We start from the raw sequence: 54,869 nt of genomic DNA on the forward strand, positions 1-54,869 counted from the left end.
ATATCCTGCTAAAACCTGACGGCCCAGCGAGCCGAATGGGGTGTCGGAGGTTTCCAGAAATCGATGGTGTTGGGGGGGGGGGGGGGCGCCCCCAAGGCGCCGACCGCCCCCAAGAACACAATAAATACAGCAGGCACCTCTCCGGATGAGGTGCCTGCTGTGCGGGGTACGGGCGAACCGGGCCTTGCGGTCCGGGTCAAGGCTTCGCCCGTTTCCCGTGTCAAGGTGGGGTGTCAGGCGCGGGCGATCACTTCCGTTTCTGGCTCGGGGACGGGACGGGACGGCCGGGGCCGGCGCGGGGTCATGCCAAGGGCGGTGATCGCTGCGATCACCATGAACGCGCCGACCATCAGCCAGGCGTGGAAGTAGGCGGTGTGGGCGTCGGTGTAGCCGCGCGGGGTGCCGAGGACGGCGACGGCGAGGCTGACGCCGAGTACCGCGCCGATCTGCCGGCTCATGTTCACCACGGCGCTGCCCGTGGCGTAGCGGTGGGAGGGCAGTTCGACCGCGGCGGCGGACAGGATGGTGGGGAGGGCGAGGCCGACGCCGGTGCCGCCGATGAGCCAGCCCGGCAGCATCTGCGCGGCGTAGGCGGGTGCGGGGCCCAGGCTCGTCGCGATCAGGACGACGCCGAAGGCGCACAGCATGCACCCGGCGGCGGTGATGAGCCCGACGGGGACGCGGGCGGCGAGGCGTCCGGCGATGAGCGCCATGACGGGGACCATCAGGGGGCCGGGCGCGACGGCGAGCCCGGTGCGGATCGGGGAGTAGTGCCAGACCTGCTGCATCCACAGCACGCCGAGCAGCAGGTTGGCGGCGAACGCGACGGTGAACAGCAGGACGGCGGCGTTGGACCACAGGAAGGTGCGGACGCCCAGCAGCGCGGGTTCGATCACCGGCGCGGGGTGGCGCAGGGACCGCAGCCAGAACCAGGCGAGGCCGAGCAGCGCGGCGGCGGCCACGAGGACGGTCCGTTCGCCCGGCCAGTCGTTGATCTTCACGACGCCGAGTGCCAGCAGCGCGATCGCCGCGGTCGCCACGGCGGTCCCGATCAGGTCGGGGACGCGGGCCGTCACGCCTTCGCGGGAGTCGGGCACGAGGCGGGCGGCGAGCAGCACCGCCGCGATGCCGATGGGGACGTTGACTTCGAAGACCCAGCGCCAGGAGGCGTCGACCAGGACGCCGCCGACCGCGGGCCCGGCCGCGGCGGCGATCGCCGAGGCCGCGGACCAGATCCGCACCGCGCCGCCGCGCCGCTCGGCCGGGTACGCCGACAGCAGCAGCCCGAGGCTGGTGGGGATGAGCGCCGCGGCGCCCGCGGCCTGGACGACGCGGAAGGCGACGAGCCACCACAGCGAGGGGGCGGCGGCGCACGCCTGGGAGGCGAGGGTGAAGACGGTGAGGCCGAGGAGGAGGCCCGCCTTGCGGCCGTAGCGGTCGGCGAGCCGGCCGAGCGGCACCAGCAGGGCGGCGAACACGATCGCGTATCCGTTGAGCACCCACGACAGGTCGGCCATCGACTCCCCGGCGAAGTCGCGGCCGATGTCGGTGAACGCCACGTTGACGATGAACAGGTCGAGGCCCGCCATGAAGGAGGCGACGGAGAGCACCGCGAGCACCGGTCCCCTGCGGATCCGGCCCGCGCCGCGCACCTGACTTTGTTCCACCATAGTCAGGGAGGCTAGCGAGCCCCCTGACTTTGGTCAAGCAAAGTCAGCAGGTTTATAGTGGAAGGGTGACAATCTCACTGGAAGGGCACTTCGCCGACCGTGACGCCTGGTCGATGCAGAACTGCCCGGTCGCGAGGACGCTCGCCGCGCTCGGCCCGCCGTCGGCGGTGCTGGTGCTCAGCGAGGCCTTCTTCGGGACGAACCGATTCGGCGACTTCGTGCGCAACCTCGGCATGACGGAGTCGGCCGTCACCGCCCGGCTGCGCCACCTCGTCGACGCCGGCCTGCTCACCAGGGAGCCCTACCAGGAGCCGGGGCAGCGCACGCGGTACGAGTACCACCTGACGAAGATGGGCCTGGACCTCGCGCCCACCCTCGTCAGCCTCATGGAATGGGGCGAGACCTACCTCCCGCACGAGGAGGGGCGCCAGGTCATGCTGACGCACGCCCGCTGCGGCGAGCGCGTGACGGCGCAGGTCAGATGCGCGGACGGCCACGACGTCGCGGTGGACGAGATCGTCATGGGGCCGCCGGGCACGGCGGACGGCGAGCAGGGCGACGGCGGGTCCGGGGGCTGACGGGCGGCCGCGGGCGGCCGCGGGCGCTCACGCGTGCCGGGTGCCGCCCGCGAGCCGCAGCGCGTGCTCGACCAGCGAGACGAGCACCTGCTTCGCCGACACCGTCCGGCGGGCGTCGCACAGCAGGACGGGGACGTGGGGGTCGATGTCCAGGGCCGTCCGGATCTCGGGCGCCTCGTAACGGTCGGCGTCGTCGAAGCAGTTGACGGCGACGACGAACGGCGTGCCCTTGCGCTCGAAGTAGTCGATCGAGGCGAAGCTCGCCATCAGCCGCCGCGTGTCGGCGAGCACGACCGCGCCGAGCGCGCCGCGCGACAGCTCGTTCCACATGAACCAGAACCGCTCCTGGCCGGGCGTCCCGAACAGGTAGATGGCGACGCCGTCGCGCAGCGTGATGCGGCCGAAGTCCATCGCCACGGTCGTGGTGGTCTTGGCGGCGACGCCGTCGAGGTCGTCGACGCCGACGCTCACGTCGGTCAGCGCCTCCTCGGTGCGCAGCGGCCGGATCTCGCTGACCGCGCCGACCATGGTCGTCTTCCCGACGCCGAACCCTCCGGCGACGAGGATCTTCAGCGCGACGCGCGGGCCGTCCGCCCGGTCGTCGGGCTCGTCCGGTTCCGCGGTGGCGGGGGGCGGGGCGTCAGAGCGCGCGGAGTTCATCGAGCACCCTCCTGAGCAGGTTCGGGTCGTTGTGCGGCTGGAGCGCGGTCGCCTGGCCGAACGGCCCGGACGGCGACGGCGCCGGGGACCATCGCTGGACTTCCAGGAGGCCGGAGTCGAGCAGGTCGCCGGCCAGCACCCGGATCACGCCGAAGGGCAGGTTCAGGTCCGAGGCGAGGTCGGCGAGGGCGTGCGGGCGCCGGCACAGCGCCAGCAGCCTGCGCTGCTGGCGCGAGAGCCGGCCGGGCTCGGGCGGCGGCCGCCCGGTCGCGACGAGGATCGCCACGATGTCGAGCGGCTCGCCGCTCGGCCGGGTGCGGCCGCGTGTCACCGCGTAGGGGCGGACGATCGGTCCGGCGGCCGCGTCGAGCCACCGTTCCCTGCCGGGACCCCGGGGAGCACCGGGCCCGTCACTGGGGTCCATGGCGGGTCACCGGTGTCCGGGTCCGGGCGCGCCCTGCCTGAGTCCGGTGGACAGCTGCCTGCCGACCCGCTTGACCAGCATCGTCATCTCGTAGGCCACGAGGCCGGCGTTGGCGCCGACCTCGCTGAGCAGCGCGAGGCAGCTGTTGGCCCCGGCCGGGACGACGAAGAACAGGCCCTTGTCCATCTCGACGAGCGTCTGCCGGATCTCGCCGGAGTCCAGTTGCGGCCGGGCCCCGACGGCGAGGCTGTGGAACCCGGCGGCGAGGGCCGCGAGGTACTCGGAGTCCTCGCGCCCGACGCCCCGCGACATGCCCATGACGAGCCCGTCCCGGGACAGCACGACCACCTTCCTGATCTGCGGGACCCGGTCGACCAGGTCGTCGAGGAGGAAGTTCAGCTCCGCGGCCACTCCCTGATAGGTCATGATCTTCCCTCCATGCCGGGCCCCTCGGGCGCCTCGTCCTCGTCCCGGCCGCGCAGCCAGCCCGCCTGCAGGGACGCGAACAGGTCCCGGGACGCCTCCGCCGACCGTTCCTCCCAGGCGGCGATGGCGTCGCCGGTGGCGGCGGACTCTTCTCCGTACGGGCCGGTCTCCTCGTAGGAACCGGTGTCTTCGTAGGTGCCGGCGTCGCGCAGCTGGGGCGCGAGGCTCCCGCCGCGCACCCGGCGCGGCAGCGGGGCCCGCCCTCCGCCGGTCGTCTGCGCGTCCCCGAACTGCGTCCCGCCGAACGGGGACTCGCCGAACGGCGTCTCTCCGAACGACGCGGGAGCGTCGTACCGGTCGGCGGCTCCGCCGTAGGAACCACCGCCGAAGGCGGGGGCTCGGGGCCCGGCGGCCTGGAACGGACGCGTGGCGTCGGTCGGCGGCGGACCGTGCGGCGGTGGGGTCCCGAACGACGTCGGGGTCTGGTCACCGTCGTCGAACCCCACCGCCGCGTTCTGGTCCGGTTTCTCCTCGCTCCCCCAGTGGGGGAAGGACACCGGCGTCTCTGGCGGCGCCGCTTCACCGGCCGGCCCCATGGCGTCGGGCGCCGCGCCGTTGGGCGCCGGACTGCCGGGGATCGCCCGGTTGGGCGCCGTATCGGTCGACGCCACGTCCTGGACGGGGGCGATGTCGTACACCGGCGCGTTGAGCGTCGCGGTGGACGACGGCGTCGGCGGCGTGGGCCACGCGCGCATCGACCCGTTCACCGCCGCGCCCCGCTGCTGGACGGGACCGGCCTGGACGGCGCCGTCCTCGTCCTCGGGCTGGTCGGCGTCCACGATCAGCTGGCGCGGGATCAGCACGACGGCGCTGACGCCCCCGTACAGGGACGGCTGCAGCGCCACCCTGATGCCGTGCCGGCCGGCGAGGCGGCCGACGACGAACAGCCCGAGCCGGTCGGTGACGGCCAGGTCGAACTCGGGCGGCCGCGCCAGCCGCAGGTTCAGCGCGTCCAGCTCGGACTGGTCGAGCCCGATGCCGCGGTCGATGATGTCGACGGCGAACCCGTTGGCGCCCATCTCGCCGCGGACGAGCACCTCGGTCGGCGCGGGCGAGAACACCGTGGCGTTCTCGATCAGCTCGGCGAGCAGGTGGATGATGTCGGCGACGGCCTCGCCGATCACCGCGGCCTGCCCGGACACCACGACGATCTCGACCCGGGTGTAGTCCTCGACCTCGGCGACGGCGGCGCGCAGCACGTCCTCGACGTGCACCGGCCGGCTCCAGCCCCGCCCCGGGGACGTCCCGGACAGGATGACCAGGCCCTCCGCGTGGCGGCGCATGCGGGTGGTGAGGTGGTCGAGGCGGAACAGGTCCTCCAGCACCTTGGGGTCGGAGGCGTCGCGCTCCATCTCGTCCAGCATCCGCAGCTGGCGGTGCAGCAGCGACTGGCTGCGCCACGCGACGTTGAGGAACACGCGGCTGATGCCCTGCCGCAGGTAGGACTCCCGCACGGCGGTCTCGATCGCGGTGTGCTGCACCTTGGTGAAGGCGTCGCCGACGCGCGCGACCTCCCGCGACTTGCCGATGACCAGCGGCGGCGCCTCGGCGTCCACGTCCACCTCCTCGCCGCGCCGCAGCCGGGCGACGACGCCGGGCAGCCGGTCCTCGGCGAGCTTCAGCGCGGCGCGCTGCAGCCCCCGCAGCTCCCGCGACAGGCTGCGCGCGGCCAGCAGCGACAGCAGGATCGAGGCGATCACCGCGAGCAGCCCGAACCCGCCCGCCAGGACGAGCCGCATGATGATCCGCTCACCGATCGGCTTGGCCATCTCGTTGAGCGCGAGGCTCGCCTCGGTCACCTTCTGCGCCCACGCCTGCGACAGCAGCTGCGTGGTGGCCTGCCAGTCCGCGGCCTCGGGCGGCAGCCGGTCGCCGCGGGCGTTGACGATCGCGTCCTCGGCCGCCCGGTACCGCTGGAACTCCGCGGACGCGGCGAGCCGGCCGAGCGGCCCGCGGATCCGCTCGTTCAGGTCGGCGAGCCCGGCCTCGAACACGCGGCGCCCCTCCGCGGCCCACTGGACGAACGCGGTGTGCTCGGCGGCCGTGAGCCGCCCGTTGCGCGCCATCGCCGCGGTGACGAGCGAGTCCTCCCGCAGCATGTAGGCGCGGGCGTTGCCGATGCCGATCAGCGCCCGGCCCTGCGTGAAGATGGCGACGTCGTTGACGGTCACCAGGCCGTCGAAGACCTTGATGACCTGGTCGAGCAGGACGCTGTAGGAGTTGATGACCTCCAGCGGCTGGACCCTGCCCGAGTCGACCCTGGCGCGCAGCTGCGGGAGCCGGTCCAGCGCCCGGACCGCCTCGGCGAGGCGCCGCTTGGTCTCCGGCTCGGCCGCGTCCCGCGCGTCGGGCGACAGCGCGGTCGAGCGGAACGCCTTGTCCACGGCGCTCACCCGGGCGCGCTGCCCGCCCAGCTTCTGCCGGTCCGCGGGGTCGCGCGTGCTGAGCGCGACGACGCTGAGGGAACGCTCCGCCTGGAGCTGGTTCACCAGGTAGATGCCGGGGAGGCCCACCTTCTCGTAGGTCGTGGAGAAGTCGTACTTGTCGAACGCGTCGCCGAGCGTGATGTTCGCGGCGAACGCCCACAGGGTGATGAGGGACACCAGCGGGACCAGCAGCAGCGCCGTGATCCGCAGCCGGATGGGACGCCTGCGCCGGGGCCTTCGGCCGGACGCGTCGTCACGGGGTGTCGTGCGGGACATCGAGATCACTACCTCTAGCCGGGGGCGGGCCGCGCTGCCGGCCCGTGTGTCGGGGGTGGCCCGTGTGTCGGGGGGTGCGGGGTCAGGGGTGGGCCTCGTCCAGGGCCGCGCGGGCGACCAGGCCGCGCAGCCGGCCGCTGATCATGGCGACGGCCTGGGCGTGCCCGCGCAGGGCCTTGTCCCGCGCGGTGTACTGCCCGATGTCGGCGTGCATGGCGTGGTCGGACACGATCGTCTGCCACAGCAGCGGCCTTCCGTTCGCCGCGATGCCGAGGTCGATCACGGTGAACCAGGTCGAGACGACCACGACGACGGCGCCGACGCGGATGACGTCCTGCGCGAGCAGGCGCCCCCGCACGTCGAGCAGCAGCCGCTGGGCCTCCTCGGCCGTGGCGCGCCGCCCGTCCTCCCGGTAGTAGTCGGGGGGACGGCGGGGATCGGCGGACCGCGGGCCGGCGGGCTCTCCCGGGGGCCGGCGGTCACCGGGCCCCGGGTCGGCGGGCCTTCTCTCGACCGGCCCCCGATCGACGGCCCGCCGATCGGCGGGCCGCTGATCGAAGGGCCCCTGGCCGGGGGGCCGGGGGTCCGCGGGCCGCTCGTCCGCGGGCCGGTCGTCTGCGGGCATGGCGTTAGCAGGCATGGCATTTCCCATCGCCGTACCGGGGGTGCGCGGGAGATGCTCAGTGGCCGGGGTGCTCGTCCCGCGGCCAGGCGCGCACCTCGCACCAGACCGCCTTGCCGGAGGCGGTGTGGTCGGTGCCGTGCCCGTCGGCCATGACCGCGACGAGGAACCAGCCGCGCCCCGTCTCCTCCATGAGGTCGACCGGCCGCGCCGTCGGGACGGCGGCGCTCTGGTCGTGCACCTCGATGCGGAGCCGGGTGCCGGCGCGCAGCAGCCGCAGGCACAGCGCGCCTCCGGCGACCGGCGCGTGCCGGACGGCGTTGGTGACCAGTTCCGACACCAGGACCTCGGCGTCGTCGGCGACGTGCCCGATGCCGGACGCGGTGCTGACGGACCTGCTGAAGCGCCGCGCCGCCGGCACGGACTCCCGCTCGGCGGGCAGCGTCAGCTCGCCCAGCAGGACCGCGGGGGCCTCGTCCAGGCCCCGCAGCCCGTTCGGCGCCGTGCCGTTCGGTGCCGCGACCTGGGACGCGGTGGTGGTCAGGTGGCTCGGAAGTGGTGTGCTAGGTAGTTCGATGGTGTGGTGGTCGCCTGACATGATGAACGCCTCCTTGACTAAGGCGTGCCGCCCGATTCCAGCCCGGCCGGGGCGCGAGGCTGGGGTGGGCGTGGGGGGTTGGTGCCGGTGCCGCCGCTGTCCGGGCAGACGGTGGCACGGCGTGCGAGGGACGGGGCCGCCTCATGGCGGGCCGCTCCCCTCGGACTGGGTGCCCGCCCGGGCTCGCAGCAGCCGGGCGGTGCTGGTGAACCACGCGTAGTTCTCCTGCTCGAAGCGGCGTCCGCGCAGGCACGTGAGGTAGGGCCCGAGAGGGGACCCGGTGCGCAGGAAGGACTCCTCGTCCAGGTCGCCGCGCAGGTGCTTGAGGGTGCGTTCGAAGACCTCGACCTTGGCCGCCGAGGCCACCGCCCGGTCTTCCAGCTGCGCGATGACGGAGTCGGCGCAGATGTGGTCCACGGCCTGCACCATGACGAGCAGGTTCTCGCGGATGATCCCTGGCTTGGCGGGGGTCACGGCGAACCGTTCGAGCTCGTCGACGCCGGCCTGGGTGACGGTGTACACGCGCTTGTTGGGACGATCGTGCTGGATGATCTGCCGCCCGCTGATCAGACCTTCCGTCTCCAACCTCGACAGCTCCGAGTAGAGCTGCTGCGGTACGGCGTGCCAGAAGTTGGAGACCGACAAATCGAAGATCTTTGCCAGCTGGTAGCCGCTGTACTCGCCGTCGAGCAGCGCCGCCAGCACCGCGTGACGTAGCGCCATCGGCCTTCTCTCCCCGCCTTGACTCAGGGTGATGCCCGACGTTAGCAGACAACGACATGATTAGTCATCATGTTGACTAGGATTGGTCAGCGTCGACTTGGGCGCGGGCCTCCCGGAGACCGGCGACGCCCGGTTCCAGATCGGCCGCGAGCTCGGTGATCCGCCCGGTCAGGAACGCCTCGCGGGTCTGCCGGCGCTGCATCTTCCCGCTGGTCGTCCGCCTCACCGAGCCCCGCGCGGCCAGCACGACGCTGACGGCGGGCAGCTCGAACGTCCGGGCGACCCGGGTCCTGACCGCGGCGGCCACCTCCTCCAGGGGCGTCCCGGCAGCCGCCCGGGTGCTGATCTCCTGGACGATGACGACCTGCTCCCGGCTCGCGTCGACCCCGCCGCCCTCGGGCGGCCCCGGGCCGAGGTCGGGGTCGATGGCGGCGTCGATCGCGAAGGCGGCGCCGAGCAGGGCGGCCGGATGCGCGGCGCGTGCCACTTCCTCGATGTCGTGCGCGTGGATGTTGCGGCCGTTGACGATGATCAGATCCTTGATCCGCCCGGTGACGTACAGCTCGCCGTCGGCGGTGAAGCCGAGATCGCCCGTCCGCAGGAACGGGCCCTCGCCGCCGGCCGTGCGGGCGCGGAACGTCGCCTCGGTCTGCTCGGGGCTCTCCCAGTAGCCGCGCGCGACGCTGCCGCCGCGCACCCAGATCTCCCCCACGCGACGCTCCGGCCGCTCGGCGCCGGTCTCGGGGTCGACGACGCGGACGTCCAGGGTGACGGGACGGCCGCTGCTGACGAGCCGCCTGACGCCGTGGGCGGGGGTCCCGTCCGCGGGGACGGCCTCGTTCCGCGCGAGCGCCCCCGCGTCGAAGTCGCGGACGACGGGGCCGCCGCCGAGGGGCGCGCCGGTGATGAGCAGCGTCGTCTCGGCCATCCCGTAGCACGGCATCCACATCGAGGGCCGGAACCCGACCGGGGCGAACCGCTCGGCCATCGCCTCCAGCGTCGCGGCCCGGACGGGCTCGGCGCCGTTCTTCACGACGGTCAGCGACGACAGGTCCAGGCCCTCCAGCTGCCGGTCGGTGACGCGGCGCAGCACCAGCTCGTACCCGAAGTTCGGCGCCACGGTGATCGTCCCCCGGTACCGGGTGATCAGCTCGAGCCACAGCACCGGGCGCTTGATGAACGTGATCGGCGAGGTGAAGACGTACCGGCAGCCGAGGTAGAGCGGCTGGAGGAACTGCCCCACCAGCCCCATGTCGTGGTAGTGCGGCACCCAGCCGACGCCGACCGTGGCGGGCGACCCCTCGATGCGGCGCCTGATCTCCTCGCCGTTGGCCAGCAGGTTGCCGTGGGTCACCATGACGCCCTTCGGCTCGCTGGTCGACCCGGAGGTGTACTGGAGGAAGGCGACGGTGTCCGGCCCGGACCGCGGAGGGGACCAGTCCCCGGCGTCGGTGTCCTTGCCCGCCTGGGTGTCCAGGCAGTGGACGCGCCCCTTCAGCCCGGCGGCCGACAGCCACGCGTCGAGGGTGTCGCGGTGGGCGGTGTCGGTGAGGATCAGCGCGACGTCGGCGTCCTCGATGATCCGGCGGGTGCGGCCGAAGCGGCCCGCGTCCAGGTCCGGAAGCGGGGCCGGGACGGCGATGACGCGCGCGTACAGGCAGCCGAGGAACGCCGCCAGGAACTCCAGCCCCTCCGGGTAGAGCAGCAGGACGGCCCGGTCCCGTAAGCCGCGCGCCTCCAGGCGGCAGCCGAGCGCGCGGGCCTTGCGGTCCAGGTCGGCGAAGCCGAGCACGTTCTCCTTGTACTTGCGTCCCGGCTCCTCGCTGATGAAGGTGAAGGAGCGGGTGTCGCCGTGCGTCCGGATGTTCTTCCGGACGAGCGACACGAAATCTCTCGTCGTCTCCGGTGGCCCGGCCATGGGTGTCACTCGTCCTCGGGGGAGATGAGCAGGGAGGGCGGGAGCGCGGACAGGGAGAGCAGGGAGAACCAGCGCCGCTCGCCCTCGCCGCGGAACATCGCGTCCTCCAGCGGCGGGAGGAACTCCTCGGACAGGACGGTGTCGGGCTGCGCCCGCTGGAGCAGCCGCTGCAGGCACAGGACGAGCCACTGGCCGTCCTCGAACGCCCCGCCGAACACCTGCCGGTTGTGCAGCCAGGTGAGCATGCACGACGCCATCGCGTGCAGCTCGCAGTACCGCCGGGCCCGTGTCAGCGCCGCGACCGAGGACGTGTCGCCCTCGTTCTTGCGGATGCCCTCCTCGATCCTGGCGCGCAGGGTGCCGATGGCGGACAGCAGGTCCTTCAGCTCGGCCGCGACGCCGGGCGCGGCGTGCGCGTTCGCCGCCGCGAGCGCCTCCTCGGAGATCTCCTCGAACCGCTGGCCGATCTCGTCGCGCCCCTCGTTGGTGAGCTGGAGCAGGCGGCCGTCGGGGTCCCAGGCGGGCGGGGTCCGCGTCCAGCAGAACAGGTCGGCGAGCAGCTCGTCCTCGCGGCCCGTCTCCGCCGGCGGGTCGATCAGGAAGGGCAGCTGGCCCGCGACGTTGGCGAGGTTCACGTGCGTGGTGCCCTCGAAGATGCTCGCGATGGCGTGGTCGCGCTGGAGCTTCTGGAACACCCCGTGCGCCACGCCCTCGCGCAGGTAGCCGCGCGCGGCGAGCACGGTCCCGATGCTGGCCACGACCTCCTCGCCGAGGACGGGCACGAAGTACTTCACGATCGAGGACCACAGGCTGAGCCGCCCGGGCGCGACCGTCAGGCAGCGCGCCACCGGGATCGCCACGCACTCGGCGATCAGCAGGTCCAGGTGCGCCTTGACCAGGTGGTCGCGGATCACCGGGATCCGGTAGATGTCCGAACCGTAGAGGGTGCGCTGGCGCGCGTACTCCATCCCGATGCGCACCACCGCGTCCATCGTCCCGACCGACAGCGCCGCGATCGCGGTCCGGGTGATCTGCAGGGTCTTGAGCGTCTGGACGAGCCCGGAGCCGCGCCGCCCGATCACCCGCTCGGCGGGCAGCCGCGCCCCGGAGAACGCGACGCCGGACAGGTCGTGGCCGCGCAGCCCGACCGTCCGGACGGGCGGCAGCGTCGACCAGGCCGCCGGGTCCAGTTCCCGCTTGTCGACCAGGATGAGGGAGAAGTCGCGCGGGCCGGTCCTGGCGTAGGTGGTGACGAACCGTCCGCGGGTGGCGTTGCCGACCGGCCACTTCACCCCGGTCAGCACCAGCTCGTCCCCCTGGATGTCGGCCTCCGACTCCGACGCCATCACGTCGCTGCCGTGGTCGGCCTCCGAGACGCCGAAGCAGGCCAGGTCCCCGCGCAGCACCCCGTCCGCCACGGTCCTGCGCTGCCAGGCGTCGCCCCACAGCCACACCGGGTTGACCGCCAGCAGGCCGGACCCGTACATCACCGCTACGGTGACGCTGCGGCGTGAGATGCCGCGGGTGACGAAGAACAGCTCCTCAAGGGTCGTCAGGCGCCCGCCCAGCCCGCTCGGCACCAGGTATTTCGGGAAGCCCCACGCCCTGACGGCGTCCACCGCGCCCGGGGGGAGCTCGTCGCGCTCCTCCGCCTCCACGATGGCCTTGTAGGAGAACGGCCCCGCCTCGTCGTCCATCGGGTCGCCGAGATAGCCGTCCAGGTCGGCGGCGATCCGGTGCGCCGGCGCCAGCCTCTCGCGCGGGTGCCGCCCGGGCGCGGCCCCCTCGGAGGCGGGCTGCTCGGGCGCGGGGCTCTCAGAAGAGGACGTCTCGGATGCGGGGTCCTCAGAAGGGCCGGGGTGTACGGGATGCGCGGGATGGACGGAACTCTCAGCGTGGGCCCCGGGGGCGGAGTGGGCGGGGCGGACGGGGTGCACGGGGTGTGCGGGGACCTTGCTATCCATTTTTCCTTCGACTCCCTTGTGTGGGTCGCGCCTTCCTGTTCGCGGGCCGCGACTCCTGTGCGGGTCGGCTCCCTATGGCTGCGCGGTGTCGCCGGACGGGCCCCCCGCGTCGTCGGCGTTCTTCGGGTCCTCCATGCGCCTGCCGACCACCCGGGCGAGCGTCATCGCCGCGGGCAGCGGGCGGACCATGACGGTCAGGCCGGTGACGAGCCCGCTCTCGCCGAACCTCAGCAGGTCCAGCCCCTGGAGGTCCTTGCCCAGCACCCTGGCGCTGAAGACCAGCGCCTGCGCCGGGGGGCCCGCGCCGTTCGTCCCGCCCGAGGGGACGCCCACCAGCTCGTCGGTGTAGTGGAAGTCCTCGAAGACCTCCAGCAGGACGCCGAGCAGGGCGGCGACGGCGTCGCGCCCCAGGTAGGGCTTCACCATCACCGGGCTGCGGAACTCGATGCCGGGGTCCAGCGCACCGGTGATGGCGGCGAGGTCCTTGGCCTCCACCGCCGATCGGAACGTTCCGGGAACCGTCATCCGAGCTGCTCCCTTCGCTTGCCGTTACGGTCAGTCGGCCGTCCTCGGCGGGACGGCTCCGGCGGGGGGCGTGTCCTGTGGCGGTTCGCCGGGCCCGGCGGCGCCGGCTCCGGTGGCGGGTCCGGTGGCGGGTCCGGGGGCGGGGGCGGGGGCGGGGAAGGCGGCGCGGGCGAGGTCACGCGCCCAGGCCCGGTAGCCCGCGGCCGACGGGTGGAAGCCGTCGGCCGCGAAGAGCCGCGGGTCGCGGGCCATCGCCTCGTCCATGGGAGCGTGGACGGCGCCGCCCGCCTCGGCCGCGTCCCGCGTGATCCGGTCCATCGCCCGCGCCCGCGCGCCGAGGACCGAGCGCAGCGGCCGCGGCAGCGCGGGGAACCGGTGCACCGGCGGCATCCCGGCGACGAGCACCGTCGCCTCCGGGAACCGGCCCCGCAGGAGGGCGACGAGCTCGGTCACGTCCGCCGCCCACCGGCGCAGGGGACGCCGTCTGAGCAGGTCGTTGATGCCCGCGGTGACGACCACCAGGTTCGGCGCGGTGCCGTTCGCGGGCGGGACGAGCCCGCCGATGATGCGCCGGGCCGTCGCGCCGTTCCGGCCGGAGACCGACCAGGCCACGCTGCGCCGCAGCCGCTCGCCCAGTTCCTCCGCCAGGAAGCCGGGCAGCGCCTCGGCGTGCCGGGACGCGCCGACGCCCACCGCGGTGGACTCGCCGATCACCACGACCCGGAAGGCCGGGCCCCGCCCGGGGTCGGCGCCGGCGACGAAGCCCTGCTCGTCCCCGGTCGCCGGGTCCAGCCGCGGTGTCCGCCGCACCGTCCGCCATGCCTGCACGACCAGTACGGGAGCCAGGAACAGCAGCATCGGCGAACGGAATGCGCGAGCGACGGAATATGCTCTTTTCATCAGTCTCCCAGACTGCTGGATCGGCCCCCGTGACTCATTTCACCCGCTCGCCGAGCAGGCTTGCCGCGAGTTGCGCCATCACTTCCGCGACATAGGCGTGCCCATCCGGGTTCAGATGGATTCCGTCGGCGCTCCACATCGCGGGATCGGCGACCCTCGCCACCGTGTCCCGCTCCGGGAACGCCATTCCGAACAGGCGTGAAACCCGGTCGAGTTCGGCATTGAAATCGTGGATGCGCTGCACCGTGCGTTTCTTGCGGAACTGCGAGATCGGCGAGATGTCCAGCAGCGGCGGCCGCGGCACCGGGATGGCCAGGACGACCGCGCCGCGCTCGCGCGCCCAGCCGAACAGCTCCGCCAGCCGCAGCGCCGCGGCCTCCCGCTCGAAGCCGCGCAGCGCGTCGTTCATGCCGCAGCCGAGCACGACCAGCCGCGGCGCCAGGTCGCGGACGGCGGGCAGCTGGTCGCGGACCACGTCCTCGACCGTCGCTCCCGGGTCGGAGGCGTTGAGCATCTCCTCGCGGGAAATTCCCAGGTGACGGGCCAGCCGTCCGGCCCAGCCGAGCCACCCGCCGGCCGGGTCCGGATCGTCCTGGCCCTCGGCCACGCTGTCGCCGAGCACCACCATGGCGGGCCCGGCGCCGCCGCCGCCCGCCTCGGGGGGCCGGCCGGCCATCACGCGACGAGGTCGAGCAGGTAGTCGGTGAGGTCGGCCACCGTCTCCCGGCGCCGCGCCTCGGCCACGTCGACCTCCACCTGCAGGTGGTCCTCGATGTCGCTGATGATGCTGATCGCGTACACCGAGTCGACCCCGTAACGGGCGAGTTCGACCCCGGGATCGATGTTTTCCACAGGCCTGTCGAGGTAGAAGGCGATCTTGTCAAGAAGCCACGATTGCAGCTCGTCGTGGGAAATTATTTCCGATCGGGACACCGCCACTCCTCCTTATGTCAGAGGATCATCGAAACAATCGCGATTGGTAACGGAAGACGAGCAACACGCAAGATACAGCCAAATGGTTGGCGTGTCTCGATCCGGATGTGAACGATCGGACACGGAGGTGTCTCCGTCCTGTAAACCCAGTCAGTGGTACGGTAAAAACGGCGATAAGTTACTTACCGGTAACCACTTCCGATAAGGGCCCAACGCGGGCGGTCGCGGACCCGCCGCCCCGCGCGCCCCACCGACCCGTTCTCCCCCGCGCGACTCCCGGCGGCACGCTACCTGCGCTGTTCCATAGTCAGCCTCGCCCCGGCGCCCCTCGGCCCCGGCCGCGAACCGGGCACGTTCCAGGAGAGTTTCGGACAACCCTTCGGGCGAGTCCCGTGCCGCCCGGCCGAGGCACCCTTACCTGGAGGCAAGGGCCATCTGTCCATCCAGTCGGCGCGCTCAGTCTGTCAGGACACGCTTACCGGACCGTTCAGCCACGACACGACCGGGTTGGGCTCGCGCTCCATCGCCAGCCGGTCCCGGACGGCCTGCGCGTGCCGGGCCCTCCAGCGGTGCGCCGCGAGACGGTGGAATCTTGCGAGCGCAGCCGCCCCCGGACGCCCGCCCTCCGTGATCGCGTAGCCGTGCCGCCGCAGCCGGGACGCGAGGACGTGCTGGACGAGGTCCGCCTCCCACCCCTCCAGGCGCTCGCGCCAGGCGCCGACCTGACGGCCGTGCACGGCCTCGTGCGTTCCCAGGTGCCACTTGCGCGCGGACGGCACCGTCTGCCGCGCGTGCCGGTACGCCCCCGTCATGCCGGGGTCGTACTTCTCGCCGAGGAACGCGCACAGCCTCGTCAGGGCGTCCTCGGGCTCGGCGACCAGGTCCTCGTAGCGGAACTCGTAGAAGGTGTCCGGGCCCAGGCGGGTCTGGAGGCGCGTGCCCATGTCGATCGCCTCCCGCCAGGTCAGCGCGGCGGCGTGGATGTCGCCGTCGAACCACGGCATCCGGGTCAGCGAGCTCACCGCGTCCCGGCCGTCCCTGACGAGATGGACGAACTGGGCGTCGGGGAACATCCGCCGGAGCATCGGCACCCGGCGGAAGTAGCTCGGCCGCTTGTCCCCCCAGCGCGGCTTCCCGTGCCGGCGCGCGTAGGCGCGGAACACCGCCGCGATCGCCGACCCGAGCGTCGGCGGCCCCTGCACGATCTCCTCGACCACGGCCGCGGCGTCCAGCCGCAGCACCCCGAACTTGGTGCCCTCCCCGGCGGTGATCCATTCGGCCAGCGCGCGCCGGTTACCCGGCCGCTCCAGGTCGCCGAACCGGTGCCGGATGTCGTAGGAAATGTGCACGAACCGCGTCTCGGAGGGGAACGCGATGTGGCGGTGCGAGTGCAGCATCTGCTGGAGCAGCGTCGTCCCCGAGCGCGGGCACCCGAGCACGAAGATGGGCCTGCACGACTCCCCCCTCATGGCCCGCGAATACCCGCGACCCCTGGAAGGAAGCTCAAACGAACCTCAACAGCACCTGAAAACCGCAGGTCACAGGCGTCCCAGCAGTCACATGGGCCCCTCACGCCGACCCGTCCGGGCCTCCTGTTCCCCCGGCGCCGAAGGCGTGTCGGCCTCGGGCGCCGGCTCGGCCCCGCTCGTTTACTCTCCCGCCGGATGCACCGGAAGTGGTTGAACGTTCGAGTGCTTTCAATGGGCGTTCCCTGCCGGCCATGCCCTTCCTGGGCAATGCTCGATGCGCGGATTTACTCGTCCGCCCAAAGAGCGGCGATATATGCGTCGCCGGACGGTGTGGACGCTTCCCGAGTGGCTCACGGCGCGGCGTCCGCCGACGCTCCGTTCTTTTCCTCGGGCGGCGTTTCCGGTGTCCCGCGGCGTGGCGGCGCGGGCGCCACCGGGACGTCCAGGGCCTCCAGAAAGGCGGTGGCGGCCGGAGACGGCCCCAGGCGGCTCCAGACCAGGTGCTCCACCCGGGTGGGCGGATCACGGAGCTCGACGACCCGCAGCCCGGCGAGCCCGGTGACGAAGGCGGCGGGCAGCATGCCGACGCCCAGGCCCAGCCGGACCAGCCGCACCACGAGGTCGGGGGTCGTCACCTCGAAGGCGACGTCACGGCCGACCCCGGCGGCGGCGAACGCCTCGTCCGACTGGGCCCGCCCGGCCGTGCCCGCGGAGAAGTCGACGAACACCTCGTTCGAGAGCCGGCGCAGGCCGACGTCCACCGCGTCGGCCAGTGGGTGCCCGGGGGCGACCACCGCCACCAGCTCGCCGTGCCCCAGGACGCGGCCGTGCACGCCCTTCGGCCGGGTGCTGCGCGGCAGCCCGAGGAACGCGAGGTCCAGCGTGCCCTGCCGCACCCGCTCGGCCATTTCGGTGCTCCCTCCCACGCGCAACGTGACCCGCACCTGCGGATGGCGGACGTGGAAGTCCTTCAGCGCGCTCGGCAGGTCCACCGCCGTCACGGTGGGGATGGCGCCGATGGCGAGCCGTCCGCGGATCTCCCCGGAGACCGCCGCGACCTCGGCGCGGGCCCGGTCGGCGGCGTCGAGGGCCTGCCGGGCGGCGGGCAGGAACGCCTCACCGGCCGGCGTCAGCCGGACCCGTCGGCTGGTGCGGTCGAAGAGCCGGGTGCCGAGCTCGCGCTCCAGCCGGGCGATCTGGTGGCTCAGTGCCGACTGGACGACCCGGCACCGCTCGGCCGCCCGGGTGAAGTTCGACGTCTCCGCCACCGCGACCACGTAGCGCATCTGCTGGAGCTCCATGAATTCATCTTGGATCGCGATCAATCGGATGACGAACATGTGTTGGACTCATTGATCTGGCCGGGGCGAGACTCCGGGGGTGAACACGAACACGACGACCGACGAGACGACCGGAGGCGGTGCGGCCGCCCAGGGCGCGCGCCCGCCCTCGGTCCTTCGAGGATGGCTGGGGGTCGCGGCGATCACGGCCAGCCTGTTCGCCTTCCTCACCACCGAGCTGATGCCCGTCGGCATCCTCACCCCCGTGAGCGCCGGCCTCGGGGTCTCGGTCGGCGTCGCCGGGCTGATGGTCACCGTGTACGGCGTCTCGGCCGGGCTGGGCGTGCCCTTCATCGTGGCGTGGAGCAGGCGCGTCGACCGCCGCGTCCTGCTGCCGGCGCTGCTGGTGGTCCTGGCGGCGGGGAACCTGGTCACCGCCCTCTCCCCCGCCTTTCCGCTGATCCTCGCCACGCGGCTCACCATGGGCTTCGCCAACGGCGTCTTCTGGGCCATCGGCGTGAGCATGGCGATGCGCCTCGTCCCCGAACGGCACGCGAGCAGGGCGGCCGCGGTCGTGATGTCCGGCATCTCGATCGCCGCCGTGGTGGGCATGCCGCTCGGGACGCTCCTGGAAGACCTCACCGGCTGGCGGACCACGTTCCTCATCTGGAGCGGCCTCAGCGCGCTGGTCCTGCTGGCGGTCACCGTCGTGGTCCCGTCCCTGCCGTCGCGGAACGCCGTCCCCGTCCGCGAGGTGTTCGCCCTCCTGGTCACGAACGTGCGGCTGCGCACGGTGATGGTCACCGTCGTGCTGTTCGTCCTCGGCCACTTCGGGGCGTACACGTTCGTGCGGCCGTTCCTGGAGGACGGCGCGAGCGCCTCGTCCGCCTCCATCACCGGGCTCCTGATGGCCTACGGCATCGGGGGCGCCGTGGGGAACTTCATCGCCGGGCACACCGCGACCAGGCACCTGAGGGCGACCTTCATCACCGCCTGCTCGGGCCTCGTGGCCTCGTTGCTGCTGCTCCTCGCCGCCGGGCACCGGGCGGCCGCGCCGGTCGTCCTGCTCGTCGTGTGGGGAGTGTCCTTCGGCGCCTGGCAGCTGTGCCAGGTGAACATGACGCTCGCCGCCGCGCCCGAGACGTTCGAGGCCGCGATGTCGCTCAACACCCTGGCCTACAACACCTCCATCGCGGTCGGCGCGCTGTTCGCCGGGCTGTTCGCCGACCACCTGGGCGTCAGGAGCGTCCTGTGGTTCGGCGCCGCGCTCACCGCGGCGTCGCTGCTCGTCACGCTCGCCGGCGCCGGCCGCGGGCCGCGCCGGTCAGCAGATGCGCGGTAGCGGGTCGCCGACCAGCAGGTCCACGATGCGGGTGCCGCCGAAGGCCGTCTTCAGCAGGACGAGGCCGGACGGGTCGTCCGTCACGCGCCCGATGACGGCGGCCTCCTCGCCCAGCGGGTGCGCCCGCAGCGCCGCCAGCGCGGCCCCCTCGCACTCGGGGGCGACCACGACCACGGCGCGGCCCTCGCACGCGACGTACATCGGGTCGATCCCGAGCAGCTCGCAGGCCCCCCGGACGGCCGGGCGCACCGGGATCGCGTCCTCCTCCACCACCACGGCGGCCCCGGCGTCCGACGCCAGCTCGTTGAGGACGGTCGCCACGCCGCCCCGTGTCGCGTCCCGCATCCGGCGCAGACCGCCCGGGCACGCGTCGGCCAGGTCGGCGAGCAGGCAGGTCAGCGGCGCGGTGTCCGACACCACGTCGGCCTCCAGGTCCAGCTCGCCGCGCGCCAGCATGATCGTGACGCCGTGCTCGCCGACCGGGCCCGTCACCAGCACGATGTCGCCGGGGCGGATCTCCCCGCTCAGCCGGGACCGCACGACCCCCACGCCGGCGGTGGTGACGAAGCACCCGTCGGCCTTCCCGCGCTCGACGACCTTGGTGTCGCCGGTGACGATGTCGACGCCCGCCGCGTCCGCCGCGCGCCGCATCGACTCGGTGACGCGGCGCAGGTCGACGACGGGGAAGCCCTCTTCGAGGATGAACCCCGCCGACAGGTGCAGCGGCCTCGCGCCGCAGACGGCGAGGTCGTTGACGGTGCCGTTGACGGCCAGGTCGCCGATGTCGCCGCCGGGGAAGAACAGCGGCGACACGACGTGGCAGTCGGTGGTGAAGGCGAGGTCGGCGCCGTTCACCGCGAACCGCGCCGAGTCGTCCATCCGGTCCAGGAGCGGGTTGGCGAACGCCTCCCGGAACACGGCCTCGACCAGCGTGCGGGTGGCCTTGCCGCCGGCGCCGTGCGCGAGCGTGATCGTGTCCTCGCGGAGCCTGGCCTTGCGGGCCCGCGCGCGCTCGATGCGCTCCAGAACCTGCTCCTCGCGGACGGTCATCGCACCGGCTCCCTCACCCCGCCGGGCTCCCCGGCCCGGTCCGCCCCGCCGCCCCGTCCGACCTCGCTGATCCGTTCGCGGGTGAAGCGGCCGAAGTTGTAGTACGCGGCGCACGCGCCCTCGGACGAGACCATGCACGTCCCGATCGGCGTCTCCGGCGTGCAGGCCGTCCCGAACACCTTGCACTCCCACGGCTTCAGGACGCCCTTGAGCACCTCGCCGCACTGGCACGCCTTCGGATCGGCGACCCGCCCGCCCGGGATGTCGAAGACGCGTTCGGCGTCGAAGGCGGCGTACTCCTCCTTCATCCGGAGCGCGGAGTGCGAGATGAAGCCGAGGCCGCGCCACTCGAAGTACGGCCGCGGCTCCATGACCTTGGAGATCGCCTCCAGCGCCCGGGGGTTGCCGTCCCACGGGACGACCCGCCCGTACTGGTTCTCGACCTCCGAGCGGCCCTCGGCGAGCTGGGCCAGCAGCATGTGCACCGACTGCAGGATGTCCAGCGGCTCGAACCCGGCGACGACCAGCGGTTTCCCGTAGTCGCCGGTGATGAACGAGTAGGGCCCGCAGCCGATCACGGTCGACACGTGGCCCGGGCCGAGGAAGCCGTCCAGGCGCAGGTCCGGCGAGTCGAGGATCGCCTTGATCGCCGGAAGGATCGTCACGTGGTTGCAGAACACCGAGAAGTTCTCGACTCCTGCGGCGGCCGCCCGCAGCACCGTCATCGCCGTGGACGGAGCGGTCGTCTCGAACCCGATCCCCATGAACACCACGCGCCGCGACGGGTTCCGCTCGGCGATCTTCAGCGCGTCCAGCGGCGAGTACACCATCCGGATGTCCGCGCCGGCGGCCTTGGCGTCCAGGAACGACCCCCTGCCGCCCGGCACCCGCATCATGTCCCCGAACGACGTCATGATGACGTCCGGCTGGGACGCGATGTGGATCGCGTCGTCCACCCGCCCCATCGGGATCACGCACACCGGGCAGCCCGGCCCGTGCACCAGCGAGATGCCCTCCGGCAGGTAGTCCTCCAGGCCGTGCTTGTAGATGGTGTGCGTGTGGCCGCCGCACACCTCCATGAACTTGTAGTGCCGCCCGGGCTCGCACAGCGCGGTGATCGAGGCCGCGAGCGCCCTCGCCCGCTCCGCGTCCCGGTACTCGTCGACGAAGCGCATCAGTCGATCCTCGATTCCCGCAGCGCGTCGATCTCGTCGTCGTAGGCCTCGCCGAGGCCCTCCAGCAGCGCCAGCGTCGCCCGCGCCTCGTCCTCGTCGATCTTGGACATCGCGAACCCGACATGGATGAGGACCCAGTCGCCGGCGGCGAGCCGCTCCCCGTCGAGCAGGGCGATGTTCACCGCCCGCCGGACGCCGGTCACGTCCACCTTCGCCACCGGGCGGTCCGGCATGATCTCCACGATCTCGCCCGGTATCGCCAGGCACATCAGAAGGCCTCCCCCGCCAGTTCGAGCTGCGTCAGTTCCCAGAGCGCGTGGTAGATCGTCGTCTGCGCCTCCTGGACGCGGTGCACCGACGACGACGGGACGGTGAACAGGTGGTGCAGGCCGGGCGTCTCCGCCATCTGCCCCCCGGTGTATCCGGCGAGCCCGACCACCGTCATCCCGCGCCGCGCCGCCTCCCGCAGCGCCGCGATCAGGTTGTCGGAGTTCCCGCTGGTGGACAGCGCCAGCGCGATGTCGCCCGGACGCCCGAACGCGGCGAGCTGCCGCGCGAACACCACCTCGAACCCGACGTCGTTGGAAAGCGCGGTGACCACGGCGACGTCGGTCGTCAGGGCCAGCGCCGGCAGCGGCCGCGCGGACCCGCCCGGGTTGAGGAACAGCGCGGCGACGTCCTGCGCGTCCGTCGAGCTGCCGCCGTTGCCGAACGTGAAGAGCCGGCCGCCGGAGCGGAACGCGCCCGCCATCCGCGCGGCGCACGCCGCGAGGTCCTCGCCGTACCGCTCCAGGACGGCCTCGCGCAGCCGGACGATCTCGTCGGCCTTCTCGCGCGTCGAGCGGCGCACGTCCTCCAGCAGGGTGTCCAGCCCCGAACCGCCCGCGTACAGGAAGGGATAGAGCATGTCGGTCACGTCGCCACGACCCCGATCGCCTCCTTGGCGTGGACGAGCACGGTGTCGCCGACCCCGGCGTCCACCAGCGCCACGCTGACCCGTTCGAGCCGCCCGCCGCCGACGTCGACGTCCGCGAGGCCGTCGCCGAGCAGCCGCGCGACGACGACCGGGACGGCCTCGTCCGCGCAGGTCACGCAGTGGTCGCCCGTGCACCCGCTCACGCCGTCACCTCCTGGCCGAGCACGCCCGGCTGCTCCAGGAACACGTGCACCAGCTCCCACAGCACGTGGTACGCGGTGACGTGCACCTCCTTCACGACGCGGGGGTCGCCGGACGGCACCGTGACCAGGTGCTCGACCGTCCCGGCGAGCGCTCCCCCGTCCCCTCCCGCCAGCGCGACCGTCAGCATGCCGCGGTCCCGGGCGCACTCCATGGCGCGCAGGACGCTGCCGCAGCGGCCGTCCGGCGAGATCCCGAACGCGATGTCGTCCGGGCCGCCGAAGCAGCGGACCTGGTGGGCGAACACCTCGTCGAACCCCGCGCCGGCGCCGACGCCGGTGAGCGTCGCGACGTCGCCGGTGAGCGACAGCGCGGGCAGCGCCCGCTTGCCGACGATCACCGGGTGCACGAACTCGACCGCGACGTGCTGCGCGTCGGTCGCCGCGGCGCCGGTCCCGAAGGTGAGCAGGCGTCCCCCGGCGTGGAAGCGGGCCGCCATCGCGTGGCAGGCCGCGGCGATGGCGCCCGCCTCCCCGGCGAGCGCGGCGCCCGGCGCCGCGCGGCGCCGGAACACCTCCGTCACTGCGGCGGTCACCGCCCGTCCCCCGCGGGCGGGGCGTGCCGGGCGCGCAGCGACATGTCCACGGCGAGGTCCCAGCGGTCCGACAGCTCGTGCGAGATCGCGTGGGCGTCCTCGCACATCGCCGCCGCGATCCCCGCCGTCTCGCCGTCCCCGGCGCGGTCGGCGAGCCGCCGCAGCGTCTCGCCCGCCGCGATCTGCAGGTGGACGGCGACGTAGGCGTCCCGCATGTGCTTCACGGGGTCGCGGTGGCCGTGGCCGATGCCGCCCTCCAGCACCGACGCCAGCAGCGTCCCGGCGTCGCGCGCGATGCTCGGGGACGACCCGTGCGCGTGCAGCCGCGCCTCGATCGCCCTGGTGTACGCCCGCGACCGCTCGGCGTAGTGGCCGAGCGGCCGGCGCAGCTCCGGCTCGTCCGCCGCCGCGGTCAGCATCTCGCTCAGCGCGGCCTCGGCGTGCTCCTGGAGCGCGTGCGCGTCCTTCAGATGGCCGACGAGCCGCCGCTCGATCGTCGTCATGAGCGTCCGCTCCGCGTCCCCGATCACATCGACTCGGCTTTGAGGTACCGCCGCAGCGACGGCATCTCCTTGACGATCGCCGCGATCGCGGCGACCGCGACCAGCCCGAGCATCAGCCGGACGGCGCCCGGCCGGCCGGCGCCCGGGCCGCAATGCTTCTTCCTGTTCATCCCCCCGCTCCCTTCTGCGCGAGTTCCTGCGTGAATTCCTCCGCCAGCAGCCGCTCGACCAGCGCGGCGGCCTCCTCGACCGCCGCGGCGACCGGCGCGCTGAGCCTCATCTCCCAGGTGGCGTCCGTGGTCCGCGCCGCCGGCTCGCACGCGACGAGCAGGATGCGCGGCGGGACCCGGCCGTTGTCCCGGGCCAGCCGCAGCACCCTCGCCGGGTCGAGGCCGTGCGCGTCGACGGCGACGCCGCCGAAGTCGTCCGGGCCGGGCTCGACCAGCGACACGGTGCCGGGCGCGTGGCCGCGCTCCGCCGCGTCGACCAGGACCGCCGCCTCGTACCCGTCGCCGAGCGCGTACATGAGGTCGAGGCCGCGGATGCCGAAGTCGACCACGTCCACTCCGGGCGGCTGGGGACCGGCCCGCAGCCGCCGGACGACCTCCACGCCGAACCCGTCGTCGCCGTGGAAGACGTTCCCGATCCCCGCGACGAGCACCGTGCGGGACGGCGCCTCACCGGGCAGCGGCTCGACCTCGTCCGGCCGGACGAAGAAGCGGTGCCCGAGCTGGTTGTAGGGGCCGAGGTCGCGGCCCGGGTCGTCGTCCAGCGCGACGACCAGATGCACCCCGCCCTCCATGTCCTCCTCGACGCGCTCGACGACGGCGGTGCGCCCGAGGAGCGCCAGGTCGAAGATGTCCGCGCCGCCGCGGGGCCGCAGCCGGACCCGGCTCCCCGGAGCCGTCCCCCGCCCGCCCGCGCTCACGTCGTCCCCGCTCACGTCGTCCCCGCTCACCAGACGTCCCTCCGGGGATCCCGCAGGGTCCCGTGCAGCGCGAGCAGTTCACCGGTCGACAGCGCGCCGCACCGCTCCAGGATCCGCCGCGCCTTCGGGTCCGTCGCCGCCACCTCCCGCCGCTCGTCCTCGGTGAGGCTGAGCACGCTGAGGATCAGCAGCTGGTCGATCTCCGTCCCGTCGAACAGGTCGCCGGGGCTCTCCGGCGCCACCTGCGGCCAGTCGTAGAGGACGATCGGCGCCGCGAGGACGGTGTCGCGGCTGCCCGGCTCCCCGGCGAGCACCGGCCACAGGCCGTCCTTGCCGCACCCGGCCGCGGCCTCCGCGAGCCGCTCCGGCGGATCCGTGAGCGACACGAACGCGCCGCCGCCCGTGTGCGCAACGACATGCGCGCACAGCATCCCGGCGCGGACGGCGCCCTCGCGCTCCTCGGCGGTGCCCGTGTTGACGACCTCGACGCGCAGCCGCACCACGCCGTCCCCGGCGGGCACGGCCGAGACCTCCACGAGCCCGTTCACCCGGCCCCACGACCGGACGAACCGCACACCGCCGCCGCTGCACGACGCCTTGCCGTCCACGGGCTCCTCCTCGGTGCCCGCGGCCGCCTCGATGGGGACCCGGACGGGAGCGCGCACGAGGCGCTCGACCGCGATCGGGCCGCTGGAGAACTCCCGTTCCCGGGCCTCCTGCCAGGTGGTGCAGATCTCGTCGCCGACGCGGATCTCGTCCACGGGACGGTCGCCGTGCATCACCTGGCGGTGCACCGCGTGCAGGAACCGCAGCGTGACCTCGACGTCCGCGCCGGGCCCGGCTTCGAGGAGGAACTCGGCGTGGACCGTCCAGTGGTCGCGGTTCCGTTCGGCGTAGCCGCGCGGGTAGACGCCCCCGATCGTCCAGCGCTGCCGGTTCTTCAAGGCGGACCGGCGGTACGGCCAGAGGAGGTACCCCTCATAGAGGACGGTGTCCGCTATGGCCCTTAAACGGTCCACTCTTCCTCCTCGCGTCGTTTCTCGGCGTGGCGCAGCAGTTCGTCGACCGTGTCGTCGAACGAGGAGTGCGCGCGGCGCGCCCGGTAGGCCGACAGGCGGCCGAAGCAGTCGTCGTCCAGCCGCAGCCAGCGGGCGGTGCCGTAGTAGCGGCCCATGAGGTCCCTCCACACCTGGAGGGGCAGGTCGCCGGTGGCCTCGTGCTGCCACGGGATCTGCCCGGTGCGCAGCGCGCCGTCCTCGCCGGGATAGAAGACCGTCCCGTTGAAGACCAGGTCGAGCGGGACGTCGCCGCCGCCGAGCGCGTGCAGGTACCGGTCGGCCGCGACCTGCATGTCGTGCCCGCACGGCAGGGACAGCGTCGCCTCCGCCGCGCCGCGGAACGTCGGCACGGTGGCGCCGACCCGCGCCCAGGTCAGGCCGCGCAGCGACCGGTCCCACATCTCCGGCGGGCCGAACACCCCGGCGAGCCGGTCGCGCTCGGCGTCGTCGTAGCCGCGGCGCGCCGCCGCGATCGTCACCGTCGTGGTGAGCAGCACGCACTGGACGGGCCCGCCGTCCAGCCGCCGCAGCCCGATCCGCAGGCTCAGCGTCGGCGTCGCCGCGAACGCCTCCGGCTCGATGCCGAGCAGATCGAGCCCCAGCTCCGGTGTCCCGGTCATCATGCTCTGCCCCTTCGAGGGGGGACGACCCCCCACGCCCCCCGGATCGCTGCGATGCTCTGCTCCGCTGCGCTCATGCCGGGGAGAGGTTCGGCATCGAGTCGAGGATCGGGCCGTGCGTCTCCGGGTTGATCCCCGTCGAGCGGGCCGCGGTGGACGTGCCGTCGGGCAGGTGCCCGACCTGCTTGTCGTAGTTGCCCGTCTGGTTGCCCTCGCGGACGCCCCGCGTGTGCGAGGGCTTGTCCGGAGAGACGTCGGGCTTCCCCACTCTGATCATCGTGTTCCCCTCATCTCCTCGGCGGCCGCCTGGGCCGTCCTCAACTCGGTGAAGAACGCGCCGATGTGATGCCAGACCGCCTCGCCGCCGGTGAAGCCCGTCCAGTGCTCGCGCAGCAGCGCGGTGAGGCGGTAGCAGTCGTCGATCGGGAGGATCCAGTGCTCGGCCGCGTCCCGCGCCCGGTGCACGACGAGCGCCTCCACGTCCGGGCGCAGCTCCGCCAGGACGGGGTTGGCCTCGGCCAGGCGCCCCCAGCTCCCGGCGTGGACGTCCGCGTGCAGCGCCCCCGCCGGGCTGGGATAGCGGGCCGTGACCTCGCCCGTCCCGGAGACGGAGAAGAACGCGAGGTCGACCGGGATGCCGAGGCCGGCCCAGAGCGGGCCGTCCAGGCGGAAGCCGGTCAGCTCGCGCCGCCGGTCCGGGATCAGCCGGTAGTGGCGTCCGCCCGCCGCCTGGCCGTCGAACAGGACGGTGCACGCCCCGCACGCGCACAGCAGCTCGCCCTTCTCCAGGTCGAGCAGGTGCCGGTGCGCGTCGTGCAGCGGTGCGGCGCACAGCTCGCACCGCTCCACGGCCCCGGCCGGCGGCGGCACCGGGCGAGGCGGAGCCGAGGCCAGCGCGGCCAGCCTCGGCGTGCGGAGCTCCGGCGTCATGCGCGGCTCCGCACCTGGTCCAGGGTGATCAGCACCTTCTCCGGCGCGGGCGCCTCGATCTCGACCCGCTCCAGTTCCGGCGCCGCGGCGAGGGCCGCCCGCTCCACGGCGTCCAGCACCGGGCGCGGCGCGGCGGCGCGCCCCTCGGTCGCGACCCGCAGCCGCACCGTGTCCCCGTCGGCCCCGGTCAGCTCCACGGTCGTGCGGTGCTTGGCCAGGAACCCCTCCAGCGCGGCGAGGGCCCGCCGGACCCGCGCCTCCGGCGCCTCGGGGTGCAGGCCGTGCATGGCCAGCAGGTGGCCGACCAACTCGTCGCCGGCCAGCGTCGAGGCGTCCGCGCAGAGCCGCACGACCCGCCCGAGGGCCTCCCCGTACAGCTCCACCAGCGCCTGGACGGCCTGGTGCCCCCCGGGGTCGAGCCCGTCGAGCAGCCCTTCGAGGCGCTGGACGTGCTCGCGGACGCGCTCGTCGTCCCAGCCCATCAGTGGCCTTCCTGCGCGCCGAACATCGGGGAGTGCCGCTTCTCGATCGTCCGGCCGTTGCCGACGTACATGTGCACGCCGCACGGCAGGCACGGGTCGAAGCTGCGGACCGTCCGCATGATGTCGATGCCCTTGAAGTCGTCCGGGCCGTTCTCCTCGAAGATCGGCTGGTCCTGGACGGCGTCCTCGTACGGGCCGGGCGTGCCGTAGGAGTCGCGCGGGCTGGCGTTCCACGGCGTCGGCGGGTACGGGTGGTAGTTGGCGATCTTGCCGTCGCGGATGACGAGGTGGTGCGACAGCACGCCGCGGACCGCCTCGTGGAACCCGCACCCGATCGCCTCGTCCGGGACGTCGAAGTCGGTGAACACCTTCGTCCGCCCGGACCGGACCTCGTCGAGGGCCTTCTCGGCGAAGTGCAGCGCCATCCCCGCCGCGTAGGCGATGAAGTAGGCGCGGGCCCGGTCGCGCTCGATCGTGTTGGCGTACTGCGGCGGCTTCCACTCCAGGTTGACCTCCGGCATGCCGGGGGTCTTCGGCAGGTCGATCTGCACGCTGTGCCCGGTGGAGCGGACGTACGGGGTGTCCACCTCGCCGGCCAGCGCGGTCGCCCACAGCCGGGCGAGCGGCCCGCCGCCGGTGTCGAGCGCGAGGTGGTCGCCGGTCTCGGGGTGGCGCCAGCGCGGGCTCATCACCCAGCTGTACTTGCCGCCGTCGAGGTCGCGCTTCTGCGGGTTCGGCAGCGTCGTCTGGTTCCAGGGGTGCCGCTGGTCGATCGGGTTGCCGAGCGGGTCCTCCTTGACGAAGGTCTCCTCGTTGGCCCAGTCGTCGTAGTAGGAGCTGCCGAGCAGGATCCGCATGCCGAGGTTGATGTCGACGAGGTCCGTCGTGACGAGCTGCCCGTCCACGACGACGCCCGGGGTGACGTAGGCGGCCCGCCCCCACTCCGACATGTGCCGGTAGTCGTAGTCGCACACGTCCGGGTTCTGGAAGGCGCCCCAGCAGCCGAGCAGCGTCCGCCGCCGGCCCACCTGGTCGTAGCCGGGCAGCGCCTCCAGGAAGAAGTCGAAGATGTCGTCGTTCATCGCGACGGCCCGCTTGACGAAGTCGAGGCAGCGCGTCAGCCGGACGAGGTAGTCGGTGAACACCTGCGGCGTCGCGACCGTCCCCACGCCGCCCGGGTACAGCGTGGACGGGTGGACGTGGCGCCCCTCCATCAGGCAGATCATCTCGCGGGTGATGCGGCTGAGCTGGAGGGCCTCCTTGTAGACCGAGCCCTCGAACGGGTTGAACGCCGACATGATGTCGGCGATCTTGCGGAAGCCGTGCACGGAGCCGCGGGGCGCGTCGGTGTTCTTGGCCGTGGCGAGCAGGCCCGGGTTCGTCTCGGCGACCATCCGCTCGCAGAAGTCGACGAAGACCAGGTTGTCCTGGAACAGCGTGTGGTCGAACATGTACTCGGCGGCCTCGCCGAGGTTGACGATCCACTCGGCGAGCGGCGGCGGCTTGATCCCGTAGGCCATGTTCTGGGCGTAGATCGAGCAGACCGCGTGGTTGTCGCCGCAGATGCCGCAGATCCGGCTGGTGATGAAGTGCGCGTCGCGCGGGTCCTTGCCCTTCATGAACACGCTGTAGCCGCGGAAGATGGACGAGGTGCTCCGGCACTCGGCCACCCGCCCGTTCGCGAAGTCGATCTTGGTGTAGATGCCGAGGTTGCCGACGATCCGGGTGATCGGGTCGAACGCCACCTCGACGAGTCCCGCCTGCGTGGCGGCCCGTTCGCCTCGCGCCTGCGTCCCCTGCTTCATGACTCGCCCCGCTCCATGACTCGCCCCTGTTCCCTCGCCCGGCCGCCGTCCCTCGGCGCGGCCGTTCTGCGTCCGTGTCTGTCCTGGTCAGGCCCTGTGTCTCCTGGTCAGGCCCTGTCGCGCCGGTGGGGCGGCCCACCGGCGCGGCCGTTGCTCACTGGTGCGGCCAGCGGGGCTGGTAGCCGCTGGTCAGCCTCTCCCGGTTGTGGCGCCACTTCGGCTCCCGGTTCGCGCTCTTGTTGGTGATCGACCGCATCTTCCGGATGAACGGCCCGTAGGACCGCAGCAGCGTCGTGGACAGGCTCGCCCCGGGCGGCTCGTCCATGAACGGCATGAACTTGTCCGGGAAGCCGGGCATGGTGCAGCCGATGCAGATGCCGCCCACGTTGGGGCAGCCACCGACGCCGTCCATCCAGCCGCGCTTGGTGACGTTGCAGTTCACGACCGGGCCCCAGCATCCGATCTTCACCTGGCACTTCGGCGAGTTGTAGTCGCGCGCGAAGTCGGCCTGCTCGTAGTAGGCGGCGCGGTCGCAGCCCTCGTGCACGGTCTTGCCGAACAGCCACGTCGGGCGCAGCTTGTCGTCCAGCGGGATGACCGGCGCCTGCCCGGCGGCCTGGTGCAGCACCCAGAGCAGCGTCTCCATGAAGTTGTCCGGCTGGACGGGGCAGCCCGGCACGTTCACGATCGGCAGCCCTCCCGCGGAGCGGAAGTCCCAGCCGAGGTAGTCGGCGAGGCCCATGCAGCCCGTCGGGTTGCCCGCCATGGCGTGGATGCCGCCGTAGGTCGCGCACGTCCCGATCGCCACGACCGCCCAGGCCTTCGGCGCGAGCCGGTCGATCCACGTGTTCAGCGTGATCGGCTCGCCGGTCTCGGGGTCGTTGCCCATGGACGTCCAGTAGCCCTCCCCGTTGATGTTCTCGTTGGGGATCGAGCCCTCGACGACGAGGACGAAGGGCGCCAGCTCGCCGCGCGCGGCCTGCCGGAACGCCTCCATGAACTCGTCGCCGTTCTCGTAGGCGAGCACCTTGTTGTGCAGGTGGACCTTCGGCAGGCCCGGTATCGCACCGAGGACGACGTCCTCGATGCTCGGCAGCGAGGCCGCGGTCACCGAGACCGTGTCCCCGTCGCAGCTCATTCCCTCGGACGTCCACAGAATGTGGATCTCGTCCGTCAGCGGTTGCGCCGGAGCCGCGCTCGTCATCGCTTCCCCCCTCGACCGTCTGAAGGTCATCACCCATGCGGTTGCCCTGCGGGAACGGCGCGAAACACCGCCCGAAAAGCCCCTCAAGCCGTTTCCCCGATTCGGTAAACACACCGTTTGAGCTGGGAAGATCGGGGCAGCAGAACGGCGCTGGGACAATGGAAGCGGGCCGGGAGGGCGCGTGCACGAATTGGCCGTGACGGAGAGCGTCATCGCGGCAATTTCTACCCAATTGCCCGATTCGCGGGTGGTGGTGGTCCACCTCGAAATAGGGAGACTTTCCGGAGTCATGCCGGACGCGGTGCGTTTCTGCTTCGAACTGGCCGGCGAGGGGACGTGCGTCGAGGGCGCGCGGCTCGACATCACCGAGCCGGAGGGCGTCGGCGACTGCGCCGCCTGCGGGGTCTCGTTCCCCGCGCGCGACCCGCTCGCGATGTGCCCGTGCGGCAGCGCCGACGTGGTGATCAGCGGCGGCGCCGACCTGACGATCAAAGCGGTGGAGGTCGCCGACGATGTGTGAGACCTGCGGCTGCGACGGCGAGGACGCCGCGCGCCTGACGACCCTGACGGCCCCCGGGGACGGCCCCGGCCACGCCGCCGGGCGCATCCACGTCCACGACCCCGTCCCCGGACACGGGCACGGGCACGAGGACGGGCACGTCGTGACGCTGGGCCAGAAGGTGCTGGCCCGCAACGACGACCTGGCCGGCCGGAACCGGGCGTGGCTGGCCGAACGCGGCATCGCCGCGCTCAACGTGATGAGCTCCCCCGGTTCGGGGAAGACGACGCTGCTGGAGCGCACCGTCGCCGACCTGAGCCGGGACCGCCCGATCGCGGTGATCGAGGGCGACCAGGAGACGCTGCTGGACGCGCGGCGCCTCGCCGCCGCCGGAGCCCGGACCGTCCAGGTCAACACGGGCGCCGGCTGCCACCTCGACGCCGCGATGGTGGCCGGCGCGCTGGCCGCGCTGGCCCCGCCGGACGGGTCCACGGTGTTCGTCGAGAACGTCGGCAACCTCGTCTGCCCGGCGCTGTTCGACCTCGGCGAGCGGGCCCGCGTCGTGCTCATGTCCGTCACCGAGGGCGACGACAAGCCGCTGAAGTACCCGCACATGTTCCGCGGCGCGGACGTCCTGCTGCTCAACAAGACCGACCTGCTGCCGCACGTCGACTTCGACGTGGACGCCTGCCGGGACGCGGCCCGCCGGCTGTGCCCCGGGCTGCGCGTGCTGCCCGTCTCGGCGACCCGCGGCGACGGCCTGGACGCCTGGTACGACTGGCTCGACGAGGCGACGGCCGGGCCTTGACCTGGAGCGCGCTCCAGCATCTAGCGTTCTGCGCGAGCGACTGACGAGGAGCACGCATGCAGTACCGCAAGCTCGGCCGTACCGGCGTCGAGGTCAGCACCCAGACCCTCGGCGCGATGATGTTCGGCGCGGTCGGCAACCCCGACCACGGCGAGTCCGAGCGCATCGTCCACCGGGCGCTGGACGCCGGGATCAACTTCATCGACACCGCCGACATGTACTCGGCCGGGGAGAGCGAGGAGATCGTCGGCAAGGCCCTCAAGGGCCGCCGGGACGACGTCGTCCTCGCGTCGAAGTTCTTCTTCCCCCTCGGCGAGGAGCGCAACTCGCGGGGCGGCTCGCGGCGCTACATCGTCCGCGCCGTGGAGGAGAGCCTGCGCCGCCTCGGCACCGACCGCATCGACCTGTACCAGATGCACCGCCGCGACTGGGAGACCGACCTCGAGGAGACCCTCGACGCGCTGACCGACCTCGTCCGCCAGGGCAAGGTGCTCTACGTCGGGTCGTCGTGCTTCCCCGCCGACTGGATCGTCGAGGCGCAGTGGGCCGCCGAGCGCCGGGGCGGCGTCCGGTTCGTCTGCGAGCAGCCGCAGTACTCGATCTTCTCGCGCTCGATCGAGGAGTCGATGCTGCCCGCGGCGCGCCGGCACGGCATGGGCGTCATCCCGTGGAGCCCGCTCGCCGGCGGCTGGCTCACCGGCAAGTACCGGCGCGGCGAGCAGGCCCCCGAGGGCGCCCGCTTCGCGCCGTCGGAGAACTCGGCGTGGGCGGGCCGCACGGTCGACGTCGACCCCAGCGTCTCGGCCCGCTACGACGCCGTGGAGCGCCTCACCAAGATCGCCGAGCAGGCGGGCCTGTCGCTGACCCACCTGGCCCTCGGGTTCGTCGCCGAGCACCCGGCCATCACCTCGACGATCATCGGGCCCAAGACGATGGCGCAGCTGGAGGACCTGCTCGGCGCCGCCGACGTCCGGCTCGACGCCGCCATCCTCGACGCCATCGACGAGGTCGTCCCGCCCGGTACCGACATGGCCGGCATCCGGCACATGACCGGCAACCCGTCCCTGGAGGCGGGGCACCGCCGCCGGTCCTGAGCCCCCCGGCCCCGGCGCAGCCGCACCGGGGCCGGACCGTGCCGGGTCAGCGGATCAGCGGGTCGCGGGGCAGGCCGAGGATGCGCTCGGCGATCTGGTTGCGGGTGATCTCGGAGGTGCCGCCCGCGATGGACATGCCCCGGGACCCGAGGCGCATCAGGCCCGCGAACTGGCCGAGGCCGTCGGTGAACGCGGTCTGCGGCCCGGCGAACTCGGCGAGAAGCGCGGCGGTGGCGTGGCCGTGCTCGGCGAGGACGAGCTTGGTGATGTTGCCCTCGGGGCCCGGCTCGCCGCCCGCGACCGCGCGCTCGGCCGACCGCAGGTTGAGCAGGCGCAGCGCCTGCTCCTCGGCGGCGTACGCGCCGACGCGCTCGGCCGCCGCCGGGACGCGGTCGCCGTGCTCGGCGTAGAGCCGGAACACGTCGGGTCCCGGCGGGCCGCCGACGCCGCCGCCGATGCTGACCCGCTCGTTGCCGAGGGTGGCGCGGGCGACCGTCCAGCCCTGGTTGGGGGCTCCGACGACGTCGGCGTCCGGGACGAAGACGTCGGAGAAGAACACCTCGTTGAAGTCGGAGGTCCCGGTCGTCTGGCGCAGCGGCCGGACCTCCACGCCCGGGTGGTGCATGTCGACGACGACCATCGTGACCCCGGAGTGCTTCGGCGCGTCGGGGTCGGTGCGGACGGTGGCGAAGCCCCAGCGGCAGTACTGGGCGCCGCTCGTCCACACCTTCTGGCCGTTGACGAGCCAGCCGCCGTCCACCTTCACGGCGCGGGTCCTGACGGCGGCCGCGTCCGACCCGGCCTCGGGCTCGCTGAACAGCTGGCACCAGACCTCCTCGCCGGTGAGCGCCGGGCGCACCCACCGGTCGATCTGGTCCTGCGTGCCGTGCTGGACGAGCGTGAGGATCACCCAGCCGGTGATGCCGAGCTGCGGGCGCTTCACGCCCGCCGCGCGGAACTCGTCCTCGATGACCAGTTGCAGCCCGGCGCTCGCCGCCACGCCCCAGGGGCGCGGCCAGTGCGGCTGGACGTAGCCGGTCTCGATCAGCCTCTCGCGCTGCTCGCCCTCGGGCAGCGCGGCGATCTCCCGGGCCAGCGCCCGGATCTCCGCGCGCCGCGCCTCGGCCTCGGGCGGCAGGTCGAGGCTCGCCTCCCGGACGACCCCGGCCGCCCGCAGCCGGGTCACGTCCCGCTCCGCGGCGTGCGGCCCGGCGACGGCCTCCAGCGTCGCGGCGCGGCGCAGCAGCAGGTGCGCGTCGTGCTCCCAGGTGAAGCCGATGCCGCCGTGCACCTGGATGTTCAGGCCCGCGTTGGAGGTGAAGGCGGGCAGGGCGAGCGTCGCCGCCACGGCCGCGGCCAGCTCGAACTGGTCGGACGGGCCGGACGCGGCCCGCGCCGCGTCCCACACCGCGGCCGTGGCCAGCTCCGCGGCGACGAGCATGTTCGCGCAGTGGTGCTTGACGGCCTGGAACGTCGCGATCGGCCGCCCGAACTGCTGCCGCACCTTGGCGTACGCGGTGGCGGTCTCGACGCACTCCAGCGCGCCGCCGACCGCCTCGGCCGACATCAGCGTCCGGGCGACGGCGGTCGCGTGGGCGCGGGCCCCGGCGAGGACCTCCACGGCGGCGCCGTCCAGCCGCACGCGGGCGGAGCGGCGGGACGGGTCCAGGTTGCCGGGCACCTCGACCGCGACGCCCGGCGCGTCGGCCCGCACGACGACCATGTCGTCGCCGGCGGGCAGGACGAGCAGTTCCGCGAGGCCGCCGCCCAGCACGACGCCCGCGTCCCCGGTCGCGGCGCCGCCGGTCACGGTGAGCGCGCCGTCAACCCCGAGGGCCGCCGGGGTCGCGCCCGACGCGAGGCCGGGCAGGAGGCGGGCCCGCCGCTCCCCGTCGCCCGACGCGGCGAGGACGGCGGAGGCGATCATCGTCGGCAGCATCGGGCCGGGCGCGGCGGCGCGGCCGAGCTCCTCGGCGACCACGACCAGCTCCGGCAGGCCCGCTCCCCCGCCGCCGTGCTCCTCGGGAAGGTGCAGGCCGAGCAGTCCCAGCGCGGCGAACTCCGCCCAGAAGGCGGGCAGGGTCTCCTTCTCGGCGTCCAGCAGCTCGCGGTTCGCCGCCCGCGCCTCCTGGTCGCGCAGGAACGAGCGCGCCGTCCGTGCCAGCTCGCGGTGTTCGTCGCTGATGGCGATCGCCATGGCCCCTCCAAGCTTCCGTCCCGTCCAGGACACCAGAATGGCATTCGGTTACCGTCCGGGGCGAGGGGGTAGGCCCTGTCGATCGCTTCCCGCACACCGCGTCCGGGAACCGGGGTCAGGCGCTGGCCTCCACCTCCGCGCGCGACAGCACCGGGTCTGGAGCGTCCGGCGCGGTGGAGGCGACCGGTGCCGACACCCCCGCCGCGACCCGCGCCCGCGCCTGGCGGAACTCCGGCAGCGGGCCGGTGGCGTCGTGCAGGGCGTTGAGGACGACCCACAGCGTCGTCCGGCGCAGCCGCAGCGTCACCGGGTTGGGCGGCTGGTAGAGGGCGAGCTTGCGCGCCCACTCCGGCAGCATGTCGCGGGCCGCCCAGTCCATGAACGGGCTGCCGGGCTCCCACGGCTTGGTCTTGCTGTCGCGCAGGTTGGGCCCCGTCCCGAACGCCTTGATCGGGGTGATCGCGAGGCGCGGCAGGTAGGACTCCAGGCACTCGGCCACGTCCGCCTTGGTCGCGGGCAGGTCCGTCCCTCCGAGGGCCTCGCCGACGCGGACGAACTCGCGGTAGTACCGCTCCAGGTCGTCGCCCTTGAGCGGGCGGCGGTGGTAGCGCTCGTGCGCGGTCGCCAGCCCCCACACCACGGTCGCGTAGTTCCAGCGCAGCCATTCGGGGTCGTCGGCGTCGTAGGCGAGCCCGTCCGGACGGGTGCCCTTCACCGTGTGGTGCATGGCGCGGACGGTCCGGGCGAGGCGCTCGGCCGTCGCGGTGGAGCCGTAGGCCGTCCCGATGAAGAACGAGAGGGAGTGCCCGAGCCGCACGGCCGCGCCCTCGGGGTCGATGCCGCCGGTCGGGACGCCGTCGACGCGCTCGGGGATGCGGGAGTGGTCGTAGGCCATCCAGCTGATGCTCGGGTCAAGGCCCTCGATATAGGCGGCCCCGACCAGGCCGAGCAGCAGGGTCGGCAGGTGCGAGTGGACGTACCAGACCGCGCTGCCGGGCCCGAACCACCCGGGATCCCCCTCCGGACCCGCGAACTCCAGCCCGCGGAAGAACCTGGAGCGGATGTCGGCGTCGAAGGCCCGCTCGAACCGCGCCGCGATGATGTTGGTCTTCGATGGCATGCCGCACTCCCGGCCCATTCTGGTGACAGGTGTATCCAGAGTAAATGTCTGGGTACACCCGTGTCCAGACTTCGGGGCCGCCGCGGCCCGGCGGGGTAGGGTGACCGGCATGGCGAGCACGCGCACGGCCGCGTCCACGCGGTGGGCCGGCGTCCCCGCGAGCCGGCGCCGCGACGAGCGGCGCGCCATGCTCGTCCGGGCCGCGTTCCGGCTGTTCGGCGAGGAGGGCGAGGCCGCGCTCACCGTCCGCGCCGTCTGTCGCGAGGCCGAGCTGCACACGCGCTACTTCTACGAGAACTTCGCCGACACCGGCGAGTTGCTCGCCGCCGTCTACGACCGGGAGGCCGCCGCCCTCGGCGAGGTCCTGGCCCGCGCCCTGGACGAGGCCGGGCCCCGCCCCGACGTCCGCACGCGCGCCGGCATCCGCGGCGTGCTGAGCTTCATCAGCGACGACCCCCGCCGGGGCCGCGTCCTGTTCGCCGAGGCGCGCGGCAACGAGGTGCTGGCCGAGCGACGCCGCGCCGCGCAGACCGCCCTGCTGGACGGCGTCCTCGCGATGAGCCGCGCCGAGAGCCCGCGGCTCCCCGTCGTCGTCGCCGCGACGATGTTCACCGGCGCGATGACCGAGCTGGCCGGGCAGTGGGCCGACGGCCGCCTGGGCGACGACCTCGACGCCGTCGTCGACAGCGCCGTCGAGCTCTCCCTCGCCCTCCACGCGACGACCGCCCCGCACCTCTCCGGCGGGTAGCGGCCCCGTCAGCGGCGGTGCTCGCCCAGCTCCGCCGACAGCTCGGCGGAGAACCGCTCGGCGTCCGACAGCCGCTTGCGGATCTTGTCGCAGCGCTCCTCGACCAGGGAGCGGTAGCGGGCCAGGCGCTCGGCGAGCTCGCCGCGCGCCGCGTCGCCGGAGCGGAGCCGGTCCAGGACCGTCAGGAGGTCGCGCATCTCCTCAAGGGTGAAGTCGAGCGGCTTCATCCGCTTGATGATCAGCAGGCGCGCCACGTCGCCGTCGGTGTAGAGGCGGAAACCGCCCTGGGAGCGCGCCGTGGGGAGCGCGAGGCCGACCTCCTCGTAGTGGCGGATGGTGCGCAGGCTCAGTCCGGTCCGGTCCGCGACCTCGCCGATCTGCATGTGCCTGCCGTCCATCGGGTTCCTCTCCCCTGCCGCCGGTCCCGCACCCACCGGCCAACTTACTCTTACGTGAGGTTAGAGTATGCGGGGACGGTCGTCGGAGAGGGGAGCGCGGTGAGCGCCGGAATCGGCACGGCGGAGGACGTTGCGGCGGAGGCGGCGCGCCGCCGGACGTTCGCGGTGATCAGCCACCCGGACGCGGGCAAGTCCACGCTGACCGAGGCCCTGGCCCTGCACGCGCAGGCGATCGAGCAGGCCGGCGCGGTGCACGGCAAGGCCGGGCGGCGGGGCGTGCGGTCGGACTGGATGGACATGGAGCGCTCGCGCGGCATCTCCATCACCTCCTCGGTGCTGCGGTTCGAGTTCGGCGACGCCCTGCTGAACCTGCTCGACACCCCGGGCCACGCCGACTTCTCCGAGGACACCTACCGCGTGCTGGCCGCCGTCGACGGGGCGATCATGCTGCTGGACTCGGCCAAGGGCCTGGAGGCGCAGACGCTCAAGCTGTTCGACGTGTGCCGCCACCGCGGCATCCCCGTCATCACGTTCGTCAACAAGTGGGACCGGCCGGGCCGCGAGCCCCTGGAACTGCTGGACGAGGTCGAGCAGCGCATCGGCCTGCACCCGGCGCCGCTGAACTGGCCGGTCGGGATCGCCGGCGACTTCCGCGGCCTGATCGACCGCGCCGACGGCGCCTACACCCGGTTCCGCCGCACCCCGGGCGGCGCCACCCGGGCGGTCGCCGAACGCGTCCCCGCCGACCAGGCCGCCGCCGAGGAGGGCCAGGCGTGGGCGACCGCGAACGAGGAGCTGGCGCTGCTGGAGGAGATCGGCGCCGTCCTCGACATGGACGCCTTCGCCGCCGGCACCTGCACGCCCGTCCTGTTCGGCGCCGCGCTGCCCAACTTCGGCGTGAGCGCGCTGCTGGAGACCGTGCGCCGCCTGGCGCCCGCGCCGTCCGCGCGCACCGACGCCGGGGGCCACGCGCGCCCGGTGACGGCGCCGTTCTCCGGGCAGGTGTTCAAGGTGCAGGCGGGCATGGACCGGGCGCACCGCGACCGGCTGGCCTTCATCCGGGTCTGCTCGGGCCGGTTCGAGCGCGGCGCGACCCTCACCCACGCCCCGACCGGGCGTCCGCTGGCGACCAAGTACGCCCAGACGGTCTTCGGCCGCGACCGCTCCACGCTGGACGCCGCCTACCCGGGGGACGTGATCGGGCTGCCCAACGCCTCCGGCCTGACCGTCGGCGACACCCTGTACACCAAGACGCCCGTGACGTTCCCGCCGATCCCGGCGTTCGCCCCCGAGCACTTCATGGTGACGCGGGTCAAGGACAACAGCCGGGCCAAGCAGTTCCGCCGCGGCATCGACCAGCTCGACAGCGAGGGCGTCGTGCAGGTGCTGCGCAGCGACCTGCGCGGCGACCAGGCCCCCGTCCTCGCCGCGGTCGGCCCGCTCCAGTTCGACGTGTTCACCGCAAGGATGGCCGACGAGTTCGGCGCGCCGGTCGAGCTTTCCCGCCTCGACTACACGACCGCCCGCATCACCGACAAGGAGTCCGCCGAGACGCTCGACGGGCGCCGCGGTATCGAGGTGCTCACCCGCACACTCGACGGCTCGTACATCGCGGTCTTCGTCGACAAGTGGCGAGTACGCGCGATCGAACGCGAATACCCCGACCTCACCCTCACGCCCATGCTCGCCGCAGGCCTCCCAGACTGACCCTCTTCCCGCTACTCGTGTCCGGGCCGTTCTGAGTAGAGGGCGGCGATCGCGGAGACGATGCGGTCGCGTGCCCTCCCCGGCGGAGTGACCCCGATCAGGACGTAGTACGCCAAGCCCTCGGCGAGCGCGACCAGGTCGACGCCCGCGCCGCCGGGCTCCACCCTCCCCGGCAGGAGTCCGGCCTCCCGGTCCCGGCGGAGAAGCTCGGCGACCTGCCCGTGGAAGTGCTCGTAGTCCGCCCGCATGCGCCGCGCGATCGCCTCGTCCGTGAGGGCCAAGGCGGTGAAGGCCTGCCGGACGCGCAGGCGCGCCCGCGTCTCGGCGTCGCCGGCGATGAGCTCGGTCAGGACGACGGTGAGCACCGTGCGCGGCGCGGCGCCTTCGAGGTCCTCGCCCACGAGCGACCTGATGCGGGCGCCGCTCAGCTCGTTGCCGCGCTCGAACGCGGCCTCGACGAGCTCGTGCTTGGTGGGGAAGTAGTGCTGGACGCGTCCCGCCGACACCCCGGCCCGCGCCGCGACCTCGGTCAGCGACACGGCCGGCAGCCCTTGCTCGGCGACGACCGCCAGCACCGCGTCGGCGATCTCCTGTCGCCGCGCCTCGTGCCGCACCCCCGGCCCGCGGGTCCGCCGCTCCGTCACCCACCCCCCTTTCCAATGTGATCACATCGAATTGACGTCTCAGCCTAGCCGAACCTAGCCTGGGCCGAGCAAAACGATGTGGCCACATTGAAATGAGCACCAGGGAGTGCGGATGACCCGAGCCGGACCGGACCTCGCGGCCTCCCGGACCGCGACCCCGCCCGCGCACCGGGTGATCCTCGCCCTGGCCTGCGCCGCCCAGTTCATGGTCGTGCTGGACGTCTCCGTGGTGAACGTCGCGCTGCCCTCGATCCAGAGATCCTTGAGCTTCACCGCCACCGGCCTCCCCTGGGTCGCCGGGGCCTACTCCCTCACCTTCGCCGGATTCCTGCTGCTGGGCGGCCGCCTGGCCGACCTCTACGGGACGAGGCGCGTCTTCGCCGCCGGCCTCGCCCTGTTCGCCGTCCCGAGCCTGGCCGGCGGGCTGGCGACCGCACCCGCCCTGCTGATCGCGGCGCGCGCGGCGCAGGGTCTCGGCGCCGCCGTCCTTGCCCCGGCGACCCTGACCGTCCTCACCACCACGGTCCCCGAAGGCCCCCGGCGCACCCGCGCCCTCGCCGTCTGGACGGCGGTGAGCCTGGCGGGCGGCGCGGCGGGCAACCTCGTCGGCGGCGTCCTCACCCAGTCGCTGTCCTGGCGCTGGATCCTGCTGGTCAACGTCCCGATCGGCGCGGCCGCGCTCGCCCTGACCGGCCGCCTCCCCGGCTCCCCTCGCCAGGCCGGGCGCACCGCCCGGCTCGACCTTCCCGGCGCCGCGTCGGTCACCGCCGGGCTGGCCCTGCTCGCCTACGGCATCATGCGGGCCGGGCCGCGCGGCTGGGACGACCCCGTGACCGCGTCGGCCCTCGCCGCCGCAACCCTCCTGCTCGCCGCCTTCATCGTCATCGAGACACGCCTGGCCCGCGCACCGCTGATCCCGCCGCGGCTGTTCCGCCTGCGGGCCGTCTCCGCAGGCAACACGGTCATGCTGCTGGCCGGAGCCTGCTTCCAGGTGCCGATGTGGTACTTCCTGACCCTCTACATGCAGGACGTCCTGAACTACACCGCGCTGCAGACCGGCCTCGGCTTCCTCCCGCACACCCTGCTCACGATGGCCGTCGGCCTGCGCGTCACGCCGTGGCTGATGAAACGCGTCGACGACCGCGTCCTCATCGTCGCCGGCGCCCTGGCCGCCGCCGCCGGGTTCCTCTGGCAGAGCCGCATCACCGCCGACGGCGGCTACCTCTCCGCCGTGCTCGGCCCGGCGGTCCTCGTCTCCGTCGGCGGCGGGCTGCTGAACACTCCCCTGACCACCACCGTCACCTCGGGCGTTCCCGCAAGCGAAGCCGGAGCGGCCTCAGGCCTGATGAACACCGCGAAGCAGGTCGGCGGCGCTCTCGGCCTGGCCGCCCTCACCGCCGCCACCGCAGGTCACACCACCGCCCCGGCGTCCCTTGCGAGCGCCTACGGCAACGCCTTCCTTCTCATGGCGCTCATGCTGCCGGTCATCGCCGCCATCTCCCTGGCCCTCCCGTCCAGACGCGACACCGCCGAACCGCCCCGGCCGGAGGACGTCTAGGTTTCGTCGCCGTCCAGCGCGCGTGCGAGCCAGTCGAGGGAGCCGGTCTTCTGGGCCTGCTCGGCGAGACGCCGGGCGGACGCGGTCCGGAGCCGGGCGAGCGAACTGTCGATCCAGGGCTGGGTGTTCCGGTTGCCGTGCTCCCGGTACTCGATGGCCTGGACGAGGCATTCCAGCTTGTCCGCGTCGCGGGCGCACACCGCCTCGGCACTGTCCTCGCCTTCGTACTCCGCGACCACACCCGTGATCATCGCGGCCACCGCCGCGGGCAGGCCGCGGGTCTGGTGCTCGGTGACCCGCTCGTTGGGCGCCTTCTCCACGTACGGCCTGGCCGCGTGAGGAAGGTCGGTGAGGCGCGTCTCCTGGCTGTCGTGGAAGAGGCTGAGCAGCGCGGCCCGCCCAGGGTCGGCGCCCTCCATCGAGGCCAGGGCGCTCGCGATGATCGCCGTCCGGAACGAGTGGTCGGCGATGCTCTCCGGGGCGCTCACCCCCGCGACGAGCCAGCCCGTGCGCCTGTAGCGCTTGAGGAGCCCGATCTCGTACAGGAAACTTGCCAGCCGCTCGGTCTCGTCCGCCATACCCAGACCGTAGAGGACCTCTCGGAGGACCGATGACCGCTCCAGCCCTTCGAGCCTGGATGGCCGCAGGTGGACGGCGGTAGATTGGCGGGCGAACCATCAAACTGAAGAGCCGTCCCGGCTCTTGAGTCGCTCCGCGAATGCGGGCGCGACGAGGAGCCGGGACAACGTTCTCGGGATCCTTCGCGCGCCCCGCGACCCAAGGGGATCCCGTGAATCACAAAACAGGGCGCCTGCGAGATTCGATCGCAGGGCTTCGCATGCGCATGGGGTCGCCGTCCGGCGATCTCCGTGTCAAGGATAAAAAAGTGCTCGCGATGGCCGTGTTCGCCAATGCAGCGGGTGCTCTCAACGGCTACTTCCTGGTGGCCGTCGGCGTGACCGAACATGTTGGACCGGTCACGACGGCGCTCGTCGTCACTCTCTCCGGAACGTCGGTCATCTGGTACTTCTACCGGCCGTCGTTGCGGAGCCGCTGGCCCGTCTGGAAGCAGGCCCTCCTGCTGGGCACCGCTCTGGGAACGAACAGCATGACTTTCCAGTGCGTCCTGAGATGGGTTCGGCTGGAGGTCATGGAATCGCTGGGCTTCGTGTTCAGCGCGGCTTTCATGCTCGGCGGGAAGGTCGTCCAAGACGTTCGGAGGAAGACCTACTCGACCATCTTGTGGCCGATCCTCGCCGGGCTGGGTATCTGGGCTCTGACAAAGGACACGTCCGGCGGTGCGGGCGGAGGGCTCTTCACCGCCGCCGTCCCGCGGTTCCGTGTTCTGGACCTTCAGATTCCCGGCTGGGTCCCGGGGCTGGGCGTCGTGACCGCCACGGCGGCGACGTACGCCTTCGCCCAGAAGCGCCTGGAGACGCTCGACAAGAGCATCAAGGGGAAGGTGGACACCCTTTCCGGGTTCCCCGTCTTCGCCATCCTCCTCGTAGGCGCGTGGACCATGGAAGGCGGCTGGGAAGGCATGACCGCCGGCCGCTGGCCCTACCTGCTGATCTGCGTGGCCAGCGGAATGTTCGGCGGGCTCTTCGGCGCCGTCGTTCTGATCAGGGCCTACGAGCAGGGGCTCCTGGCATCGACGAACGCCATGCTTCTCCCGCTGCGGACCCTCTTCGGGACCGCGCTGGGGATGCTCGTGGCACGGACCGCTCCCGGCCCCCTGGGGCTGGTGGCGATCGGCATGATCATCGTCGCCTCCCGCGGGGCGGCGAGGATCCAGAGCCGCAAGCCCGGCTCTGACTGACCCGGCGGCGGGGAGGCCCACCTCCCCGCCGTTCGCGTTCGGCCGCCGGGTCAGGATGTGGGGAGGGGCGGCGGCCCCTCCCCACGGGTGGTGATGACGCCGGGCAGGCGGCGGCGCGTACGCCGCCGCCAGCCCGGCCGGTGGGAGCCTCAGGCGGGCTGTCCCCCCTTCATGAAGACGAACCGGCCCTCCGACCGGATCACTTCGATGATCGGGTTCCTCGCGGCGACGATCGCCGCGAGGAGGACCAGGGCCATTCCGCCCCAGCCCCAGCCGTCGGGAGCCTGCACCGCGCTCAGCACGCCGAGCAGGGCCCCGACGAAGCCGACGAGGGTGCCCATCAGACTGTCGAACAGGTAGAACACGCCCGACGCGTCCTCCGAGATCTTGTCGGCCACCCAGGCGCCGATGAGCGTCGGCACCGTGAAGGACAGGACGCCGGCGATGGAGCCCCACAGGAGCACCTTCCCCGACAGCTCGGAGAACCCTCCGCCGAGGACGGGGCTCATGGCCCACACCGCGAGTGCGGTGAAGGGAACCGCGAGCAGGTCCGCGACCGACAGGATCCTGAGCCTCTCCTTCAGCGTGTAGTGGTCGTCGTAGACGCAGCTGAGGTAGTTCCAGAACGACCACGCTCCCAGCACACCGCACGCGAGCCCGAAAACCGCCTCCTTGTCGAAGTGCCTGAACTCGGCAAGGGGGTTGTTGACGGCCATCACGCCCAGGAACGCGACCACGCGGAGCCCGATGTTCAGGGCCGCGTTCCGCAGAACGCGCCTCGGCATCTTCCTGCGATGCCGCACGACCCTCCACAGGTTGCCGCCCTTGCAGCACAGCGGCCCCAGGGCGGACATGGTGATGATCGTCCCCATGCCCAGGGTCTGGGCCCCGTACGGATAGGCCGCGTTGAGCACCAGGATGCCGGCCCCGAGGCGCAGGACGATCACGCGGTCGTAGGCCGTGAGCGCCCGGAAGGGAAGGAGCCGGCGGGTCCACACGACCACGGCGCCCGCGAGGAACAGGGCACCGACCGCGCCGGTGACCAGCCCGCTGGCGAGCGGATCGGCCAGGGTGTTGAAGGCCCAGCCGATCTGTTGGATCAACAATTCGACGAGTACGACTACGCCGTACACGATCTTCTCCTTTGTGACACCCCCCGCCGCGAGGACGGAGGTGGCTGTGATCCCTTGGATCACGGCGTGCTCTGGCAGACCGCGCCAGGACACGCCGGTTCCGAAGAACCCGGACATGTCCCGGCGCGTGGCCGGAACAGGGAAGACCGTGTGGAGAAGGACGGCAGGCGCAGCGCGGCCGGCTGGGAAACGACGCAGATCACACGGCCGGCGCGGGGGTCATGAACGCGAAAAGGCGGCACCCTCGTTCACACGGGGGTGCCGCCTGTCAGAGCGCGCGGCGGCCGGTCTCCCGGGACGGCCGTCCCGGGAACCGCGGGGGTCAGATGCGGCGGGACTCCAGGACGCGGCTCAGGAACTCGCGGGTGCGCGGCTCGGTGGGCTCTTCGAAGATCTGCTCGGCCGGGCCGCGTTCCAGGAGGACTCCGTCATGGAGGAAGCACACGGTGTCGGCGATGTCGCGGGCGAAGCCCATCTCGTGCGTGGCCAGGATCATCGTCATGCCGGAGTCCTTGAGCTCCCGGATGATGCCCATGACCTCGGTGACGAGTTCGGGGTCGAGCGCGGAGGTCACCTCGTCCAGCAGGAGCAGGCTCGGGCGGGTCGCCATGGCCCGGATGATCGCGACGCGCTGCTGCTGGCCGCCCGACAGCCGGTCGGGGTACTCGCCGGCCTTGTCGGCCAGGCCGAACCGCTTGAGCAGATCGTGCGCCTGCTCGGCGGCCTCCGCCTTCGGGCGCTTGTGGACGCGCAGCGGCGCGAGGGTGATGTTGTCCAGCACCGACATGTGCGGGAACAGGTTGTAGGACTGGAACACCATCCCGATCCGCTTGCGGACCTCGTCGGGGTCCGCGCCGGGGTCGGTGATGTCGTCGTCCTCCAGGAAGATCGCGCCGTCGTCGACGGTCTCCAGGACGTTCACGCAGCGCAGCAGCGTCGACTTGCCCGATCCGGAGGCGCCGATGAGGCAGACCACCTCGTGCGGCGCGACGTCCAGGTCGACGCCGCGCAGCACGGGGTGGGCGTGGTAGGTCTTCCACACGCCCTCGATGCGCAGCAGAGGTGTGCTCATCGTCCGCCTCCGGGGGCGCGGCGGCGTTCGGCGCGTGCCGCGAGATGGTCGGTGAACCGGGCCATCGGCACCGTCAGCGCGATGAACAGCACCGCCGTGGCCAGGTAGGGGGTGTAGTTGAAGGTCTCGGCCGAGTGGATCTGCGCCTGCCGCAGCGCCTCCAGCGGACCGAGCACCGCGACGAGCGCGGTGTCCTTCTGCAGCGAGGCGAAGTCGTTGAGCAGCGGCGGGACGACCCGGCGCACCGCCTGCGGCAGGACCACGTACCGCAGGCTCTGGGCCTTGCTGAGGCCCAGCGACCGGGCCGCGGCGCGCTGGCTCGGGTGGATGGAGTCGATGCCCGCCCGGAAAACCTCCGCGACGTACGCCCCGTAGGACAGGACGAGCGCGAACCCGCCCAGCACCGCCGGGCTTTCGGGCACGCCCTGCAGCCGCAGCGCAGGGAGCCCGAACCCGACCAGGTACACCAGCAGGATCGTCGGGATGCCGCGGAACACGTCGGTGTAGGCGACGGCCAGCGCCCGCAGCGGGAACAGCAGCGGGGTCCGCAGCCCCCGCGCGAGCGCGACCAGCAGCCCGAGCACCAGGATCAGCACTTCGGCGATCAGGAAGATCCGCACGTTCAACCAGAAGCCGCGCAGCACGTCGGGGAACGCGCCGGTGAGTTCGCCCCAGTTGAAGAACGTCTCGTGCACGCGGGGCCAGCCGGGCGACCCCACCACCACGACGACCGCGACCACGACGCACAGCAGCGTCGACGCCGCGGCCACCGAACCGGACCGCACGTCGGCGCGGCGGCGCCGGCGCTCCCGGTCGAGCTGCCGCTCGCTCTTGACCCAGGCGGCCTGCCCGCCCGTCTGCGCCGTCACTTCAGGACGGGCGCGCCGGCCGACGCGGTCAGCCACTGCTGCTGGATCTTCGCCAGCTCACCGGACGACTTCAGCTGTCCGATCGCCTGGTCGAGGCAGCCGGCGAGCCCGCTGCCCCGCTCCATCAGCAGTCCGAAGTGCTCGGTGACGCCGCCCTGCGACTGCGGCAGCTGACCGACGATCTTCGAGTCGTCGATCTGCGCGGCGGTGACGTAGAAGGCGGTCGGCAGGTCCACCACCAGCACGTCCACCTGCTTGTTCTTCAGCGCGTTCACCGCGTCGATCTGCGTGTTGAAGATCTTCGGCTCGTCGGCGGGCTTGATCTGGTTCTTCACCGCCTGCAGCGACGTCGTCCCGACCTGGACCGCGATGCGCGCCTTGCCCAGCTCCGCGACGGACTTGGCGTTCTCGAACTTGCCGCCCTTGAGCGTCACGATGCCCTGCTGTACGTCGTAGTAGCCGTCGCTGAACGCGACCGCCTTCTCGCGCGCGGGGGTGACGGAGATCTGGTTGATGTCGAAGTCGAAGGTCTTCGGCCCCGGCGCGTACGACGACTCGAACGACTGGGTCTTCCAGACCACCTCGTCCTTGGTGAAGCCGAGCTTCCCGGCGACCGCGTAGGCGACGGCGCCCTCGTAGCCCTGCCCGTTGGACGGGTCGTCGTCCTTGAACCACGGCTCGAACGCCGGCTTGTCGGTCGCGATGGTGAGCTTGCCGGGCGACTTCAGCGGCAGCTTGTCCTTGGCGCAGGAGGCGGGACTCTTGCTCGCGGAGGCGCCCGAGTCCTCGTCCTGCGGAGCGCAGGCGCTGACGGCGAGGGCGAGCGCGGCGGCACCGGCGAGCGTTGCCACGAGGGGACGGCGGATCACAGGAAATGCCTCCGGCGGTGAGGGTTTTCGAGGGTCATGGACGCGGCTCCGCGCGCAGAGTGAGGATCCGCGCGCCGGCCAGGCCCAGGGCGTCGGCGGCGCGTCCCTGGTTGACGCCCAGGGCGAGCCATCCGGACGAATCGGTCCACAGCAGCGGCTCCCCGACCGCGACGCTGCCGAAGGTGAGCTGGAACGGGACGCGAGCCGTTCTGGACGGTCCGTCTGCAACGTTCCACTCCACGTCGAGCGGGGTGCCCGGTTCCAGCGGGCCGAACGCGGCCGCCAGGTCGCCGGGCTCCGCGCCCAGTACCAGGCTGCCGAACCGGTCGGTGTACAGCACGGGAACGGTCAGCTCGCCGGGCCGGACGACCGGGGGCGGGACGTCCAGCGGCAGCGGCTCGACGGCCGCGCCGAGGTCCGCCGCGTCCGCACCGGCCGCGACGTGCGCGGCGGCGGGAGCGAAGACGTCACGCCCATGGAACGAGGTCGAGACCTGCGGCAGCCGGTAGGCCGGGTTCTCCAGCGCGTACGCCCCGGCGATCCCGCCGAGCACCTCCGCCGCCGGCACCAGCAGCCCGTTGTCCGGCCCGACCAGCACGTCGCCGCGCCCGGTCACGATCGCCAGGGGCCGGCGGGAGGTGCCCACCCCCGGATCCACGATCCCGACGTGCACGCCCACCGGCAGGTACGGCAGCGCCTGCCGCAGCAGCATCGCCCCCTCCCGCACGTCGAACGGCGTGATCTCATCGCTGAGCACCAGCACGTTCGCGTCCGGGGCGATCCCGTACACCACCCCGGCGCAGATCGCCGTGTACGCCGCACCGAAGTCGGTCGCCAGGCTGACGAACGGACGACTTTGCGGCATGGCAGACCTCATGAAACGGAAGGGGTGAGCGGTACAGGAGTGAAAATCCTACCAAGTCGATAGATTAGCCAGCCCCGCCACCCCTGTCCGGCAAGCACCGATCACCGTCCCACGATGCGAGACGGCCGTCTTGCCGTCGCCCCCCACGTCGTCCGGCGCTCGCCGTGCCTTCTGGCCTCCGTCTCCGGAACCGGACGATGTGATGGCGATAACAGTTGTCATTTTCAGTAACGCGAACACGGTCTGTACCGCAGGCGGAAGCCGTCTGCCTCCCGGTTCTCCGGGAGAAGAGCCAAACGAAAGGTCGTTGCCTCATGTCCAAAGTGAGGTTGATCGGACGGAAGACGTTCCTGGGGGTCGGTGTCGGCCTGCTGGGACTGCTGTTCTGTGTCACCGGAGACGCCTTCTCCGCGCTGGGCGCCGAAGACCAGGAGCGATTCCCCTTCGCCCCCGGTGCGCTCGGGGCGATCTTCGGCGGGGTGTTCCTCGCGGGCTACGCCGCAGTCCTGTTCGCCCGGGACGTGCGGTCGTCCGAGGACAACAGCGTCGCCAAGGAGTTCCAGAGGGCGCGCGCCTCGGCCAAGTCGGTCCGCTGGCCGATCGTGTGCCTGGGGATCTCCGGAATCTTCTACCTGCCGCTGCTGGTCGCCGCGACTCAGCGGATCAGCAGCTTTCCCACGGTGATCGCGATCGCGTTCTGCGGCCCGCTGGCCGTGGCGGTCTGGGGAGCGGTCCGCGAGGCCCGCTTCCTCGCGGCGTTCTGGCCCGTCCTGGCCGGCGCGGGTCTGTGGATCATGTCGCTCCAGGAGGAGTCGCACGCCGACCTGCTCGGCTACGCCTTCGCCGCCGCGGCCGCGATCTGCTTCGCCGTGAACGTCAGTGCGGTCGAGAAGCTGGAGGACCGGGGAGCCGAGGCGATCGGGCTGGCCCTGGCCGGCCTGCTCACCATCCCGGGCGCGGCCTGCTGGCTGGTGGCGGGGGGCCTGGACTGGTTCCAGCCCCGGATCCTCCTGCTGGCCACGCTGACCGGCCTGTGCACGGCGTGCGTGGCTCCGGTACTGGAGGCGCGTTCCATCGGCTTCCTGGGCAAGGAGAAGTTCGGCGTCCTCGCCGCCGGTGAGCCGATCATGAGCCTGCCGGTCGGACTGCTGCTCCTCGGGGAGGTCCCCGGCTGGTTCGTGGCGGTCGGCATGGCGGCCATCGTGGTGGCCATCGTGGCGAACACCGTCGAACTGGACACGTTGCTCCTGCGCCGTCGGCGGTAGCACCGCCGACGGCTCGGAGCCGGAAGACGGCGGCCGGGCCCGCCCAGGGGCACGGCGGCCGAACCGCCGGGCGGCGCGCGAACCGCGCCGCCCGGCAGCACCGCGGGGCCGACGGCCCCGCACCCGCGGTGGGGAGGCATTGCCTCCCCACCGTTCTGCTTTCCGGGCACCTGTTCCGACTCCGGAGAATTTCCGGGCAAGGGACCGGAACTGCCGATCCTGTTGCTCGGGGGACGGTCGTCGTCATAGGAGGGCTGGTGCCAAGGGAGCTCCGCGGGAGCGGAGCAGGCGGCCAGCGATGACAATGCAAAGAAGAACAGCCGGGTGGATCGCGGTAGCGGTCCTCCTCGTGATGGGCGGCGGCGTGGAGCTGAAAGGAAGCACCGAGCCCGGTACTTCCCCGGGCGTCCCGAACGTCCAGTCCTCTTCACCCGCTCCCTCCGCCGGGAAGGCGCAGGTGAGCTCACGCCTCTGGCAGGCCGACCACTGGAAGGTCTTCCTCGAGGGCGGCGGCTCGGTCGATCTGTCCGAGAGCGCCGGAGACAACTGCACCCACGGCAGCGTCTTCGTCCGCAGCACCCGTAAGTGCGAGTAGGGGACGCGCCCGACAGTCGGGAGTTCCCGGAGCGCACCTGCTCCGGGAACTCCTCCTCTTCCCGGCCGCCCCGGCCGCCTTGAGGGGCGACTACTCCCTGCCCGGCGCGGAGGTGTGGTGCGGGTGCCCGTGGGTGCGCCGCTGTTCCTTCAGCCGGGCCTCGTGGAGGTGTCGTCTGCCGGCGGTCAGCAACTCTCGGACGCGCGACTCATAACGTCGGAGCGGCTCGTAGTAGGTGTCGTCGTACTCCTCGATCGCCTGGAAGCTCCAGCGGTCCGGGAGGACGTTGCGGCCTACGAGTTCGCGCGACAGTTCTTCGGCGAGATCCTGGTGCCCTGCGTCGGCGAGCAGCTCGGCGGCATCGCCCAATTCGAAGTCAGCCTTGCCGGTGAGTTGATGCCATGAGTACAGATGGCCCCTGGCGCGCTCGATGCTCTCCAGGGCCTCGCTCAGCTTGCCCACGGCTTTCACGGTCGCCTCGTCGGGCTCGGGACTGCTGCCAGCGATCATGCGGGCTTATCTTCCCTCCCGCCCTCTGATGATGCCCTCCCGCTTCCGATCGAGGGCCGGTGCCGGGACGGGCGGCCGGTCAGGCCGTCCCGCCGCCGCGGCCTAGACTGCTGGGCCGGGTCAAGTCGCTTCGGACGGCAAGGGGTCTCATGGAAAACGGCGTCCCGCCCCAACGGCAGAGCCCCGAGAGCGACCAGCTCGCGGACCGCATGGGGACGGCGTCAGACGTGGAGAAGGCGTCCGTCCTTGTCGACCACTTCGCGGCGGCCACCGCCGGCCCTCCGTCGGCATGGGTGGACGAGTTCGTCTCACGGGTCGAAGAGTTCGGGCTCTCCGTACGGCAGATCCGGCGGGCGGCCACAGACCTCGCCTGGCTGGCGCGGAAGAACGGTCAGGGCTACCTGGATGAGACCGACCGGGCGCGCGTCCTGGCAGCCAGCAACTCGCATACCGCGCGGCTGTGCCTTGCCTACATCCATGGCCAGCGGTTGCGCTTCGACTTCAAGTTCGCGCAGCTCCACCGGCGATGCCTCGACTGGCTGACCGAGTTCGACGGTGACGCCCTCGTACTGAGCTTCGCGGCCTTCGCCGCACTCGGCGCCCGCACCTCGAACGGGCCCAGCATGTACCAGCGCGCCGTCGACGCCCCCGACGCGGACGACAAGAGCAACCAGGTGCTCCTGACGGGCATCAATTTCGCCGACCATTTGCCGGAACAGCCGCAGATGATGCTGACCCTCTCCGACGAGATGATGGCGCGCGGCCAGGAAAACGCGATCGTCTATTACCGACGTGCGACGGCGTACCGGAAACTCGGCCGCTTCGAAGACGGGCTCTACGAAATAGACCGGGCAATAGACGACCTCGGCCCGGGCGACGTTCTGGTGCATGAACAGTTCACCCAGGAGCGCCGCTCGATCATTCTGGCCCAGGATCTGCAAAAGCAGATCGAACGCAACACCCAGGCCGTCGCGGACTCCATCACCGCCCAGGTGGACGAGCGGATCGCGGCGGCCTCGGCCGAGCTCGAACAACGGCTCGACGAGGCCTCGCTGAGGCTGGCCCAGCGTGTCGACGTGGCGCAGGAGATGGTCTCGTCCGGCCTGCTCAAGATGGTGGAGATCCTCGGACTCTTCGTCGCTCTCGTCGGCTTCATCGCCGGGTCCGGGGCGGTGGTGATCAAGTCGCACGGCCTCGAGGAACGGGCGCTCTCCATGCTTCTGGTAGTCGGCGGATCTTTGGTCTTCTTCGCTCTCCTCCGGCTCGTCACCACCGTGGGCAGGCGACGCGTGCGAACGGAGAGGTAGTCGCGCACCGCCTTGCTATGCTGGCGCCGAGTTCAACCTAGGTGGCTGATGTGAGCGAAAAGAACGCTGTCTACCGTCCCGAGCTAATTTGCCCTGAACGGACGATCGGGCGGCGCGCGTTCGATTTCTCGCGACAGGTCGCCGTGATGGCGATTATCAACCGCACTCCCGACTCATTCCACGACCGGGGCCGCACCTTCGCCTTGGACAAGGCTCTGGTCGCGGCGGAGAACGCACTCGCCCACGGGGCCGACTGGCTGGACATCGGCGGCGTCCCCTTCGCTCCGGGGCCTCCGGTGAGCATCGAGGAGGAGATCGACCGCGTCGTCCCGGTCATCGAGGGCGCCCGCTCCCGCACGGACGCCGTGATCTCCGTCGAGACGTACCGGCCCGAGGTCGCCCGCGCCGCCTTCGCCGCCGGCGCCGACGTCCTGAACAACACGAGCGGCCTGCACGACCCCGCCCTCGCCGACGCGGTCGCGGAGGCCGGCGCGACCCTCATCATCACGCACAGCCTCGCCGACCCCCGCACTCCCTACCCCCGCCCGCAGTACGACGACGTGGTCACCGAGGTCGCCGAGTTCCTGCACCGGCGGGCCGCCCTCGCCGAGAAGCACGGCGTGCCGGCGGACCGGATCATCATCGACCCCGGCCACGACCTCAACAAGAACACCTACCACTCGCTCGAACTCACCCGCCGTCTCCCGGAGATCGCGCAGCTCGGCTACCCGCTGCTCGTCGCGGTCTCGAACAAGGACTTCATCGGCGAGACCCTGGAGCGAGACCAGCAGGACCGCGTCGAGGGCACCATCGCCGCCCTCGTCGTCTCCATCATGAGCGGCGCACGCATCGTCCGGGTGCACGACGTCGCGGAGGCGAAGGCGGCGGTGAACATGGTCGAAAGCATCCTCGGCTGGCGTCCACCCGCCTACGTCCGGCACAACCTCGTCTAACGCTCGGCCATGCGGTACCGCAGGAAGAGATAGTTCTCGTCCTGGATCGCGTGGCACAACTCCATGCGCTGCAGGTCGATGACCGGGCCGTCCAGAATGCGGGCGGCGTCACCGGCGGTGATGACCGGACTCAACGTCAGGCACAGCTCGTGCAGCCAACCCGCCGCGGCGATCTGAGCCAGCAGGACCGGGCCCCCTTCGCAGAGCTGGCGCCGGTATCCCTTGTCGGCCAGCCGCCGCAACGCCATGCCCAGGTCCGTGGAGTCGGTACCGCACACCATGACCTCGGCGTGCTTCTCGGCTTCGCGCAGACGCTCGGCCGGGGCCGCGCCGCACGTGATGACGACCGGCGGCGCGGGCGCCTCGGTGAACAGCGGCCCGTCGAAATCGAGCCGCAGACTCCGCGACACGACGGCCAGCTTCGACGCCTCCGACGGATACGCCCCGTACTCCCGAACCGTCGTGGCCCCCATGATCACAACGTCGGCCAGCGTCCTGAGCCCCTGCATGACGGCCCAGTCCCCCGCGTACCCGAGTGCGCTGGTGCTCCCCTGGTACCGGATCCCCCCGTCGAGCGACGCGATCATGTTCGCCCGCAGCCACGGCGCCGTCTCCGGATAGGCGTACCGCTCCAGCATCGCGCTCACGTCCATCTGTGCACTGTAGAGGCTGCCGCCACCCCGGACCATGTGATGATCAAGGCCGCGCGCCCGGACGAGGAGGAGTGCCATGCCACTGATCTCGATCATCACCGCCGTACGGAAACCCGTCCCCGACTACCTGCGCCAGGCCGCCGCCGGCGTCGCGTCCCAGCGCCTCCCCGCCGGCTGGGACCTCGAATGGCTCGTCCAGGAGGACGGCGACACCCCGACCGCCCGCGACCTGTGCCCGGGCGCGCTCTACGAGGCGAACGGCGCCCAGCTCGGCACCGGAACGACCAGGAACTTCGCACTGAGCCGGGCACGCGGCGAACTGGTCGCCGTACTCGACTACGACGACGTCCTGCTCCCCGACGGCCTCGCGACGCTCATCCCCGCCTTCGACGAGCATCCCGGCATCGGCTGGACGATCGGCCAGGCGGACGACTTGATCGACGGACGACGCGTCCCCTACCCCCTGGCCTACCCCTGCGGCATGGTGCCCGCAGGAACGATCGGCCGCCTGTACGAAGAGACGGGCCTATGCCAGGCGGCCTGCGCCGGCCTGGTCGCCCCCACCGACCTCATCCGCGCCTTCGGCGGCTGGGGCGCCCTCCCCCGCGCGCAGGACGTGGCCCTCTTCATCGCACTCAGCGAAGTCTTCGACGGCTACCAAGAACCCACCGTGACCTGGCTCTACCGAAAGCACCCAGACCAGAGCACCCACCCCACAAAGCCCGACACCTGGGGCCGGCACCAGGACAACTTCATCCGCCACCGCCTGACCGCCATCCGCACCACCACCCTGCTCCCCCGACCGCTGACCGCACCCACCTCGGGGCACTTTGACCTTGGTGTGCACGATGCGGCGGAGCGCCGGAGGGAGGGCCTCCCGGAGCGCCGCTGAGCCCTTGGGCGTAACGGACCGGCGCTCCGCGTTCTCACGGTTCGTGGACCGAGTCGTCCTATGGCGGGATTGGCGGTCTCTTGGTGCGTCCGCGGTGCTGCTGTGGGCTGCACCAGGGAAGTGCTTGGTTGCTGACGAAACGTGCGCCGAGGAGGAAGCGTGGACGCTGCGCCGTCGATGGAGGATCGGACCGATTTCACCAACGCTGACAGAGGGTTCGTCGGCACGGCCTCGCAGACGGAGATCAAGGACGCCTCCGGCCGAATCGTCTGGGACCTGAGCGCCTACGGCTTCCTCAACGCCGAATGCCCCGACACGGCGAACCCGAGCCTGTGGCGGCAGCCGCTGCTCACCGCCAAGCACGGTCTCTACCAGGTGGCCGACGGCATCTACCAGGTGCGCGGCTTCGACCTGTCGAACATCTCTCTCGTCGAGGGTGACACGGGTGTCATCGTCGTCGACCCCTTGCTGTCGGTGGAGTGCGCGGCGGCGGCCATGGCGCTCTACCGGGAGCACCGGGGTGACCGTCCGGTGAAGGCGGTCATCTACAGCCACTCGCACGCCGACCACTTCGGTGGTGTCCGCGGGGTGGTGCCGGAGGGCGCCGACGTCCCGATCATCGCTCCGGCCGGCTTCCTGGAGCACGCCGTCTCCGAGAACGTCTACGCCGGCACCGCCATGAACCGGCGCGCGATCTTCATGTACGGAGCGGAGTTGCCCAGGGGCGCCACCGGGCAGATCGGCGCCGGGCTCGGTCCGACGACGTCCAGCGGCACGATCTCCTTGATCGAGCCGACGCTGTCGATCACTGAGACCGGACAGGAGGAAGTGATCGACGGTGTCCGGATCGTCTTCCAGTTGACCCCCGGCACCGAGGCGCCCGCGGAGATGAACTTCCACTTCCCCGACCGGCGCGCCCTGTGCATGGCCGAGAACGCCACCCACAACCTCCACAACGTGCTGACACTGCGAGGCGCGATCGTCCGCGACCCGCGCGTGTGGGCGCGTTACCTCACCGAGGCGATCGAGACGT

The 54,869-nt window shown here is 72.2% G+C and carries 59 protein-coding genes (1 of these 59 running past the window's edge); 15 read left to right on the forward strand and 44 right to left on the reverse strand.

What is annotated here, in order from left to right:
- Positions 1–233: 233 nt before the first annotated feature.
- A complete protein-coding gene (locus tag AB0C84_RS33285) occupies positions 234–1,670 on the reverse strand; it encodes an MFS transporter (protein WP_361074202.1) in 1,437 nt (478 codons plus the stop codon).
- Between the two features lie 65 nt (positions 1,671–1,735).
- Between AB0C84_RS33285 and AB0C84_RS33290 the strand changes: the two genes are divergently transcribed.
- On the forward strand, positions 1,736–2,248 hold the full coding sequence (locus AB0C84_RS33290; RefSeq protein WP_361074204.1) for a helix-turn-helix domain-containing protein: 513 nt from the start codon (positions 1,736–1,738) through the stop codon (positions 2,246–2,248).
- Between the two features lie 27 nt (positions 2,249–2,275).
- Here AB0C84_RS33290 and AB0C84_RS33295 read toward each other — a convergent pair whose 3' ends face one another.
- The 15 genes from AB0C84_RS33295 to AB0C84_RS33365 form a co-directional block, all read right to left on the reverse strand.
- Positions 2,276–2,908 carry an ATP/GTP-binding protein gene (locus tag AB0C84_RS33295; protein WP_179844054.1) on the reverse strand — a complete coding sequence of 211 codons (633 nt, stop codon included), beginning with the start codon at positions 2,906–2,908 and terminating at the stop codon, positions 2,276–2,278.
- The gene (locus tag AB0C84_RS33300; protein ID WP_173398268.1) at positions 2,889–3,332 is read right to left on the reverse strand and encodes a DUF742 domain-containing protein; all 444 of its coding nucleotides are present in this window, start codon (positions 3,330–3,332) and stop codon (positions 2,889–2,891) included. Before AB0C84_RS33300 ends, AB0C84_RS33295 begins: the two co-directional genes overlap by 20 nt.
- A gap of 6 nt (positions 3,333–3,338) precedes the next feature.
- Positions 3,339–3,758, reverse strand: a complete 420-nt coding sequence (locus AB0C84_RS33305) for a roadblock/LC7 domain-containing protein (protein ID WP_089311298.1) — start codon at positions 3,756–3,758, stop codon at positions 3,339–3,341.
- Positions 3,755–6,520 carry a nitrate- and nitrite sensing domain-containing protein gene (locus AB0C84_RS33310; protein WP_361074207.1) on the reverse strand — a complete coding sequence of 922 codons (2,766 nt, stop codon included), beginning with the start codon at positions 6,518–6,520 and terminating at the stop codon, positions 3,755–3,757. The genes AB0C84_RS33305 and AB0C84_RS33310 overlap by 4 nt, the downstream gene beginning before the upstream one ends.
- A gap of 82 nt (positions 6,521–6,602) precedes the next feature.
- Entirely contained in the window at positions 6,603–7,160 is a 558-nt protein-coding gene (locus AB0C84_RS33315) for a hypothetical protein (protein ID WP_361074209.1), read from the reverse strand.
- Between the two features lie 40 nt (positions 7,161–7,200).
- Positions 7,201–7,740: an ATP-binding protein gene (locus AB0C84_RS33320; protein WP_258941043.1), complete on the reverse strand. Its 540-nt coding sequence runs from the start codon at positions 7,738–7,740 to the stop codon at positions 7,201–7,203.
- Between the two features lie 141 nt (positions 7,741–7,881).
- Positions 7,882–8,463 (reverse strand): PadR family transcriptional regulator, encoded by a 582-nt coding sequence (locus tag AB0C84_RS33325; RefSeq protein WP_179844058.1) that lies wholly within the window; start codon positions 8,461–8,463, stop codon positions 7,882–7,884.
- A 76-nt stretch (positions 8,464–8,539) separates the two neighbouring features.
- Positions 8,540–10,381 carry a fatty acyl-AMP ligase gene (locus tag AB0C84_RS33330; protein ID WP_361074211.1) on the reverse strand — a complete coding sequence of 614 codons (1,842 nt, stop codon included), beginning with the start codon at positions 10,379–10,381 and terminating at the stop codon, positions 8,540–8,542.
- A gap of 5 nt (positions 10,382–10,386) precedes the next feature.
- On the reverse strand, positions 10,387–12,345 hold the full coding sequence (locus tag AB0C84_RS33335; RefSeq protein ID WP_361074213.1) for an acyl-CoA dehydrogenase: 1,959 nt from the start codon (positions 12,343–12,345) through the stop codon (positions 10,387–10,389).
- Positions 12,346–12,417: 72 nt separating this feature from the next.
- Positions 12,418–12,870, reverse strand: a complete 453-nt coding sequence (locus tag AB0C84_RS33340; protein WP_179844059.1) for a nuclear transport factor 2 family protein — start codon at positions 12,868–12,870, stop codon at positions 12,418–12,420.
- 30 nt (positions 12,871–12,900) lie between these two features.
- A complete protein-coding gene (locus AB0C84_RS33345) occupies positions 12,901–13,728 on the reverse strand; it encodes an SGNH/GDSL hydrolase family protein (protein WP_361074215.1) in 828 nt (275 codons plus the stop codon).
- Positions 13,729–13,804: 76 nt separating this feature from the next.
- Positions 13,805–14,446 (reverse strand): SGNH/GDSL hydrolase family protein, encoded by a 642-nt coding sequence (locus AB0C84_RS33350; RefSeq protein ID WP_361074217.1) that lies wholly within the window; start codon positions 14,444–14,446, stop codon positions 13,805–13,807.
- Entirely contained in the window at positions 14,446–14,703 is a 258-nt protein-coding gene (locus AB0C84_RS33355; RefSeq protein WP_345173620.1) for an acyl carrier protein, read from the reverse strand. Before AB0C84_RS33355 ends, AB0C84_RS33350 begins: the two co-directional genes overlap by 1 nt.
- A gap of 464 nt (positions 14,704–15,167) precedes the next feature.
- Positions 15,168–16,172, reverse strand: coding sequence for a sulfotransferase (locus tag AB0C84_RS33360; protein ID WP_361074219.1), 1,005 nt, complete (start codon positions 16,170–16,172; stop codon positions 15,168–15,170).
- Between the two features lie 350 nt (positions 16,173–16,522).
- A complete protein-coding gene (locus tag AB0C84_RS33365) occupies positions 16,523–17,473 on the reverse strand; it encodes a LysR family transcriptional regulator (RefSeq protein WP_361074221.1) in 951 nt (316 codons plus the stop codon).
- Positions 17,474–17,552: 79 nt separating this feature from the next.
- Here AB0C84_RS33365 and AB0C84_RS33370 point away from each other — a divergent pair, with 79 nt between their 5' ends.
- Positions 17,553–18,794, forward strand: coding sequence for an MFS transporter (locus AB0C84_RS33370; protein WP_361074223.1), 1,242 nt, complete (start codon positions 17,553–17,555; stop codon positions 18,792–18,794).
- On the opposite strand, the gene hypE is transcribed toward AB0C84_RS33370, so the two are convergent.
- The 16 genes from hypE to AB0C84_RS33450 form a co-directional block, all read right to left on the reverse strand.
- The gene (gene hypE, locus AB0C84_RS33375) at positions 18,777–19,844 is read right to left on the reverse strand and encodes a hydrogenase expression/formation protein HypE (RefSeq protein WP_361074225.1); all 1,068 of its coding nucleotides are present in this window, start codon (positions 19,842–19,844) and stop codon (positions 18,777–18,779) included. The two genes, AB0C84_RS33370 and hypE, sit on opposite strands and share 18 nt — an antisense overlap.
- Positions 19,841–21,019, reverse strand: a complete 1,179-nt coding sequence (hypD, locus tag AB0C84_RS33380) for a hydrogenase formation protein HypD (RefSeq protein ID WP_361074227.1) — start codon at positions 21,017–21,019, stop codon at positions 19,841–19,843. Before hypD ends, hypE begins: the two co-directional genes overlap by 4 nt.
- A complete protein-coding gene (locus AB0C84_RS33385; protein WP_179844067.1) occupies positions 21,019–21,288 on the reverse strand; it encodes a HypC/HybG/HupF family hydrogenase formation chaperone in 270 nt (89 codons plus the stop codon). Before AB0C84_RS33385 ends, hypD begins: the two co-directional genes overlap by 1 nt.
- A complete protein-coding gene (locus AB0C84_RS33390) occupies positions 21,288–21,926 on the reverse strand; it encodes an SIS domain-containing protein (protein ID WP_179849375.1) in 639 nt (212 codons plus the stop codon). The genes AB0C84_RS33385 and AB0C84_RS33390 overlap by 1 nt, the downstream gene beginning before the upstream one ends.
- A gap of 5 nt (positions 21,927–21,931) precedes the next feature.
- Positions 21,932–22,138 carry a HypC/HybG/HupF family hydrogenase formation chaperone gene (locus AB0C84_RS33395; RefSeq protein ID WP_179844068.1) on the reverse strand — a complete coding sequence of 69 codons (207 nt, stop codon included), beginning with the start codon at positions 22,136–22,138 and terminating at the stop codon, positions 21,932–21,934.
- On the reverse strand, positions 22,135–22,731 hold the full coding sequence (locus AB0C84_RS33400; RefSeq protein WP_312879216.1) for an SIS domain-containing protein: 597 nt from the start codon (positions 22,729–22,731) through the stop codon (positions 22,135–22,137). The genes AB0C84_RS33395 and AB0C84_RS33400 overlap by 4 nt, the downstream gene beginning before the upstream one ends.
- Complete coding sequence (locus AB0C84_RS33405; RefSeq protein WP_179844069.1) at positions 22,728–23,234, reverse strand: DUF892 family protein; 507 nt, start codon at positions 23,232–23,234, stop codon at positions 22,728–22,730. Before AB0C84_RS33405 ends, AB0C84_RS33400 begins: the two co-directional genes overlap by 4 nt.
- Positions 23,235–23,257: 23 nt before the next feature.
- The gene (locus AB0C84_RS33410; RefSeq protein WP_361074230.1) at positions 23,258–23,404 is read right to left on the reverse strand and encodes a hypothetical protein; all 147 of its coding nucleotides are present in this window, start codon (positions 23,402–23,404) and stop codon (positions 23,258–23,260) included.
- Positions 23,401–24,192: a hydrogenase maturation protease gene (locus tag AB0C84_RS33415; protein ID WP_361074232.1), complete on the reverse strand. Its 792-nt coding sequence runs from the start codon at positions 24,190–24,192 to the stop codon at positions 23,401–23,403. Before AB0C84_RS33415 ends, AB0C84_RS33410 begins: the two co-directional genes overlap by 4 nt.
- Complete coding sequence (locus AB0C84_RS33420; protein ID WP_361074234.1) at positions 24,189–25,181, reverse strand: hypothetical protein; 993 nt, start codon at positions 25,179–25,181, stop codon at positions 24,189–24,191. The genes AB0C84_RS33415 and AB0C84_RS33420 overlap by 4 nt, the downstream gene beginning before the upstream one ends.
- On the reverse strand, positions 25,169–25,843 hold the full coding sequence (locus AB0C84_RS33425) for a DUF6084 family protein (RefSeq protein ID WP_258941026.1): 675 nt from the start codon (positions 25,841–25,843) through the stop codon (positions 25,169–25,171). The genes AB0C84_RS33420 and AB0C84_RS33425 overlap by 13 nt, the downstream gene beginning before the upstream one ends.
- A gap of 70 nt (positions 25,844–25,913) precedes the next feature.
- Positions 25,914–26,117: a hypothetical protein gene (locus tag AB0C84_RS33430; RefSeq protein ID WP_179844073.1), complete on the reverse strand. Its 204-nt coding sequence runs from the start codon at positions 26,115–26,117 to the stop codon at positions 25,914–25,916.
- Entirely contained in the window at positions 26,114–26,770 is a 657-nt protein-coding gene (locus AB0C84_RS33435; protein WP_361074236.1) for a DUF5947 family protein, read from the reverse strand. The genes AB0C84_RS33430 and AB0C84_RS33435 overlap by 4 nt, the downstream gene beginning before the upstream one ends.
- Positions 26,767–27,252 (reverse strand): hypothetical protein, encoded by a 486-nt coding sequence (locus AB0C84_RS33440; RefSeq protein ID WP_361074238.1) that lies wholly within the window; start codon positions 27,250–27,252, stop codon positions 26,767–26,769. Before AB0C84_RS33440 ends, AB0C84_RS33435 begins: the two co-directional genes overlap by 4 nt.
- Positions 27,252–29,057, reverse strand: a complete 1,806-nt coding sequence (locus AB0C84_RS33445) for a nickel-dependent hydrogenase large subunit (protein ID WP_179844075.1) — start codon at positions 29,055–29,057, stop codon at positions 27,252–27,254. The genes AB0C84_RS33440 and AB0C84_RS33445 overlap by 1 nt, the downstream gene beginning before the upstream one ends.
- Positions 29,058–29,211: 154 nt before the next feature.
- Positions 29,212–30,261 (reverse strand): hydrogenase expression protein HypE, encoded by a 1,050-nt coding sequence (locus AB0C84_RS33450; RefSeq protein WP_179844076.1) that lies wholly within the window; start codon positions 30,259–30,261, stop codon positions 29,212–29,214.
- A gap of 196 nt (positions 30,262–30,457) precedes the next feature.
- On the opposite strand from AB0C84_RS33450, the gene AB0C84_RS33455 reads away from it, so the two are divergent.
- Genes AB0C84_RS33455 through AB0C84_RS33465 form a run of 3 tightly spaced genes read left to right on the forward strand, consistent with a single transcriptional unit; the run spans position 30,458 to position 32,662 of the window.
- Positions 30,458–30,781 (forward strand): hydrogenase maturation nickel metallochaperone HypA, encoded by a 324-nt coding sequence (locus AB0C84_RS33455; protein ID WP_312879219.1) that lies wholly within the window; start codon positions 30,458–30,460, stop codon positions 30,779–30,781.
- Positions 30,774–31,568, forward strand: coding sequence for a hydrogenase nickel incorporation protein HypB (gene hypB / locus AB0C84_RS33460; protein ID WP_361074240.1), 795 nt, complete (start codon positions 30,774–30,776; stop codon positions 31,566–31,568). The genes AB0C84_RS33455 and hypB overlap by 8 nt, the downstream gene beginning before the upstream one ends.
- 56 nt (positions 31,569–31,624) lie before the next feature.
- On the forward strand, positions 31,625–32,662 hold the full coding sequence (locus AB0C84_RS33465) for an aldo/keto reductase (protein WP_361074242.1): 1,038 nt from the start codon (positions 31,625–31,627) through the stop codon (positions 32,660–32,662).
- Between the two features lie 46 nt (positions 32,663–32,708).
- On the opposite strand, the gene AB0C84_RS33470 is transcribed toward AB0C84_RS33465, so the two are convergent.
- Positions 32,709–34,859 carry an acyl-CoA dehydrogenase gene (locus tag AB0C84_RS33470; RefSeq protein WP_361074244.1) on the reverse strand — a complete coding sequence of 717 codons (2,151 nt, stop codon included), beginning with the start codon at positions 34,857–34,859 and terminating at the stop codon, positions 32,709–32,711.
- 115 nt (positions 34,860–34,974) lie between these two features.
- A complete protein-coding gene (locus AB0C84_RS33475) occupies positions 34,975–35,979 on the reverse strand; it encodes an oxygenase MpaB family protein (RefSeq protein ID WP_361074246.1) in 1,005 nt (334 codons plus the stop codon).
- 109 nt (positions 35,980–36,088) lie between these two features.
- On the opposite strand from AB0C84_RS33475, the gene AB0C84_RS33480 reads away from it, so the two are divergent.
- Positions 36,089–36,727 (forward strand): TetR/AcrR family transcriptional regulator, encoded by a 639-nt coding sequence (locus AB0C84_RS33480; RefSeq protein WP_258941016.1) that lies wholly within the window; start codon positions 36,089–36,091, stop codon positions 36,725–36,727.
- An 8-nt stretch (positions 36,728–36,735) separates the two neighbouring features.
- Here AB0C84_RS33480 and AB0C84_RS33485 read toward each other — a convergent pair whose 3' ends face one another.
- A complete protein-coding gene (locus AB0C84_RS33485; RefSeq protein ID WP_361074248.1) occupies positions 36,736–37,125 on the reverse strand; it encodes a MerR family transcriptional regulator in 390 nt (129 codons plus the stop codon).
- 99 nt (positions 37,126–37,224) lie between these two features.
- On the opposite strand from AB0C84_RS33485, the gene AB0C84_RS33490 reads away from it, so the two are divergent.
- Positions 37,225–38,832, forward strand: a complete 1,608-nt coding sequence (locus AB0C84_RS33490; protein ID WP_361074250.1) for a peptide chain release factor 3 — start codon at positions 37,225–37,227, stop codon at positions 38,830–38,832.
- An 11-nt stretch (positions 38,833–38,843) separates the two neighbouring features.
- Here the strand turns inward: AB0C84_RS33490 and AB0C84_RS33495 are convergent, their stop codons facing one another.
- Positions 38,844–39,476, reverse strand: coding sequence for a TetR/AcrR family transcriptional regulator (locus AB0C84_RS33495; RefSeq protein WP_361074252.1), 633 nt, complete (start codon positions 39,474–39,476; stop codon positions 38,844–38,846).
- A gap of 112 nt (positions 39,477–39,588) precedes the next feature.
- On the opposite strand from AB0C84_RS33495, the gene AB0C84_RS33500 reads away from it, so the two are divergent.
- Positions 39,589–41,034 (forward strand): MFS transporter, encoded by a 1,446-nt coding sequence (locus AB0C84_RS33500; protein WP_361074254.1) that lies wholly within the window; start codon positions 39,589–39,591, stop codon positions 41,032–41,034.
- Here the strand turns inward: AB0C84_RS33500 and AB0C84_RS33505 are convergent.
- Positions 41,031–41,612, reverse strand: coding sequence for an HD domain-containing protein (locus AB0C84_RS33505; RefSeq protein WP_361074256.1), 582 nt, complete (start codon positions 41,610–41,612; stop codon positions 41,031–41,033). The two genes, AB0C84_RS33500 and AB0C84_RS33505, sit on opposite strands and share 4 nt — an antisense overlap.
- Positions 41,613–41,920: 308 nt before the next feature.
- Here AB0C84_RS33505 and AB0C84_RS33510 point away from each other — a divergent pair, with 308 nt between their 5' ends.
- Positions 41,921–42,853, forward strand: coding sequence for a hypothetical protein (locus tag AB0C84_RS33510; protein ID WP_361074258.1), 933 nt, complete (start codon positions 41,921–41,923; stop codon positions 42,851–42,853).
- A gap of 149 nt (positions 42,854–43,002) precedes the next feature.
- Here AB0C84_RS33510 and AB0C84_RS33515 read toward each other — a convergent pair whose 3' ends face one another.
- The 5 genes from AB0C84_RS33515 to AB0C84_RS33535 all read right to left on the reverse strand — a co-directional run bounded on the left by AB0C84_RS33515 (position 43,003) and on the right by AB0C84_RS33535 (position 47,661).
- Entirely contained in the window at positions 43,003–43,986 is a 984-nt protein-coding gene (locus AB0C84_RS33515; RefSeq protein ID WP_361074260.1) for a hypothetical protein, read from the reverse strand.
- A gap of 322 nt (positions 43,987–44,308) precedes the next feature.
- Positions 44,309–45,058, reverse strand: a complete 750-nt coding sequence (locus tag AB0C84_RS33520; protein WP_179844089.1) for an amino acid ABC transporter ATP-binding protein — start codon at positions 45,056–45,058, stop codon at positions 44,309–44,311.
- Positions 45,055–45,927 (reverse strand): amino acid ABC transporter permease, encoded by an 873-nt coding sequence (locus AB0C84_RS33525; RefSeq protein ID WP_361074263.1) that lies wholly within the window; start codon positions 45,925–45,927, stop codon positions 45,055–45,057. Before AB0C84_RS33525 ends, AB0C84_RS33520 begins: the two co-directional genes overlap by 4 nt.
- Positions 45,924–46,796, reverse strand: a complete 873-nt coding sequence (locus tag AB0C84_RS33530) for an ABC transporter substrate-binding protein (RefSeq protein WP_361074265.1) — start codon at positions 46,794–46,796, stop codon at positions 45,924–45,926. Before AB0C84_RS33530 ends, AB0C84_RS33525 begins: the two co-directional genes overlap by 4 nt.
- 34 nt (positions 46,797–46,830) lie before the next feature.
- Positions 46,831–47,661 (reverse strand): SAM-dependent chlorinase/fluorinase, encoded by an 831-nt coding sequence (locus AB0C84_RS33535; protein ID WP_361074267.1) that lies wholly within the window; start codon positions 47,659–47,661, stop codon positions 46,831–46,833.
- 314 nt (positions 47,662–47,975) lie between these two features.
- On the opposite strand from AB0C84_RS33535, the gene AB0C84_RS33540 reads away from it, so the two are divergent.
- Both AB0C84_RS33540 and AB0C84_RS33545 read left to right on the forward strand, forming a co-directional pair.
- Positions 47,976–48,926 carry a hypothetical protein gene (locus tag AB0C84_RS33540; protein WP_361074269.1) on the forward strand — a complete coding sequence of 317 codons (951 nt, stop codon included), beginning with the start codon at positions 47,976–47,978 and terminating at the stop codon, positions 48,924–48,926.
- Between the two features lie 457 nt (positions 48,927–49,383).
- Positions 49,384–49,521, forward strand: coding sequence for a hypothetical protein (locus AB0C84_RS33545; RefSeq protein ID WP_361074271.1), 138 nt, complete (start codon positions 49,384–49,386; stop codon positions 49,519–49,521).
- A 90-nt stretch (positions 49,522–49,611) separates the two neighbouring features.
- On the opposite strand, the gene AB0C84_RS33550 is transcribed toward AB0C84_RS33545, so the two are convergent.
- Positions 49,612–50,031, reverse strand: coding sequence for a hypothetical protein (locus AB0C84_RS33550; protein WP_258944118.1), 420 nt, complete (start codon positions 50,029–50,031; stop codon positions 49,612–49,614).
- Positions 50,032–50,180: 149 nt separating this feature from the next.
- On the opposite strand from AB0C84_RS33550, the gene AB0C84_RS33555 reads away from it, so the two are divergent.
- Both AB0C84_RS33555 and folP read left to right on the forward strand, forming a co-directional pair.
- Positions 50,181–51,338, forward strand: coding sequence for a hypothetical protein (locus AB0C84_RS33555; RefSeq protein ID WP_361074273.1), 1,158 nt, complete (start codon positions 50,181–50,183; stop codon positions 51,336–51,338).
- Positions 51,339–51,484: 146 nt separating this feature from the next.
- Positions 51,485–52,291, forward strand: coding sequence for a dihydropteroate synthase (folP, locus tag AB0C84_RS33560; protein WP_361074275.1), 807 nt, complete (start codon positions 51,485–51,487; stop codon positions 52,289–52,291).
- On the opposite strand, the gene AB0C84_RS33565 is transcribed toward folP, so the two are convergent.
- The gene (locus AB0C84_RS33565; RefSeq protein WP_361074305.1) at positions 52,288–53,040 is read right to left on the reverse strand and encodes a dihydrofolate reductase family protein; all 753 of its coding nucleotides are present in this window, start codon (positions 53,038–53,040) and stop codon (positions 52,288–52,290) included. The genes folP and AB0C84_RS33565 overlap by 4 nt on opposite strands.
- On the opposite strand from AB0C84_RS33565, the gene AB0C84_RS33570 reads away from it, so the two are divergent.
- Positions 53,021–53,836, forward strand: coding sequence for a glycosyltransferase (locus AB0C84_RS33570; RefSeq protein ID WP_361074277.1), 816 nt, complete (start codon positions 53,021–53,023; stop codon positions 53,834–53,836). The two genes, AB0C84_RS33565 and AB0C84_RS33570, sit on opposite strands and share 20 nt — an antisense overlap.
- Before the next feature lie 177 nt (positions 53,837–54,013).
- Positions 54,014–54,869, forward strand: the beginning of a protein-coding gene (locus AB0C84_RS33575) for an alkyl sulfatase dimerization domain-containing protein (RefSeq protein ID WP_361074307.1). The gene runs 935 nt beyond the window's last position; 856 of the gene's 1,791 nt are visible here — the first part of the coding sequence; the start codon lies at positions 54,014–54,016; its stop codon lies beyond the right edge, outside the window.

Source organism: Actinomadura sp. NPDC048955, from assembly GCF_040649435.1.
In the GTDB taxonomy this organism is placed as follows: Bacteria; Actinomycetota; Actinomycetes; order Streptosporangiales; family Streptosporangiaceae; genus Spirillospora; species Spirillospora luteofluorescens.

Coding starts and splice junctions, on each gene's coding strand:
- hypD (WP_361074227.1), bottom strand. CDS start 21,019: ATGCGCTTCGTCGACGAGTACCGGGACGCGGAGCGGGCGAGGGCGCTC.
- AB0C84_RS33440 (WP_361074238.1), bottom strand. CDS start 27,252: ATGGGCTGGGACGACGAGCGCGTCCGCGAGCACGTCCAGCGCCTCGAA.
- AB0C84_RS33555 (WP_361074273.1), top strand. CDS start 50,181: ATGGAAAACGGCGTCCCGCCCCAACGGCAGAGCCCCGAGAGCGACCAG.
- AB0C84_RS33365 (WP_361074221.1), bottom strand. CDS start 17,473: ATGGAGCTCCAGCAGATGCGCTACGTGGTCGCGGTGGCGGAGACGTCG.
- AB0C84_RS33470 (WP_361074244.1), bottom strand. CDS start 34,859: ATGGCGATCGCCATCAGCGACGAACACCGCGAGCTGGCACGGACGGCG.
- AB0C84_RS33435 (WP_361074236.1), bottom strand. CDS start 26,770: ATGACGCCGGAGCTCCGCACGCCGAGGCTGGCCGCGCTGGCCTCGGCT.
- AB0C84_RS33550 (WP_258944118.1), bottom strand. CDS start 50,031: ATGATCGCTGGCAGCAGTCCCGAGCCCGACGAGGCGACCGTGAAAGCC.
- AB0C84_RS33295 (WP_179844054.1), bottom strand. CDS start 2,908: ATGAACTCCGCGCGCTCTGACGCCCCGCCCCCCGCCACCGCGGAACCG.
- AB0C84_RS33565 (WP_361074305.1), bottom strand. CDS start 53,040: ATGATCGAGATCAGTGGCATGGCACTCCTCCTCGTCCGGGCGCGCGGC.
- AB0C84_RS33410 (WP_361074230.1), bottom strand. CDS start 23,404: ATGAACAGGAAGAAGCATTGCGGCCCGGGCGCCGGCCGGCCGGGCGCC.
- AB0C84_RS33325 (WP_179844058.1), bottom strand. CDS start 8,463: ATGGCGCTACGTCACGCGGTGCTGGCGGCGCTGCTCGACGGCGAGTAC.
- AB0C84_RS33305 (WP_089311298.1), bottom strand. CDS start 3,758: ATGACCTATCAGGGAGTGGCCGCGGAGCTGAACTTCCTCCTCGACGAC.
- AB0C84_RS33340 (WP_179844059.1), bottom strand. CDS start 12,870: ATGACGGTTCCCGGAACGTTCCGATCGGCGGTGGAGGCCAAGGACCTC.
- AB0C84_RS33570 (WP_361074277.1), top strand. CDS start 53,021: ATGCCACTGATCTCGATCATCACCGCCGTACGGAAACCCGTCCCCGAC.
- AB0C84_RS33540 (WP_361074269.1), top strand. CDS start 47,976: ATGTCCAAAGTGAGGTTGATCGGACGGAAGACGTTCCTGGGGGTCGGT.
- AB0C84_RS33425 (WP_258941026.1), bottom strand. CDS start 25,843: ATGATGACCGGGACACCGGAGCTGGGGCTCGATCTGCTCGGCATCGAG.
- AB0C84_RS33475 (WP_361074246.1), bottom strand. CDS start 35,979: ATGCCATCGAAGACCAACATCATCGCGGCGCGGTTCGAGCGGGCCTTC.
- AB0C84_RS33450 (WP_179844076.1), bottom strand. CDS start 30,261: ATGACGAGCGCGGCTCCGGCGCAACCGCTGACGGACGAGATCCACATT.
- AB0C84_RS33315 (WP_361074209.1), bottom strand. CDS start 7,160: ATGCCTGCTAACGCCATGCCCGCAGACGACCGGCCCGCGGACGAGCGG.
- hypE (WP_361074225.1), bottom strand. CDS start 19,844: ATGACCGTCCGCGAGGAGCAGGTTCTGGAGCGCATCGAGCGCGCGCGG.
- AB0C84_RS33485 (WP_361074248.1), bottom strand. CDS start 37,125: ATGGACGGCAGGCACATGCAGATCGGCGAGGTCGCGGACCGGACCGGA.
- AB0C84_RS33350 (WP_361074217.1), bottom strand. CDS start 14,446: ATGGCCGGCCGGCCCCCCGAGGCGGGCGGCGGCGGCGCCGGGCCCGCC.
- AB0C84_RS33500 (WP_361074254.1), top strand. CDS start 39,589: ATGACCCGAGCCGGACCGGACCTCGCGGCCTCCCGGACCGCGACCCCG.
- AB0C84_RS33445 (WP_179844075.1), bottom strand. CDS start 29,057: ATGAAGCAGGGGACGCAGGCGCGAGGCGAACGGGCCGCCACGCAGGCG.
- folP (WP_361074275.1), top strand. CDS start 51,485: ATGGCGATTATCAACCGCACTCCCGACTCATTCCACGACCGGGGCCGC.
- AB0C84_RS33385 (WP_179844067.1), bottom strand. CDS start 21,288: ATGTGCCTGGCGATACCGGGCGAGATCGTGGAGATCATGCCGGACCGC.
- AB0C84_RS33535 (WP_361074267.1), bottom strand. CDS start 47,661: ATGCCGCAAAGTCGTCCGTTCGTCAGCCTGGCGACCGACTTCGGTGCG.
- AB0C84_RS33330 (WP_361074211.1), bottom strand. CDS start 10,381: ATGGCCGGGCCACCGGAGACGACGAGAGATTTCGTGTCGCTCGTCCGG.
- hypB (WP_361074240.1), top strand. CDS start 30,774: ATGTGTGAGACCTGCGGCTGCGACGGCGAGGACGCCGCGCGCCTGACG.
- AB0C84_RS33390 (WP_179849375.1), bottom strand. CDS start 21,926: ATGCTCTATCCCTTCCTGTACGCGGGCGGTTCGGGGCTGGACACCCTG.
- AB0C84_RS33320 (WP_258941043.1), bottom strand. CDS start 7,740: ATGTCAGGCGACCACCACACCATCGAACTACCTAGCACACCACTTCCG.
- AB0C84_RS33300 (WP_173398268.1), bottom strand. CDS start 3,332: ATGGACCCCAGTGACGGGCCCGGTGCTCCCCGGGGTCCCGGCAGGGAA.
- AB0C84_RS33345 (WP_361074215.1), bottom strand. CDS start 13,728: ATGCTGCTGTTCCTGGCTCCCGTACTGGTCGTGCAGGCATGGCGGACG.
- AB0C84_RS33310 (WP_361074207.1), bottom strand. CDS start 6,520: ATGTCCCGCACGACACCCCGTGACGACGCGTCCGGCCGAAGGCCCCGG.
- AB0C84_RS33430 (WP_179844073.1), bottom strand. CDS start 26,117: ATGATCAGAGTGGGGAAGCCCGACGTCTCTCCGGACAAGCCCTCGCAC.
- AB0C84_RS33465 (WP_361074242.1), top strand. CDS start 31,625: ATGCAGTACCGCAAGCTCGGCCGTACCGGCGTCGAGGTCAGCACCCAG.
- AB0C84_RS33505 (WP_361074256.1), bottom strand. CDS start 41,612: ATGGCGGACGAGACCGAGCGGCTGGCAAGTTTCCTGTACGAGATCGGG.
- AB0C84_RS33520 (WP_179844089.1), bottom strand. CDS start 45,058: ATGAGCACACCTCTGCTGCGCATCGAGGGCGTGTGGAAGACCTACCAC.
- AB0C84_RS33360 (WP_361074219.1), bottom strand. CDS start 16,172: ATGAGGGGGGAGTCGTGCAGGCCCATCTTCGTGCTCGGGTGCCCGCGC.
- AB0C84_RS33480 (WP_258941016.1), top strand. CDS start 36,089: ATGGCGAGCACGCGCACGGCCGCGTCCACGCGGTGGGCCGGCGTCCCC.
- AB0C84_RS33285 (WP_361074202.1), bottom strand. CDS start 1,670: ATGGTGGAACAAAGTCAGGTGCGCGGCGCGGGCCGGATCCGCAGGGGA.
- AB0C84_RS33405 (WP_179844069.1), bottom strand. CDS start 23,234: ATGACGACGATCGAGCGGCGGCTCGTCGGCCATCTGAAGGACGCGCAC.
- AB0C84_RS33335 (WP_361074213.1), bottom strand. CDS start 12,345: ATGGATAGCAAGGTCCCCGCACACCCCGTGCACCCCGTCCGCCCCGCC.